Source organism: Streptomyces sp. NPDC029138 (genome assembly GCF_055564375.1).
Genome location: NZ_JBVHWM010000028.1, coordinates 57,627 through 103,333, shown reverse-complemented (window position 1 = coordinate 103,333; position 45,707 = coordinate 57,627). Strand labels below are relative to the sequence as shown.

Genomic DNA, 45,707 nt, shown 5'->3' with positions numbered 1-45,707 from the left:
CCCCCCCCCCCCCCCCCCCCCCCCCCCCCCCCCCCCCCCCCCCCCCCCCCCCCCCCCCCCCCCCCCCCCCCCCCCCCCCCCCCCCCCCCCCGCCGTCAGAGGGTCACCGTTCACCCGATGGCGAGAGGGGTCAGCAGATCCGGCTCTGTCGGCTTCTCCCAGGGCGCAGGTCCGCAGCAGCCGCGCGGGGCCGCCGCGCCTGTCAGCCTTCCTTGACCGGGAGGTCAGGCGGCCGACCTCGGGTCGATCTTCCAGCGCATGTTGGTGGGCGCGTTGGTTCCGGTGAAGTGCTTGAGGGTCACGTACACATCAGGGTGGGGGTAGTTCTGCGACTGCGAAGTGATTGCCCACTGCCGGAAGTTCGCTCCGGCCGGGGTGATGGTGTAGGTCTCGGAGGTGCCGTCCTCGCGGACGATCCAGTCCTGTGCCGGACCGCCGTTGCAGTTGGTCACGGTCAGCGGGCCGTTGTCCTTCGCGTTGTCCGGCACCGTCAGACAGGCCGGGGTCGGGTTCTTGATCGGTTCGGTCTCGATGACGTAGTGGTCGCCGTACTTCTGCTTGAGTCGCCAGACCGACCCCGAGCCCTCATTGGCCAGCGGCCAGGGGTACCACACCTGGACGTACTGCGGCCGGTTCTCATTCTGAGTGTCGGTCTGCAGGTAGAAGCCGGTCGAGGCGTTGCTGATGACCACCGCCTGGTTGCTCGGGGGGTAGCCGGGGCCGTTGGCTGCGGCCGGGACGGCCGCAGCCACGCTTGCGGAGAGTGCCAAACCAAGCAGGAGAGCGATCTTGCGCATGGACGGTCCCTTTCGTCGAGCGGCATCTGCCAGTGGTATCTGTCGTCGACGTCCCTGCCCATACGGTCGACTGCCAAAAGAGCCCGCCCTGGAATGACTCCGAATGAGGGAGGGGTGTTCGGATTGGCGTACGGCTCGACGGCTCGCCGGTTCTGCATCCACGGTAACCGATCTTGCAATTAATCTCTCCGAGATCATTTCTTGGAGGGGGCGTCATTCGCCAGCGGTGACCGACGATCTCTCCGCAACGATCACGCTCCTGACCGCCACGAGTACGTCATCACAAGCCCACACCAGCACCATGACCTGCGAAATCACGATGAAAACTTTCTCAGTGCCCGGATCGCATGGCCGGCCACAGCGCTCCCGGTCCCCTCCAGCAGTTCCTGCACTCAGCAGGCGAACGCTCGAAAACCCGGCTCGTCTGCCGAGCGCAGCACTCCCTTCACAGAAGCTCACTGGCGGACCTACCCAGTGCTGCTTACCCGAGAGCCGAATAGCGCACGATCCGAGTACTGCCTCTCCACCAGTTGGACGGTGGGGTGGAGGCGGCGGAGTACCGGGTGTGGGTCCGCGCGCCCGACCATGTGCGGCCGGTCGAGGGTGTCGACTACGACCAGGTCGCCACCGAGCGGTTGGAGCCGTCAGCGAAGTCGGCGGTCCGCGAGGTGCTCGGGAAGCGCCGGCCTTCGGGTGGATGCTGGCGAAGGTGCGTGAGGGGCGGGGCCCGGCCCGGGGCGTGCTGCACGCGCCGGACCGCGAAGAGGCGCCGCAGGGCGCACCGCTGCTCGACGTGGAGCACGCGTTGAACGTCGCGGAGAACCCGGGGACGCGGCTGTGCACGCTGTGCGGGTGCGCTCAGGAGTTGACGCCGATGCTGAGCGGGTTCGACCACATCACCGACTCCTGACCTGCCGTGGTCGGGTCTGTGGTCGGGGCGACCGGTGCCGTGGTCGGGCCCATGGTCGGGCCTGTGGTCATGGTGTGTCGCCGGAGTAGTAGAAGCGGCAGCTCACACCCGGGCCGGGCGTGCGGGGTTCGCCGGGGCGCGGGTCGTACAGGGCGCGGCCGCCGGGCCACCGCGACAGCTCGGCGGACAGGGCGACACCGTCGTCGACTTCCTCGGTCCGCCACCCGTGGATGGGCAGCAGCGGGCCGTCCAGCGGCCCGCCGACCAGTTCGGCGTAGGTCCGGTGTGGGAGCGGGCCGGGGTTGGGGTCGTCGTGTTCCGCGCCGTAGACCCGGCCGTTCAGCAGCTGCTCATCTCCGTTCCTCTGATCAGCGTTGCAGCCGCCACCGACAACGCGGGCTTGCCCAGCACCGCCTTGGGCTTGCCCGCGTGGTCGGTGGCCGCGGCTTGCCAGGGTCAGGTGCGGAAGCGGGAGAGCCAGCCGCCGGCCTTCTGCGCGGCGGCCTGTTCCTCTGCCTCCTGGCGCAGGCGCGGCGCTCCTGCGCCAGGCGCTCGCGTTCGTCGGCTTCGGCCTGCGCTTGTGCTGCGACGGCCCGGTCCTGGCAGTCCTGGCACAGGTGCGGGTCTGCCCGCAGTCCTTGCACACCGGCCGCCGCGCCTCCCGCTCCGCACGGCGCCGTTCCTCTTCCCTGGCGGCCTGGCGGCGGGCGAGGTGGGCGTCCCGGAGGGCATTGCCGATCGCGTCCAGCAGCGGCTCGCAGTGGTCGCGGCCGAAGCGCCAGAACGCGGGCCCGGCCGGGCCGTGCTCGCGCAGCTCGCACGAGTTCGGCCTCGTAGGCGCGGCAGTCCCGGGCGTCGAAGACGGTGGTGCACGGATCAGCAGGGGCTCGCCGGCGATGCCGTGCTTGATCACGTAGGAGATCAACATCGGCATGCGTGCGCTATCGACCCGTTTGATCTCCAGGGCGATGCCGCTGGCATCGCGTTGCCGATGATCTCAGCGGTGGGTGAGCATGCCTTCACGCAGGCGCCCCAGGACCCGTGGCCTGGGTGAGTTCCTCCACGAACCTCATGTGGATGATCTGCCGGTCGCGATCGTCGAGTTCGGCCAGCAGCGAGGCCAGGGTGTAGTAGTCCTCCACGAGTTCCACCGCCTGGTCGTCGGCACCGATGAAGTCCTGCAGGGCGCTCTCGCCGTCTTCGGCGCTGAACCGGGAGGTGGTCTTCCGCCGCACCACCGAAGTGGACCGGGCACGGCTGCTGGTCGCCGAGCAAACAGCCCGCTCCCAGTTGCAGCACCTGTACGACCTGACCGCCGCTCTGGCCGCGGCGATAACCCTTGCCCAGGTTTCCCGCGTCGTCAGCGACGTGGCGCCGGCCGCCCTGGGAGCCACCTCGGGCGGAGCTCTATCTGCACTCGGCACGACTGGTACCGCCCCTGCAGCCGGAAGACAACGGCCTTCCGACCGACGCGGGCACGGCTGGACCGACCTGGACCGGCCGTCCAGCGCGGACGCCTCGCTGCCCCGTGAGACCAAGGATGGTGTCCCCCTCGCGTTGTCGCTGGAGGCGGACGGCGACCAGCTGGGCATGCTGATCGTCTACGGTTCGGACACTTCCCCCGCTTCGGCGCATGTGACGGCAGTGGCCTAGCAGATCGCCCAGGCCCTGCGCCGGGCGGGCCTGCACAAGCACGAGCACCGGGTCGCCGAGCGCCTGCAGCTGAGCCTGCTGCCCCGGCTGCCCCTGCTTCCCGGCCTGGAGACGGCCACCTGCTACGCCCCGGGCAGCGATCTGCTCTCGGTCGGCGGCGACTGGTACGACGTCTACGACGTGGCCGCCGATCACATCGGCCTGAGCATCGGCGACGTCGTCGGCCACGGACTGCCCGAAGCGACCGTCATGGCCCAGGTCACCGCCGCCCTGCGCAACATCGCGCCGCGCTGCGGCACCGACCCCGCCGCCGTCCTCGCCTTCCTCGGCCGCTATCACCCGGAGCGGATGGCCACCACCTGCTACCTGGTCTTCGACCGCCGCAGCCGAACCCTGACCTACGCGACCGCCGGCCACCCGCCGCCGCTGCTCATCCACGCCGACGGCGCCAGCACCTACCGCAACCACGCCATCTCCCCGCCCCTCGGCCCCGTCCGGGGCATCCGCTACCGGCAGGCAGACACCATCGTGACCGGGAGCGACACGCTGCTGCTTTACGCCGACGGCCTGATCGAGCGCCGTCGCGAGGACCTGGCCATCGGGATGCGGCGACTGACCGAGCCCGCCCGCACCACCAGCGGCCTGGACATCGCCGAGCTGTGCGACCGGTTCCTGCACCACCAGCCCGAGGCGGCCTTCCCTGACGACCGGGCCCTGCTCGCCGTCCGCTTTCCCCCACCGTCCTGACATGCCCGGCGCTCAGCGACAGCAGGGCGCAGGGCTGCCGGGGACCGCGTGCCCTGTACGAAGACCCACGGGAATCGACAAGGCGTAGGGCAGGAGCCTTTCCCAGGTCCCTCGAACGCTCGGTTGACGGCAGATGCTCGCTGAGGCGAGTCACTGCGGGCGGCGCTTCCGTGCGGCCGTTGGCAGGCTCGTGCACCTACAGGGTTCGGCAGCGGGCCATAGGGGGAGTCTGTGTCCTGTGGCCCGTCAACTTGCGTGGAACTCCTGCGACATGAGTGGCCGCTGTCCGAGAGCCGGGGAACTTCACGGACGGAGTTGAGGCATCGTGGAACGACGCATGTCGGTCGCGACGCACTGGGGCAGTTTCGTCGCGGTGGTCGATTCCGGTCGGCTGGTGCGCATCGAGCCGAGGGGCGACGACCACGCGCCGTCGCCCATCGGACCCGGAATGGTGACGGCCGCCGACGACAGCGCCCGCATATTGCGTCCCGCGGTGCGCAAGGGTTGGCTGAACGGCCTGCCGCGCGCCCACGACACGGCCAGGGGCACGGACGCCTTCGTGGAGGTGAGCTGGGACGACGCGATCACCCTGGTGAGCGAGGAACTGCGCCGAGTGCGTTCACAGCACGGAGACAGCGCCGTGTTCGGCGGCTCCTACGGCTGGGCGAGTGCGGGCGCGTTCCACAACGCGCAGCAGCAACTCCACCGGTTCCTGGCGTTGGGCGGGGGATACACCGACTCCCGCAACACGTACAGCACCGCGGCTTTGGAGGTCATCCTCCCCCATGTGATCGGCGGAGCTCCGTGGAGCTACCAGTCCCGGATGCCGATGTGGGACGAGATCGGCGAGAACTGTGAGCTGGTGGTGGCGTTCGGAGGGCTGGCCCTGAAGAACAGCCAGATCAACCCCGGCGGACTGGCCAGACACCAGACGCAGGACCTGCAGCGCCGGTGCCGTGCGTCCGGGGTGCGGTTCGTGAACATCAGCCCTATCCGCAGCGACACCGCCGGCTTCCTCGACGCCGAGTGGCTGCCCGTCATCCCCAACACCGACACCGCCGCGATGCTCGGCATTGCACACACCATGCTGGTCAACGGCTGGCACGACGAGGACTTCCTTCGCCGTTGCTGCGTCGGGTTCGACCGCTTCGCCTCCTACTTGACCGGCGCATTCGACGGCGTCGCCAAGGATGCCGCCTGGGCAGCGAGGATCACCGGCATGAGTCGGGACACGATCACCGAACTGGCTCGCCGCCTGTCCACGCAACGTTCGCTCATCATGGTCAACTACGCGATTCAACGGGCGGACCACGGCGAGCAGCCGATCTGGATGTCGGTCGTGCTGGCCGCCATGGCGGGCTCGATGGGACGGCCCGGCTGCGGCTGGGGCGCGGGCTACGCGACGATGGACGCGACCGGCGTCGCCCCCGGCCGGCCCTCCGTGGCGTCGATTCCCCGGGTTCCCAACCCTGTCGCGGATTTCATCCCTGTCGCACGGATCGCCGACACCCTGCTGCATCCGGGCAGGACCATCGACTACGACGGCCGGCGCCTGACCTTGCCCGAGCTCCGCCTGATCTACTGGTGCGGAGGGAACCCGTTCCACCACCACCAGGATCTCCACCGCTTGACCCGCGCCTGGCAGACCCCTGACACGGTGGTGGTTCACGAAGCCTGGTGGAACACCACGGCCAAGTTCGCCGACATCGTCCTTCCCGTCGCCACCAGCCTGGAGCGCGACGACTTCGCCGCCGGATTCTCCGACCCCCACCTCGTCGCGATGCCGAAAGTCCGTGAGCCGGAAGGCGAGTCACGCACCGACCACCACATCTTCACCACCCTGGCCTCCCGGCTCGGATACGAGTGCGAGTTCACCCAGTCACACTCCGAGATCGAATGGGTCCGGCACCTCTACGAGCAGACGAGGGCCGACCTCGGCAACGACGGGGCCTTGCCGAGCTTCGAGGACTTCTGGCGAAACTCCACGGCTGAACTGCCGGCGCTCAGCGGACCGTTCCCCGGCGACTTCGAGGCACTCCGCGCGGATCCGCAGCGCTTTCCCCTTGCGACCCCGTCGGGCCGGATCGAGATCTTCTCCGAGGAGATCGACTCGTTCGGTTACGACGACTGCACCGGGCATCCGGCGTGGTTCGAACCAGTGGAGTGGCTCCGTGCCGGTCTGGCGGACCGGTTCCCGCTGCACCTGATCTCGAATCAGCCCGCCTCACGCCTGCACAGCCAGTACGACAACGGCGGCCACAGCCTCAAGTCGAAGATCCGTGGCCGTGAGCCCGTGACGATCAATCCGCTGGACGCCGCTTCCCGTGGCATCGAGAACGGCATGATCGTACGCATCCACAACGACCGCGGCAGCTGCCTGGCGGGGGCGGTCCTGTCGGACGACGTCATGCCAGGCGTCATCCAACTGTCCACCGGAGCGTGGTGGGACCCGGCCAAGCCAGGCCGGAGCGGCACCTTGGACCGCCACGGCAATCCGAACACCCTCACGGCCGACCGAGGGTGCTCGCGCCTGTCCCAGGGACCGAGCGCCCACAGCGCGCTCGTCGACGTCGAGCGCTACGACGTCCCTCTTCCGGAGGTGCTCGCCTTCGCACCACCTCACCTCGAACACTGACACGCAAGCCGCCTGTCTCTCGTTTTGCGTTTGCGTAATCAGATGAATACTGTACGCAGTCGTGACTGCACTTCAAGACCTCAAGTACGGCCAGTGGTTCAGGGGCGCCGACGTCGACGGCGACGGGTTCATCACCCAGCAAGACGTCCGCGCCATGAGCGAGCGTTATATCGCCGTCCGAGACACCGCGCCGGACTCCGCGACCGCCCGCCGACTCATCGAGGGAATGGACGGGTTCTGGACGAATGTGATCGCCCCTATGGACCAGGACGGTGACGGGAAGGTCGATCTGCGGGAGATGACCGAAGGCTTCAGGAGCGTCCTGACCGATCCCGCCCTCTATCCGCAGCAGATCGCGCCGGTCACCGACTGCTTCTTCGACCTCGTCGACCTCAACACGGACGGCAAGATCGACCAGGCCGAGTTCCAGCAGATGTTCGACTCGGTCGCCGGTGTGCCCGGCGAGGACTGCGCCACGGTCTTCGCCGCTCTGGACAGGGACGGCTCCGGTGGGCTGGACCGCGCCGAATTCCACCAAGCCCTCACCGAGTTCTTCTACGGCAACGACCCGAACGCTCCTGCCAACCACCTCTTCGGCAGGGTCACCGCCTGACAGCCCGGGATCCGACCGCCCACACCACTGTTGTGCGGGCGGTCGGCGTCGATCTCGAGTGTCTGGTAGGCGCGGCCGGCCAGAGTGCCCTCGATGCGTGCCTCGTGCCCGCCGTGACCGGCGTCCGGCCCGACGCCGGTGACCTCCCGCAGTACGTCCTCTTGCAGGTCCGCCACGAACAGCTGTGCTCCACCGGCCCCAGCCGCACGGGCAGCGGCCTGGAGCATACCGGGAAGCTGCTCGAAGGCGTCGAAGAGCTGATCCTCCGCCTTGCCGTCCAGGACGTCGGCCAGGACGGTACGGGCGGCGCGCTGCGGAGCATCGAGTCCTTCGAGGACCACCTCTCGGTGGATCAGCAGGTCTCCGAGGCTCGGGTCATGCACCAGTTCAGCAGTTGTCGAGGGCATGCTCGTCTCCTGGCGTCTGGAGGGGAGCTACACGGTGACTGCGTCCGTGGCCGCGGTGTCGTCGTCGAAGGTCATCTCCGGTGCGGGCCGGCGGAAGCCCTTGGTCAGGACGGCCAGGTAGACGACGCCGATACCCAGCCATACGCCGCCGATCTGGAGTGCGACATCACCGAGCTTCGTGAGCAGGTAGAGGGAAACGCCGGCGCCGATGGCAGGCATCACCAGGTACGAGAAGAGGTTGGGGGTGTGGCCGTGTCCGCGCTCTCGGACCAGATGGGCGATCACGCAGATGTTCACCAGGGTGAAGCCGAGGAAGGCGCCGAAGTTGATGAACGAGGTGGCCGTGGTCAGATCGAGTTTCATGGCGATGACACCGGCGGCCGCGGTCAGCAGCAGGTTCAGGACGGGCGTGCCGGTCTTCCCCGAAAGGTTGCCGAAGACGGCCTTGGGCAGTGCGCCGTCGCGTCCCATGACGTACATGAGGCGGGCGGCGGAGGCTTGCAGGGCGATGCAGGAGGCGATGGATCCGGCGATGGTGACGAAGTTGATGATCTCGGCGTACGTCTTGCCGCCGACCTGGACCTTCAGGTGGTAGGCGGCCGCGTCGACGTCGGCGAACTTCGCGCCGGGGTGGACCAGCTGCATCACGAAGGACAGCACGATGAAGATCGCTCCGGCGGCGATGACGCAGCCGATGATGCCGCGGCCGATCGTCCTCGCCCCGCCCCTGGCCTCCTCGCCCAGCGTGGAGACGGCGTCGAAGCCGAGGAAGGAGTACGCGGCGATGGCGGCGGCCGCCGTGACCGCGCTGATCGACGTGCCGGAGTTCCACAGGGCGTCCGTGGCGGGGGCGGAGGAGCCGTGCTTGCCGAGGAAGACGACACACAGGGTGGCGAAGAGGACCAATGACCCCAGAGCGATGAACATCAGGACCTTGTTGACGCGGTCCGCGAGCTTCATGCCGAAGACGTTGATGGCAGTGGTGATGCCCACCGAGACGATCAGCCAGATCCACTTGGGTACCTCGGGGAACTGGGCATGGAAGTAGATCGCCGTGATCAGCCAGCCGACCATCGGGATGAAGAAGTAGTCGAGCAGCATCGCCCAGCCGGACAAGAACCCGATGCGGCTGTCGAGCATCTTGCGGGCATAGGTGTAGACCGACCCCGCACCGGGCACGGCGCGCGCCATCTTCGCGTAACTCAGCCCGGTGAGCAGCATCGCGAGGGTCGCGATGGCGAACGCGGTCGGGGCCGCGCCGCCGCTGGTGGCGGCGACCACGCCGAAGATCGTGACGACGATGCCGGGCGAGATGTAGGCCAGACCGAACAGGACGACGGAGAGAAGACTCAGGTCACCCTTCAGTCTCATCGTGCTCTGTGTGGTCTCGCTGTTCAACATCGTGGCTCCTCGGTGGAATGGGCGGGGTTCCAGGTGGCGGGGTCGATGCGACCCCCGTACAGGGGGAGTTCGAGGGCCGGGTCGCCGGGGCGGAACTGCTCCCAGATCCGGTTGAGACCGGCGGTGCCGTAGCGGCGGACGTTGCTGACCTCGTCGAGGTCGATCACGTCGGTGAGGGTGGAGTCGCCGGCATCGACGGTTTCGGCGCGCACCGTGCCTTGCGGGTCGATGACGAGGCTGCGGCCGGTCCCGGATGGGGCGGCGGAGTTGACACTGGCGACGAAGACCTGATTGGCGATGGCGTTGGCGCGGTTGAGGACGACTTCCTGCGCGCGGTCGCTCGTCGACGTGCGGACCACGTTGACGATCAGCTCTGCACCCATCCAGGCCAGATGGCGGGAGATCTCCGGGAACCAGGCGTCGTAGCAGATGGACAGTCCTATGCGGCCGACCCCGGGGAGGTCGACGACCTCGAACCGGTTGCCGGGTGTGGTCGTCTCGTACGGGCGCCACGGGCAGATCTTGCGGTACGCGCCGAGGCGCTCACCCTGTGGTGAATAGACCGGTGTCGTGTTGTGGACGCGGTCGCCGGTGCCTCGCTCGTAGACACTGCCGGGTACCAGCCAGATGCCCAGATTCCCCGCGAGCTCGGCGAAGGCCGCATCGCGTTTGCCGTCGAGCGGCTCGGCCCCCTCCTCCGGGACGGCCGGGACGCCGGGGGCGCTCTCGCCGAGGTGCAGTTCGGGATAGACGACGAGGGCGCCGCGTGCGTGTGCGTGCAGTTTCACGCGCCGCTCCACGTCGGTGGCAAAGCCTGCGAGGTCGTCGGCCGGGCGGCCGGGCGCCTGAGCGAGGATCAGGGGCAGGGGGCGGGCCATCTGGGAACCAGCCAATCAAAAGGATGTTGTACGAGGGGAAGTCGCCGGAGATTCGGGTGCCGATAACCAGGAATTCCGGTGGGACAAGAATGCATCCGGTCAGCCATAGCCTCAAATACTTGGCAGGGTTGATTACCATGCCTCCGAGGCATGAAGGTGTCACGCCTCCTCCGTCTCCCAAAGGACCACCGCCATGGAAATCCGAGTGCTGCGCTACTTCCTGACCATCGTGGAGACCGGTTCGGTCACCAAGGCCGCCGAGGTGGTCCGTGTCGCCCAGCCCTCACTGTCGCGCCAACTGCGCGGTCTGGAACGGACCTTGGGGATGACGCTCTTCGACCGCGGCGGCAAGCAGATGGTCCTGACGGCGGCCGGCCGGCGCTTCCTTCCCCTGGCCCGGGACCTGGTCGCTCGCGCGGACGCTGCCGAGTCCGCGGTCGGTGCGCTGGCTGCCGGTCGTGCCATGCGGATCACCGTGGCGGCGCCGCCCACCACCATCACCGACGTGATCGCGCCGTTCCTGGCCACCTGGGGGCCGGAGGATCCGCTCGTCACCGTGCAGGCGGAGAGTCCGGCACATGCGTACCAGGCCCTTGCGAGGGGCGCCGATGTGGCCATCTCCTCGGCACCTCCGAGGAGCCGTTTCGCCGGGATCCCGGTGGCCCGCCTGCCGCTGTGGGCCTACGTCCGTGACGACCACGCCTGGGCGGGCCGGGACCGCGTCACCATCAGGGAACTCGCCGCGGAGCCCCTCATCGTCCTCACCCCGGCGCACGGCACCCGCCGCATCCTGGACCATGCCGTGCAGAATGCGGACGCCTCGTACGACATCGTGCTCGAGTGCGACACCCCGCACGTCGCACAGGCCATGGCCGCTTCAGGCCACGGTGTCGCGGTGGTCTCCGACGATCCCCGCTTCGACCTTCACCCGCTGCTGATCCTCGACAGCGCGGACGAGCCGCTGCAGATCCACCTGCACGCGGCGTGGGACGCCGGCCACTATGCGCTGCACAGCATCGAGGCATTCGCGTCCGGGTTGTCACGCTTTTGTGTCGAGAGGTACGGACCCCAGGTCGCCGCCCGCCTCTGAACCGCAGCGACGACTACAGACCACGGCCCTCGCCACGACACGAAGCCGCTCCGACCGCCGGCAGGCTCCCGAGAACTGGAGGTATGCCTGGCAGGCAGCCCGCCCAGACCGGACAGGCATTGGACGGTGGCCCCGGCGCACCCCATCATGCGGCGATATCCCGCATGCTCCGAGACGACTGGCGCAGCAGCTCGCGGGCCGTGCCCAGAACGGTCGCTGCGGCCTCGTGAACCCAGGCGGGCACGACCAGGCCCTCAACGAGGTACGCATGGCAATCTTCTCAAGTCGCCGCGGACGGGCACGTCTCGCTCCGGAGCTCGGCGACGCTGCACTCAGCCGGCTGCTGAAGTCCCTCCGGGCGACGACAGGTACGGGCACGATCGCGACGACGGACCTGTGTATGGCCCAGACATCCCGTCTCCTGGACCAGAGCCGGGCCGACTGGGACCGCCGCACCCACCGGCTCTCGGTGCTGGCATGGCGCCTGTCCGAATCGCACGGGCCCCGTGCCTGGGCCACTCGTGAGCCGCGCAATGCGAGCGCACTCGTCCTTGCCGCATGGGCGCAGCTCGAACGCGGACGCTCCCGGGGGCGGCTGGAGGACGCGGCCGGCATCGCCGACAGCTGTCTGCGCGCCGCCGAACTGGCGCCGCAGGACCCCACTCCCTGGGTGGTCCTGTTGGGTCTGTCACGGCTGGAGCGCCGCAGTCAGCCGGAGGTGCTCGGCCTGTGGAAAGAGATACTGACCCGCGACCGATGGAACCGCGAAGCGTACCTGAGCATGCTGCGCTATCTGGGGCCGGAGGAGATGGGATCGCGCGTCCAGGTACTGGACTTCGCCGACGCGGTCCGCGCCCGCACACCTGCGGACGCGCCCTGCGCGGCCACCGAGCTCACCTCCCAGGTTCTGCAGTACCACTCCCTCCTCGCCCTGGGCGGAGTCGAGGCGCTGATGGCACGCAATCACTGGTCCCACGCACCGGCCGGCCAGGCCCTCGACCGTGCGGCACACACCTGGGCCCGGCCCGGGTTCTTCCACCACGCCGCGGCCCTCGCCGACCTGAACCTGCTGGCCTACGCGCTGACGGCCGCCGACCGGCGCGCCGAGGCCCGTCCGGTCTTCGAGGCGATCAACGGAACGGTCGCGCCTTGGCCCTGGAGCGTCGCAGGCGAGCCGGTGTCCGAGTTCGAGAAGGCGCGGATCAGGAGCGGGGCCGGCGTGTGAGTTGCGGCGATCCCCGCCCCTCGGCAAGGCGTGCGAACAGCCAGCAGCGTCATGTTGCGCACGCCATCGACGTCGGGGGTGCTGGTGATCGGGCTGCGCGCGTAGGTCGTGCAGTGATACGGGACCGGCGCGGCCCCCGCTCCAAACGCCCAGGAGCGGGAGCGCCTGTGGCGGCGGGGGCCGCGCCTACGGCTCAGCAGGTAGGCAAGCGGGTGCTCAGCTGGTGCTCGGCGACGCGCCGTTGCTGACGAACGGCGTCCGGAGCGAGTGGTCCTCCGGCCCGGAGAAGCGCAGTGTCAGCGTCGGACCAGGTGGCTGGCGGATGCGCGGTGCCGGAGCCGCCACTGGCCGAGCAGCGGAACGGCCGTGCACGTCCCGCTGCCCGCGCCGCCTCAGCCGGTGGCGGGCAGCTTGTACGCCTGCGCGGCCGCCGCCGACCACCCGAATTCGTCGTTGTCGCTGAAGTAGTAGTACGTGGCGCCGTTGGGCAGCATCGCCGCGGTGATGCCGCCGAAGCCGGACATGAACGGCACGTACACCGGGCTGGTGAACACCGGGTTGTCCGCCGAGGTGAACTGCCGGGCCCACAGGCCGCTCTGGTAGTGGTAGGTCTTGCCGGTCGTGTCGGCGGTCGTGGTGAGGCCGCGGTTCGCCGGGTTCTGCTGCATCGCGTCGGCGAGCATCGTCGGATCGAGCTTCTGCACGCCGCCGATCTTCCCGCCGTCGGCGTTCAGGAATCGGCTGACCTTGGCGATGTCGTCTTGCGTGTAGAACAGGCCGTACCCGCCGAGCGGCTGCCCGGTGGCGCTGTTGCCGGTGCGCACGGTGGTCAGCACGTCCGGGCTCAGGTGCAGCGGGACCAGCACCTGGTCGCGGATGAAGCGGTAGATGTCGCTGCCGGCGCCGGCCTTGGACACCAGGTAGTTCTGCATCGCCCGGGCCAGCACGAAGGTGTCGGAGGAGTGGTAGACCCACTGCGTGCCGGGCGCGGCGGAGTGCGGGAAGGCCAGCGCGGCGGTCATCTTCGGCCCGTACGCCTCGGCGTCGAAGAAGGCCGTCATGCCGCTGCCGGACTCGTCGGACTCGAAGGCGCTGGAGGAGTAGTTGCCGGTGGCCATGTTCGCGGTGTCCTGGAACGTGACGCCGGTCCAGGCGGAGGTGTCCGCCTCGCTGACCCAGTCGCGGATCAGCTGCGACGGCACGGACGAACCGTAGACCTGCGTCAGCCGCATCAGCACGATGCCGGCGAACATCGTCTTGGCCAGCGAGTACGACGGCAGCACCATCTGGTTGCAGTACGGGTACGCGCCCTGCCGGGTCTGACACGCGCCGACGTAGTTCACCCCGCCGTAGGACACGCCGTACGTACTCAGCGCCGAGGCGGTGATGCCGCTGCCGAACGCACTGGTGTCGATGCCGGCGTTCGGGTAGTCGGTGCTCAGCGCGCTGATCGGCTTGGTCGGGAGACGGTTGGCGACCTCGGCGGCGTACGCGTTCTTCAGGCCGGTGCCACCGGTCACGGTGTGCCGGGAGTAGGTCGCGCCGACCTGGCCCCACATGTCGAACTGGAAGTACTCGCACGTCTCATGCGTGATCTGGTAGCGGACCTTGGAGATCGTGCTGCCGTCGAAGAGGAAGGTCAGCAGGCCGTTGTGCACGCAGTTGGCGTTGCGCTCGACCAGCGCGAAGGGCAGCGAGACGCGGGTGCGGCCGCCGTCGCCCTTCTCGTTCCAGGCCCGGCCGCCCCCCACGATCAGGTTCCAGTACGCGCTGCCGGTGATCCGCAGACCGCGGACGGCAGGGATGACGTGACTGCCGTTCTGCACGAGGTCGATACGCACCGGCGGCAGGTGCTTGAGCGCGCCGGTGGCCGCGTAGTTGTAGGTGTCCTTGACGGTCCGGAAACCGCCTGCGGTGGCCACGCCGTTGAGCGTCAGGGTGCCCTCGAAGGCGTGCGTCGGGGCTGCGGCCGCCGCGGGCAGCGCGAAGGCGTCGTCGGTGACGGTGCCGGTGGCCGCGCCCCTGGTCAGGTCCGCGGCGGTCAGCACCGATCGGGTCACGGCGCCGCTGCCGGTGAGCGGATCACCGGGTACGGCGGTCGCGGCGTACGCGGGTCTCGCCGCCAGCGGTGAGAACGGCACGAGGGCCAGGGCCAGTATGAGGACGGTCAACACGGCCCAGCGGCGCCGGGCATGCAAGAGGAACACGGTGAACTCCTCGGGAACACGAAAGGGGTGGTGCCCGCATTCTGGAGACGCGCGGTGCCGCCGTCGAAGACCAATTGGGGTTCGACGGCATGCCTCGAAGGCATTGGCGGGGGTCAGAGGCCAGGCTTTCCAGCGGATCTCCGCGACCGGTTCCTCTAGCCACGTCAGCGTCTTGTCGAAGGGCGATGTCGTCGCACAGTTCCAACACCTGGCGGTGCCCGTCGTCCATCACGTCGCGATGACCGGGAGCGACCGGCCCACCATCCATCTGGCGGTGCGCACATCCACCCTCGCCCCCGGCAAACGTGAGGCCGTCGCACGCTGGACTGCCGAGGCATGCGCCCCGGGCATCCTCTGCACCTCCATCCGGAGGACGTACGCGGGTCGGCTTCGGCAGGACGGCGTGGACGCCACGGCGTACCACGCGGGCATGAGGGCAGCCGATCGCCGCCGGATCCACGACCGCTTCATGGCCGGCGCTCCCGCCGTGGTGGTGGCCACCTCCGCGTTCGAGATGCCATCGACAAGGCGGACGTACGATTCGTCGCCCACGCGTCCGTCCCGAATCACTTGGCTCCTACTACCGAGTCGTACGTCAGCGACTGGATCGACATCGACCCCTGCGCGCCGACGTCTTCGGAAGCGCTGGGAGGGAAACGCACTCCTAGTAAGGACTCATGAGCGGGTGCGATCGCAAATCAGGCACCCGAGAGAGTTACAGAATATGGACCGCACGAGTCGCCGACCGCATCGTGCTCGCCAGCGCGTCCGATCTCACGGCGAAGCCGCACCGGCATGCTCCGGTGCGGCTTCGCCATCTCACGGATCTGCGCGGAGATCCCGCCACGGCGGCCATCGGTGGGGCCTCGCCGTATCACCCGCGTATCACAAAGCCATCACCAACTGGGCAGACCCTCCCGGACCAAGAGGCTCTGACCTGCAATTACGTGCCCGCGCTGGACTGGCGTAGACGCCCCTGGACGGTCTCTACAACCTGTGCCATGTGGTACCCAGTGAGGGACCCAGGATCAGGACCGGGGCCTCTTCTGGCCCGTCAAAGCGGTATTGCAGGGTGTTCGGGGGTGTCTCACTCACGCGTCAGACCCTCTCACGTCTCACGACTGCCCCTATGACGGGGGTTGCGACTGCACAGGTCTGACCAGGTGGAAGACCTCTCGGGCCGCGTAGCGCTTGAGGCTTCGGATTATCTCGCGCCGGGTTTTGCCTTCCTTGGTGCGGCGTTCGTAGTACTCCTGGGTGCGCGGATCAACGCGCAGGCGGGTCTGCACGATCCGGTGCAGAGCAGCGTTCGCCTGCCGGTCGCCGCCCCGGTTCAGGTGGCGGTACTGCCGAGTGCCCGAGGAACGCTCGACTTGGCTGACTCCGCACAGCGCGGCGAAGGACGCCTCACTGCCCAGGCGTTCCGGGTTGTCTCCGATCGTGATCAGCAAAGTGACGGCTGTGTCCGGGCCGATGCTCACTAACTCGAGCAGCTGAGGAGCGTGGCGTTCCAACCAGCCGGGTCAGGCGGCCTGCCAGGTCCTGCGCCTCTTCGCTGAGCTGCCTGATGCGCCGGGCCAGGAGACCCAGGGTGACGTGGGTGGCGTGGAGCACCGCCCCTTCGCCGGCCTCGTGGTTCAGGCTGTCGTCGAGGAGCCCTGCGCAGGTGCGGAAGAGCTCTGCGTTGCCCAGCCCGGCCAGTTCCTCTCTCAGCTGCGGATCGGCACGGATGAGGACGGCCTTGAGCTGGTTGATCGCCTGGGTGCGGGCCTTGACCGCCGAGTCCTTGGCCAGCTTGTGCATACGGGCGATCTCCACCGGCCCATCGCCCGTCTTGGCCTGAGCGCACGCCCGCCCGCTCAGCACCGCCCGGGCCGCGTTCTCGGCATCGAGCGGGTCCGACTTGCCGCGCCGACGGCGGCCGGCCCGGTCGAACCGGTTCACGTCGAAAACGTCCACGCCCATAGCCAGCAGGAAGCGGGACAGGGCCGTCCCGAAGGAACCGGTACCTTCCACTCCGGCCCGGCGCACCGTACCCGACGCCCTGGCCCACTCCAGCAGGTCTCGGTATCCAGCCGCGGTGGCCGGGAACTCCGCGCTACCCATCACTTCCCCCACCAGGGGGAGCACAGCGGCCACATGGGCATCCCGGTGTGTGTCCACTCCCAGGACCACCTCCCCCGCCGGCCGGCGCCGACGAGGACGCGAAGCAGAGGACGTGCCGATCACGCTAGTTCCCCTTCGGGACGACGGCTCATCATGTAGCTGGCACCGGCCGTGCGGACGGTCAGAATCGTGATGGCGCCTTTTCGGCAGGCCCCTATCGAGACACGTCCAGTCAGCCCGAGACCAGCAACGCACTGTCCCTGGCCGGTGGTCGACACAGTGTGATCAGGACACCGCGGTCAGAGATCTCAGGAGTCAGACCCACCGTAGGACAGCACCCGCCTACTGTTCTCCGTCTAACCGGCTTACAGCCACGTCAGTCCGCTCGTTCGAGCGAATTGACGCGAATCGAGTCGAAGGCGGACCATTGGAACGACGGGTCAATGAGCGGCAGCTCTCAGTGTTGCAGTGGGTGCTAGCCGGGTGCCCTGCCGACCTATGGGAGACCAGCTCCTACAAGACCACCTGCCAGGCACTGCACAACCGGGGCCTGGTCACCGTCTCCCGGGAGAGCGGGCAGTGGAGCGTCGCTCTGACGAACGCCGGTCGGCACTACCTGGCGCACGGCACGTACCCTCCCGCGGATCACGCCCGCGGAAGACCCAGGCCGCCGGTTCACGACCTAACAACGGCTAACACCATGAGTTCAGTTGTCGGTGGGTGATCAGGCAGCAGGCCAGTTTGAGGAATGCTTCGTGGATGTCTGCTCGTCGTTCCCAGCGCACGCGCAGCCGGCGGAAGCCGTGGAGCCAGGCAAAGGTCCGCTCGACCACCCACCGGTAGACGCCGAGTCCGGAGCCGTGCTCGGTGCCGCGCCGTGCGATGGCGGGCACGATGCCGCGGGCGCGGACCTGATTGCGGTAGCGGTCGTGGTCGTAGCCGCGGTCCGCGTAGAGCGTGACCGCTCTGCGGCGTGGCCGGCCGACCCGGCCGCGGACGGGCGGGACGGCATCCAGCAGGGGCAGGAGCTGGGTGACGTCGTTGCGGTTGCCGCCGGTCAGGATGACGGCGAGCGGAGTGCCGTGTCCGTCGGTGATCAGGTGGTGTTTGGAGCCGGCCCGGCCCCTGTCGACCGGCGACGGTCCCGTAAGGCTCCCCCTTTTAACGACCTGACGTGCGAGGAGTCGACCACGCAGCGAGACCAGTCGAGCTTCCGTTCCGCGTTCAGCTCGGCCAGCAAAACCTCGTGCAGCTGCTGCCATACCCCGGCCTCGTTCCAGTCCCGCAACCTGCGCCAGCACGTCATGCCGGAACCGAACCCCAGCTCCTTGGGCAGGTACTCCCACTGGATGTCCGTGTGCCGCACATACAAGATCCCGCACAACACCTGCCGATCCGGCAACGGCTTCCGGCCCGGATACCGGAACCGGCGCTCCCTCCTCGGCAACAGCGGCTCGATCCGCTCCCACAACTCATCCGACACGATCCACGGTGATGCCCCCATGCACTCGCAACGGCCCAACCCACCTCACAGACACGGCCCACAGCACCACCACACCTCATTGTGTTAGCCGCTGTAACTGGCGACCTCCGACATGTGCGTCGCCGCCGCGCCGGCCCTGGACTCGGCCGGCGTCGCGCCCCACCGCCTGGACGCGGTCATCGTCGCCACCTACACCGGGGACCAGCCGCTCCCGTCGACCGCGCTGATCGTCAAGGCCTCCCTCGGCGCCCACACCGCCCTGGCCCTGGACGTCACCCGGGCTGCCTGTGCCAACGGCGTCCAAGCCATGCTGATCGCCGCCCACCTGTTGCAGAACCCGTCCCTCACCACCGGCCTGCTCATCGCGGCCGACTGCGCCTCCCGGGTCACGGACCCCGCCGACCGCACCACCGGTGTCTTCTTCGGGGACGCCGCGGCGGCCGTCGTCCTCACTCGTACCGGCACCACCGGAGCGGGCCTGCTCTCCTACGACCTCGGCTCCCAACTGTCCTGCGGCGTCCAGATCGCCACCGGCGGCTCCCGCATGCCGACCAGCAGCGCCACCGTCACCGCCGGCGACCACTACCTGCGGATGGACGGCCGTGCCGTCTGGAACACGGCGACGGCCCGCCTGCCCGAAAACATCACGAACGCCGTCCGACGCGCGGGCGTGCCGATCGACCGCGTCCGGTACTTCTTCCTGCACCAGGCGAACCTGAACATCCTCACCGCGACGATGGCCGCCCTGGGCATCCCCCCGGAGCGCGCTCCCGTCACCGTCGACCGACTGGACAACACCGGATCAGCCGGCATGTTCACCGCGCTCCACTCCGCCCTCACCGAGGGAAGCCCGCTCCCGGGAGACACCTACGTACTGTCCGGGATCGGCGCGGGATTCCAGTGGGGCTCCCTCTGCCTGCGCCACGCCTGACGCTCACGACACCTGTGACAACGGCACCTGCGTGCAGGCGTCGCACCATCAAAAGCCTCCGCCAGACGGGCCGACGGGGCTTCCCCGTCCTTGAGGAAGCCCTGTCACGGACGACCCGGCCCGCTCCGGGACCGGCGCGGCCAGCAGGCCCGCACCGAGGGCCGGCGCCACGGCGGCCGGGGCCCGGCGCCGGGTGGAACTGTCAGCGGATGGCACGGATCGCGTCCTCAATCCTTGAGAAGCGGGGTCCGACAGGCCCGCCTCGGCCAGCTGCTTGTCTGCATGCCGTTACCAGTGAGTGAGGGCCGAGCTTTCACGCTCTGTGGGACGGGTTCGAACAAGTGCAGGCCAGAGAAGACAGGGCATGCGGCTGCCGGAAGGATCGCTTCGTCGAACCGGTTCGCAGGAAATTATCATCGGCGAAATCTCGCAGCAATACCCCTGACGGGAGCGGGCGGGACGGAGTACCCAGATCTCCGGGCTGTTACAACAAGTGGCGTTTCGAGTATTGACAGCCGTCCGGCTTGTTCCTAACTTCACTTCACGCGAACCGGTTCGACAGCCGGTGGGCGTTCTTTCCTCACCCCAGGATCCACGCGATCGGACGCGATGTCCCGCACGGGGCTTCGAACCGGTTCGAGCAAGGAGTCGCCGTGAACATCGGTGAGATCGCCCGGCGGGCCGGTGTCTCGCGGAGTACCGTGTCCTACGCCCTGAGCGGCAAACGACCGGTGTCGGACGACACGCGCCGGAAGATCCAGCAGGTCATCGACGAACTGGGCTACCGCCCGAACGCCAGCGCCCGTGCCCTCGCCAACGGCCGGACCAACACGATCGGCCTTGTCTTCCCGCCGGCCGGCAACCACTACACCGGCATGCAGCTGGACTTCATCGGCAGTGTGGTGGAGGCCGCCGCGGCCTACGACTACGACGTACTGCTCTCACCGAGCGGCGTGGACAGCGACCACTCGTTCCAGCGGCTGCTGGGAGAGCGGCGGGTCGACGGCGCGATCCTGATGGAGATCAGGCTGGAGGACGACCGGGTCGCCCACCTCGCCGACCTCGGCTTCCCCTCCGTCGCCATCGGCCGTACCGCCCACCCGGAGGGCGGCTGGTGGGTGGGCCTGGACCACACCGGGCTCGCGGCGGCCTGCGTGCACCACCTGGCGGACCTCGGCCACACGAGGGTCGCCTTCGTCAACCGCCCCGAGCAGCTGCTGAGGGCCGGATACGAGTCCGCGCACCGCGGCCTGGACGGCTTCACCAAAGCCGCGGCCGAGCGCGGCCTGACGGTACGGACGTACTGCTGCGGGGACGATGCTGCGTCGGGTCAGGAATGCCTGGAGCGGGTCCTGCACGACGACCCGGCCACGACGGCCCTCGTCACGCTGAACGAGGCCGCGCTGGGCGGCCTCTACCGAGGGCTCGCCCAGGCGGGCCGCCATGTGCCGCGCGACTTCTCCGTCACCGGGGTCGTCGCCAGCCGGTGGGCGGAGACGGTGACCCCGCAGCTCACAGCCGCCGACGTACCGGCGGCGGAGATGGGCCGACGCGCCGTCGACCTGCTGGTGGAGCGGCTGGACCACCCCGAAGCGCCGCCCCGGCACCACCTCCTCGCGCCCCCGATCTCGCTGCGGGCCAGCACCGGGCCCGCCGGGACCGGTACCACGCCCTGATCACCACCAAGCCCTGACCGCACCGGCACAGCTCTCCAGACTTCACTTCACCGAACGCCCGAACTGCTCTTCACCACCCCATGCCTTCACCACCACGTGCCCTCGGCACCGGCATGCCCAGAGACAAAGGAACCCTCGCGATGAACAGCTCCTCCAGACAGCGCCCGCTGACCGCCGCAGCCATCACCGCGCTCGCCGTGGCCGTCACGGCCACCGCCTGCTCCTCCAGCTCGGGCAGCACCGACACCAAGGGTGCCGGCAGCGGCACGTACACCATCTGGGACCCGTACCCGCAGTTCGACAAGACCTCGGACTGGGCGAAGCTGCTGGACCAGTGCGGCACCAAGGCCGGAGTGAAGATCAAGCGGACCGCCTTCGACACCAGCGACCTGGGCAACAAAACGCTTCTGGCGGCCCAGCAGGGCAACTCCCCGGACCTCCTCATCGTCGACAACCCGGTGGTGTCGACCCTCGCTGAGGCGGGCGTCCTCACCACGACCGACGACAACAAGCTGGACACCTCGAAGGTGGACCCCAACCTGCTCGCGGCCGGCCAGTCGGGCGGCAAGACCTACGGCACGCCCATCGGCGCCAACACCCTCGCCCTCTACTACAACAAGAAGGTGCTGAAGGAGGCCGGGGTGGACATCTCCTCGGTCAAGGACTGGAAGTCGCTGACGGCGGCACTGGAGAAGGTCAAGAAGGCGGGCAAGAAGGGCATCACGTTCTCGGCGATCGGCACCGAGGAGGGCAGCTTCCAGTTCCTGCCGTGGTTCTGGGGCGCGGGCGCGAAGCTCACCCAGCTCGATTCCTCCCAGGCCGTGTCCGCCCTCTCCCTGTGGAAGGACTGGCAGAAGAACGGCTACGCCCCGAACTCGGTGCTCAACAACACCCAGACCACCAGCTGGCAGGAGTTCGCCAGCGGTGACTACGCGTTCAGCGAGAACGGCACCTGGCAGCTCGCCAACGCCAAGAAGGCCGGCTTCGACTACGGCGTCCTGCCCATCCCCGGCACCGACGGCGGCAACGCTGCGGCCCCGACCGGTGGCGAGTTCGTCACCATCCCGGTCCAGCAGGACACGGGCCGCTACGCCACCTCCCAGAAGCTGGTCACCTGCCTGACCAGCACCGAGAACCTCTACAACACCGACACCACCCTGTCCTACGTGGCCCCCACCAGCGAGGTCCAGGACAAGCAGGTGGCCGCGAACGCCGATCTGAAGCCGTGGGTCGACGCGGTCAAGGCGGCCAAGGGCCGCACCAGTGACGACCTGGGCACCAAGTACCCCAAGATCTCCGAGCAGATGTGGAAGGCCGTCCAGTCCGCTCTCAGCGGGTCCAAGTCGCCAAAGGAAGCGCTCACTTCGGCGCAGGCCGCCGCCAAGTGACGTGAGTGCGATGAAGCAGACGACACATCCGCCGGACCACCGGTCCGCGGGCGTCCGGCACGGGGCGGCCACCGTCGCCCCACCCCCGGGCCCCAGCCCGAAACGCCGCCGGCCCACCTCCACACAGTGGGCCGCCTGGGCCTTCCTCGCCCCGGTGACCCTTTATCTCACCCTCTTCTATGCCTATCCGCTCTACCGCAACCTCGACCTGAGCCTGCGCAACTACACTGTCCGCTCCTTCGTCCAGGGCGACGCGCCCTTCACGGGCCTGGCGAACTACCGCAAGGTCTTCGACGACCCGACCTTCGCCCCCGCCTTGCTCCACACCGCGGTCTTCACCGCCGTATGCCTGGTCTTCCAGTACGCCATCGGGCTCGCCCTCGCGGTCTTCTTCAACCAGAACTTCCGGCTGTCGGCCACTCTGCGCGCCCTGTTCCTCGTACCGTGGCTGCTGCCGCTGATCGTCTCGGCCTCCACCTGGTCGTGGATGCTCAACAGCGAATCGGGCATCGTCAACGCCGCCCTGCACGCCATCGGCATCGGGCCGGTGAACTGGCTGACCTCACCCTCCTGGGCGCTGACCTCGGTGATCATCGCGAACATCTGGATCGGCGTCCCGTTCAACCTGGTCGTGCTCTACAGCGGCCTACAGTCCATCCCCACGAGCCTGTACGAGGCCGCCGCCATCGACGGCGCGAACGCCTGGCAGCGCTTCTGGCGCGTCACCTTCCCCCTGCTGCGTCCGGTCTCCGCAATCACCCTGCTGCTCGGGCTGATCTACACGCTCAAGGTCTTCGACATCATCTGGATCATGACCAAGGGCGGCCCGGCGGACTCGTCCACCACCTTCGCCACCTGGTCCTACCAGCTCGGCTTCGGCAACCTCCTGCCCGCCTTCGGCCCGGGCGCGGCCGTCGGGAACCTGCTCGTGGTCGCCGCCCTGGTCTTCGGTCTGGTCTACGTCCGGGTACAGAGAAAGCAGTCGCTGTGATGAGCCGAAGCCGCAGGCGTACGTGGGGAAAGACCACGATCGGCGTTGTGCTGACCGGGATCATGCTCTTCCCGGTCTACTGGATGCTCAACGTGTCCCTCACCCGTGACGAGGACATGCGCAAGAGCCCGCCGGACCTGCTGCCGATCCACGGCACCCTGGCCGGCTACCGCAGCGTCCTCGACGAGCAGCTGCCCTACCTCGGCACCAGCCTCGTCATCGGCCTGGGCACCGTCGTCCTGACCGTCGCCCTGTCCGCACCCGCCGGCTACGCACTGGCCAAACTGCGCCCACGCGGCGGCGGCATCCTCAACTTCGTCCTGCTGGCCGCCCAGATGATCCCCGGCATCATCATGGCGATGGGCTTCTACGCCATCTACCTCCAACTCGGCCTGCTCCAGTCCGTACCCGGTCTGATCGTCGCCGACTCCACCCTCGCCGTCCCCTTCGGCGTCCTCATCTTCACCGCGTTCATGTCCGGCATCCCCGGCGAACTGCTCCAGGCCGCGACGACCGACGGCGCCGGGCCGCTGCGCACCTTCTGGTCCATCGTCCTGCCGATCAGCCGCAACGCCGTCGTCACGGTGTCCCTGTTCGCGTTCCTGTGGTCCTGGTCCGACTTCGTCTTCGCCAGCACCCTCGTCAACGGCGGTGCCCACGAGCCGATCACCCTCGGCATCTACCACTACATCGGCAACAACAACCAGCAGTGGAACGCCATCATGGCCACCGCCGTCGTCGCCTCCCTGCCGGCCGCGGTCATCCTCGTCCTCGCCCAGCGCTATGTCGCCGCAGGCGTGACCGCCGGGGCCGTCAAGGACTGAGCCGCCCACCCTTGCCACGCCGGCCGACCCTCTCGCGCGTCGACCGGCCGCCGCCTCCCGCTCCAGAAACGAGTCACGCCACATGACCGCCGCCCGACCCGGCCCGGCATTCTCCGTCCACGACATCCCGTTCAGCACATACGGATCCTGGTTCGACATATCCCCCGTGATCGCGGAGAAGACGTACGCCGAGGACCTCCACCTCGTCTCGCACCAGAACGGCATGCACGGCGTCCTGCGTCTGGTCCCCCTCAACGCGACGGGCGACCGTGCCGAGACCCGTGTCGAGGCGACACCGGGCCTGCTCAGCTGGATCGGCGACAGGGGACGCATCGACCTCGTCTACGAGTCGCCGGACACCGTACGACTGCGGGGAAACGGGCTGGGCATCGGCGTCTTCGCCGCCGCGCACACGCTGACCCCGTTCAGCGGGACGTACTTCTTCCACGACCCGGCGGCGGACGCGCACGTGTTCACCTCGTACGAGACGGGACGCCGGTACCGCGTCACCGTGCTGAACGGAACACTCGCCGAAGCTGCCGGAGCCCAGGCACTGGGCAGCGCCGACCGCGGTGTCGCCGCGAGGACGGAGGCGGACGGAACCTGGGAGATCGCGGTCGAGGAACTCGACACCGCGCGACCGCCGTACGCGTCCTCGGCCGCCTTCGACGACATCGTGGAGTCCGCACGGGGCGCGTTCGCGGACTTCGTCGACGCGGTCGCCCCATGGCGCTCGGCCGCCACCCCGGCCGCCGAACTCGCCGCCTACGTCGTCTGGTCGGCGACCGTGCGGCCGACCGGCCTGGTCACCCGACCTGGGGTCCTCATGTCCAAGCACTGGATGGACAAGGTCTGGAGCTGGGACCACTGCTTCAACGCCCTTGCTCTGGCGCCAGGTTCACCGGAGCTGGCCCTGGACCAGTTCCACCTGCCCTTCGACCACCAGGACGCCGCCGGTGCTCTGCCCGACTCCGTCACCCACTCCGAGGTCCTGCACAACTTCGTCAAGCCGCCCATCCACGGCTGGGCCTTCGGCCACCTGCGCCGTCGGCTGCCGACGCCTCCCAGCCAGGCGGAACTGGCCGAGACGTATGATCGGTTGGAGCGCTGGACGGACTTCTGGCTGACGGCGAGGCGTGCCCCCGGGGCCGAACTGCCCTACTACCAGCACGGCAACGACAGCGGCTGGGACAACGCCACCACCTTCGACCCCGAACGGGTGGTCGTCACCGCTGACCTGGCCGCCTTCCTCGTTCTCCAGCTGCGTGAACTCGTCAGTCTGGCCACGGAGTTGGGTCGCCCGGACGAGGCGAGCCGGTGGACGCGTACGGCCGAGGAGATACAGACGGCCCTGCTTGACCAGCTCTGGACCGGCGACCGGTTCGTCGCCCGAGGAGCCGGCTCCGGGGAAACCTGGAGCAGCACCAGCCTCCTCGACCTGATGCCCGTCGTGCTGGGCGAGCACCTGCCCGACGAGGTGGTCAGTGTGCTGGCCGACCGCATCAAGGCCCACCTGACGTCGCACGGCCTGGCCACCGAGCTGACCACGTCGCCGCACTACCTCGCCGACGGCTACTGGCGCGGCCCGATCTGGGCCCCCGCCACCGTTCTCGTTGAGGACGGTCTGCGCCGCGCCGGGCACCACCGGCTGGCCGACGACATCAGCGCCCGCTTCCGCGCCCTGTGCGAGACCCACGGCTTCGCCGAGAACTTCGACGCCCTCACCGGAACAGGCCTGCGCGACCGCGCCTACACCTGGACCGCCAGCAGCTACCTCCTCCTCGCGGAAGCGCACGCGCACCGAGACGGCCGCTGACCGGCTGTCTCCCCATGGCCCCGGGACCGTTCGGGCCCCCGGTTCATCATCCTTTCCCAGGAGCCGCACAATGAAGTCGCTCTGGCCCGCGAGTACGACCACCGGCCCGGCACCTCCGCCTCGCGCGTCTACTGGGCCTCGATCGCGATCATGGCCCGCCGTCTCACCACACCCGCCCCGTCCTGGCGCGACACCCTCGGGCCGGCCGCGTGAACGTCATCGAGCTCCTGGCCGACCTCCAGGCCCAGCACGACGAGACCGCAGCCCGGGCCGACGAACTGCGCGAACAGATACAGCACTTGATCGCCACTCTGGCCGAGAACGAAGCGCGACTCGCGGACCTGGCCACCACTGGAAGGTCATCACCGAACTCGCACCGGCTGGAGGCCAACCCGCACCACCCGAGACGAACACCGCCTACCAGGCCATCGTGAACACCTTCAACCAGCATCCCGATCAAGAGTTCCGAGCCCGTGAACTGCACGAACTCCTCGGCATGCCCACCGACGAGGCATCCGTCAACGTCACCCGCAGCCGCCTCGGACGCCTCACCCGCCAAGGCTTCCTCACCCAACCCGGACGAGGCCGCCAACAGAAACGGACTTAACGCCCACTCAGATCCCACTGCTGGTTCGATGCGCCCGAGCAACTCCACAGTTGGATCTTCGTTCCGTTGGCGGTGCTCGCGTCGCCGGCCTCAAGACACAACCCCGACTGCACTCCTGTGATCGTGCCGTTGGCGTTGACGTTCCACTGCTGGTTCGTCTGCCCGTTGCAGTCCCAGATGATCGCGGCAGTGCCATTGCCGGTCCCCCGCCCGGAGGCGTCCAGGCACTTGCTGCCGTAGATCATGAGTTGCTTGGAGGCGGTGTAGGTCCACCGCTGGTTGGTGCCGCCGTGGCAGTCCCACAGCTGCGCCTGGGTGCCGTTGGCCGTGGTGGAGTTGGGGATGTCGATGCAGCGGCCCGACTGCCCGCCGACGATCTGCTGGCCGGTGGGCGGGGGCGGGGTGGTCGAGTCGAACTGGGTGAAGAACTTCCACACCTCTCCCGACGTCCAGGTCTGCCAGCCGCTGCCGCCGCTGTCGATGGGGCCGGGGTCGTGCCCCCCGTCGAACGCGGCCCATACGACGGGATGCCCGGACGAGCACCCCGAGTAGGCCGTGATGATGTGCGTGTGGCTGCCAGACGACGGCTCGGGGGGGGTCTGCGGGGTGCAGCCGTTGTTCCGTACGAACGTGTCGCGCAGCGCCCGTCCCGAAGCGATGGGCAGGACGTTGTCATTGATGCCGTGGAGCCCCATGTACGCGATGGGCTGGGTGCCGCCGCTGCAACCGCTGAGGTTCGCGCCGGAGTAGACCGCGACCGCGCGGAAGACCGTCGCCCGGGAACAGGCCAGGGCGTACGTCATCGCCCCGCCGTAGCTGAAGCCGCCGGCGAACAGCTGCGCCGTGTCGACGCACAGGCCTGCCTCGATCTGCCGGACCATGTCGTCGACGAAGGTCACGTCCTGGCCGCCGGAATTGGCCCAGCCGTTGTTGATGCCCTGGGGCGCCACGAAGATCGTGCCGTTGTTCGCGCTGTCCGCCAGCCGCCTGAGGCCGTAATAGGACCAGTTGTATCCGTCGGTTCCGCCCGAATCGACATCGTTGGCGGTGCCGCCCACCCAGTGGAATCCGAAGACCAGCCGGTAGGCGCGGGTACTGTCGTAGTTCGCCGGCACCCTGAGGATGTAGCTGCGGCTCTGGCCGCTGCTCGAGATCGTGTGCGTGCCACTGTTCAGCGCCGGAGCCTTGCCGCATCCGTCACTGGCGGCGGCGGCACTGGCACTGGTGGGCGACGTGCCTCCGACGGGACTGCGGCCCAGCGCCGTACCGGCACCGGACATGACGAGAAGTGCCGCGGCCACAAGGGGCATTAAGAAGGACCTTTTCTTCTTCACTGCTTCTCCTTCTCCGTCGAGGGCGCAGGCGGCTCAGACGCCGGCGATGGTCCACGCGTTGTTGGTGCTGGAATTCGGCGACCACATCACCGTCGTCGAGCCGGACGTGGTGCTTCCCGCGCCGTCGAGGGCGGTGCCGGTGCCGCGGTTGACGATCTGGTAGCGGTTGTTGCCGAGGCTCTTGAGCGACCACTGCTGGTTGTTGCCGCCGTTCCACGCGCTCTGCCGGGCGGGAGCGCCGTTGGCGGCGTCGCCCCAGCTGTCGGCGGCCATGCCATTGGTGCGGTTCATGATCCGGTAGTAGCCGTTGCCGAGGTCGATCAGCTGCCACTGCAGGTTGCTGCTCCCGTCGTAGGTCCACTGCTTGAGGTTGGAGCCGGAGGCGACGTTGCCCCCGCTGTCGAGTGCCAGCCCGCTGGCCACATTGGTGATCTCGGCCCAGCTGGTGGGAACGCCCGCGCCGTTCAGGGCGGGGATCTGGCCGGAGAAGGTGAGCTTGATCGTGTACGCCAGGGCGCTGAACGGTGCGCCCGACGAGGGCATGGCCAGGTGCAGGCCGGAGGTGTCCTGGGTCGGTGCGGGCAGGCTGATGTACTTGCCTGCGGTGTTGTCCAGCAGTTGTGCGCCGGTCAGGCTGCTGAGGTTGATCCGGTTCGAGCTCAGCGTGGCGATGGTCATGGTGTCGCCCTGCCAGCCCAGCGCGGTGGCGTACAGGACCTTGTTGTCCTGGCTGCGGGTGAACCGGATGTCCTTCGCCGTGCCGGCCACCGGGCCGCTGAACGAGCCTCCGCCCATCTGGGTGGGGCCCTCGCCGTAGCTGGTCCAGGAGCGGGTGCCGTAGATCGCTTCTCCGAAGCGGCCGAGCCAGTCACCCATGGCGAGCAGGATCGACTGCTGCCCGGAGGGGATGGTGCCGTCGGCCATCGGGGCGATGTTCAGCAGCATGCTGCCGCCCTTGCTGACGCGGTCGATCAGCGCGTGCAGCAGGGCCTGCGTCGAGTAGTAGCCGATGCCCACCGTGTAGCACCAGCTGGAGGAGGAGATGCTGTCGTCGGTCAGCCAGTACGGGGTGAGCAGCCCGGCCGGGCCGCCGCGCTCGAAGTCGAAGACCTCGCCCTTGTTGTTGAAGCCGTCCTTGTAGGTCGCGGCCACGTCCTTGTTCCAGGCGACCGCCTGGTTGTAGTAGTGCGCGAGGAACTGGAGCCGGTAGGACTCCTGCACCTGACCCAGGTTGAAGTCCTGCCAGACCAGGTCCGGCTGGTAGCCGTCGACGACCTCGATCAGCTTCTGGTACCAGAGCTGGTTCTCCGCGGCCGCACCCTGCTGGCCGTAGAGGATGCGCAGCGTCGGGTCGGACTGGTACGGCACGTGGTCGTAGTAGCCGGTGAAGTGGTACGCGTGGTGTAGCGAGGCCATGAACTTCAGCCCCTGGCCGCGGATGGCCTTCGCGTGCAGCCCGACGAGGTCGAGCTTCGGGCCGCGCTGGACGGAGTTCCACGGGCTGGCGTGGCTGTCCCACATGGAGAAGCCGTCGTGGTGTTCGGCGACCGGGCCGGCGAACTTCGCGCCCGCGGACTTGAACAGCTGCGCCCAGGCGTCCGGGTCCCACTTGCCGCCCTGGGAGGCGAGCTTGGGGGCGAACTGGACGAAGTTCCCGGCCTTGTCGCGGGCGCCGTCGATGAAGTTGTGGTACGGCCAGGCCGACGGGTCGCCGTAGGTGGCGATGTGGTGCTTGTTCTCGTTCGAGCCGCCGACGTACATGTTGCGCGGATACCACTCGTTCCCGTACGCGGGGACGCTGAAGACGCCCCAGTGGTAGTAGATGCCGAACTTGGCGTCCTGGAACCAGGCCGGGGCCGGGGGGTGCTGGTCCACCGAGGACCAGCTCGCGGTGTAGCTCTGCGGGCCGTCGGTGGCGGCGGCCTCGGGGGCGAAGCGCAGCAGACCGAAGGCCGTGGCCGCGCCCGCCGCCGCGATCAGCCGACGCCGGCTGATCGGAAGGGAAGAGGAAGTCATACGGGGCCTCTCTGCGTGAGTGGCGCGGGTGGATTCAGGAGGGTCAGCCGTGCGTCCACTTCTGATTGCTGCCGCCGTTGCAGGTCCACAGCTGCAGCAAGGTGCCGTTCGCCGTTCCGCCACCGGTGGCGTCCAGGCACAGGCCGGACTGGACTCCGGTGATCGTGCCGTTGTCGTGGATCGTCCACTTCTGGTTGGCGCCGCCGCCGCAGGACCAGATGTCCACCTTGGTGCCGGGGCTGGTGCCCTGGCCCGAGGCGTCCAGGCAGGAGCTGCCGTAGACCCGCAGCTCGTCTGCCGCGGTCTTCGTCCACTGCTGGTTGCTGCCGCCGTTGCAGTCCCACAGCTCCACCTGGGTGCCGTTCGTCTGCGACTGGTTCGGCACGTCCACGCACCGGCCGGAACCGGTCCCGGTGATCGGGGCCGTTATGCCGCCGGATCCGCCGGGCCCGGGGGTGAGGGACAGGTTGTCGAACTGCGCCGTCTCGGTCTGGCTGGTCGCGTAACCGACCTGGCCGCCGGCATAGGTGTTGTCGTTCACGGAACCGACCTTCGTATCGTCGATGACGGCGGTGATGCTGCTGCCGGAGAAGGTCAGGCCCAGGGTGTGCCACCGGTTGGTGCCCAGGGCCGCGGTCGTGCCCTGGGCCAGGGTGGTGACGTTGCCGTTGGTGTTCGAGCGCTGGATCGACCACGCGCCGGTGTCGCTCACCCGCAGGTGATAGGCGTTCAGCTGGCCGGTGCTGCTGTAGTCCTGCGCGTTCGCGCGTCCGATCAGCTCGGCGTATCCGGACTGTTCGAGCAGCACGTCGGAGGAGACGGTGTAGTTGCTCCAGCCCACGTCGCCGAGCAGGGCGTGCGGATCGGACAGCGCGTCCCAGGTGATCGGCTTCTGCGGGCTCATCTGGCGTACGCATTTGCCGGAGCGGCCGCCGCCGCAGCCGGCCACCTCGAAGGCGCCCTGCCAGTCCATGAGGTACTTGGCCTCGGTGCCGGTGGCGTAGCTGTCGAAGGAGTCGCTGTACGGCAGGCCGAACGTGCCCCGGGCGGGACCGGTGGCGGTGCCCTTGCCCTGTCCGGTCGTGGTGGTGAGGGTGTACACGCGGCCGGGCTGCACGGTCAGGCTGAAGGCGCCGCCGGACGGGGTGATGTCCGTGGCGTGCACGAAGTGGTCGGACGTGTTGTTGGACCGGACGTCGGTCGACCAGACGTGGACGGTCTTGGTCGAGGCCAGCCCTCCGGCGACGTTGAAGTTCAGGGTCTGGGCACCGCCGGCGTCCATCGTCTCGATGACCGTGGAGTAGTCGGAGTTGTTCGTGGACTTCAGGGATACGTAGCTGCCGTTGTTCCGGTTGCCGCCGATATAGCCGCTGGAGTCGTCGAGGTAGTGCCACCCCGGGGCGGTGAACTGGCTCGTCTGCGCCATCACCCATGCGTTCTTGCCGATCGCGTAGTAGCCGGACCACGGCTCCGGTGCCAGGGCGAGCCCCATGGTGGGGTAGGGCAGGTTGGGCGTGAGCGCGGCGACCACAGGCCAGTTGAGATACGCGGTCATCCGGCCGTCGATGTATCCGCGGTTGATGCCGCGGGCCACGGCCGTCGCGCCCGCGTTGTAGTCGTCCGAGCCGTTCTCGCTCGCCCACAGCTGCTTGCCGGACGAGGTGGCGGCCGACGGCACCGAGCAGTTGGTCTGTGCGGAACGGTAGCCGCAGGGATAGTGCGTGCCGATGATGTCCACCGACGCGCGGAACGCGGCGTTGGAGTTGATGTCGTTCGCCACCGCCCAGTCCGAGTCGGCTGCGACGATCTTGACGTTGCCGTAGCCGTTGGAGTTGAGCGTGCTGCGCAGTTGCTGGTACCAGGAGACGTTGTAGCCGCGCTCGTTCCACCCGCCGAGGTAGTCGATGGTCAGCCCATGCTGTTTGGCGCAGCCGAGCCACGAGACCAGATAGTTGATCATGTCGGTGGACCAGAAGTTGCCGTTGCCGATCCAGCCGGGTGCGCCCCAGGCGAGTCCGTACAGCTTGATGTCCGGATTGCGCGCCTTGGCCTGCTCCATCAGCCACCACTCGTAGCCCCGGTTGCAGTTCAGGTCGGACCGGGTGTGCTGGTGGCTCGGCTCGGCCCCCGAGGTGGAGTTGGTGTCGCCGCCGACCTCGGCTTTGAGGATCTGCAGGGAGGCGCCGTAGCCGGGCTTGAACAGGTAGTCCAGGACCTGGCCGCGCTGGGGTTCGGGATAGTCGATCAGGAGTCTGCTGTTGCCGCCCCCGCCACTGATCGCGCCGACGCCGTCGAAGGTGCGGCCGCCCGACGCGCCGTTGATGGTGATCGAGGTGGCGGCCTGGGCCGACGTGGCGGTCGTGCCCACGATGCCGCCCGCGGCCAGGACGAGGCCCGTGAACATGGCCGTCGGGATGCGCAGGCGCCGGAGTAACCGGCGGAATGCTGACACGATGGATTCCTTTCGCAGGTCAGAGGTGCCCCGTGGCCGGTGCGGTGGTCAGCGGAGGATGAAGTTCTGGTTGGTGCCGGGTGCGTTCTTGCACGGCCACTGATCGAGTTGCTGACCCGGGGTGCTGGAGGCGCCGTAGACGTCCAGGCACAGGCCGCTGTTCTTGTTCTGGAACTCGTAGGAGCCGTCGGACTGCCGTACGGGCAGCCAGAGGCTGCTTGCCGCCGTGCCGGTGGCCTGCTGGACGATGTCCGGGGTGCCCGCCGTCGTGGAGCCGCCGGCCCCCGCCACGTCGAGGCCGGAGTTCTGGGCCCGCAGTTCGCCGTAGCCGCCCGAGGCCGGCACGAACTGGAACTGCTGGTTGCTCTGCCCGTTGCAGGTCCACTGGTCGATCGCGGCGCCCGGGCTGCCGGAGTTGCCGTATACGTCCAGGCACAGATTGTTGTCGGCGACCACGAGCTGGTGGTAGCCGCTCGGGAAGCCGGCGTCGGACGTGGCGGGTGTCAGATAGACCGCGAACGCGTCGTGCGAGGCCTGGAACGACAGCGGCACCGTGATCGAGCCGCCCGAGGTGCTGACGTTCTGGTCGTACACGATCTGCGGCGCGGCGAGCGGCGCCTGGTCCGGGATGCGGTGCACGGTGACGTGCACGCTGCCGGCATCCGCCAGCCAGGGCACGGACGCCAGCCCGTTGAAGGCCACGGACGCGGAGCCGGTGTAGCCGTTCGCGTCGCCGATCATCGCCACGGCGCGCTTGTTGACGGAGTCCTGGGAGGCCGAGATCGCGGTGGAGCCGACCTGGCCGGAGGTCTCCACGAGGGTGCCGGTCATGTCGGCGTAGTCCCGCAGCGCCCACCAGTTGCCGGTCGGCTGCCAGCTTCCCCCGCTCTGGGTCAGGACCCCGGTCAGGTTCGGGGTCATGCAGCACACCCAGTTGCCGCGCATCGCGTTGGTGTACCCGGACTGCGCGAACCGCGCCAGGTACCACGCCGTCACCCCGGCGGTCTGCCGGTCGGCCGGCTGGTACTCGTTCGAGGACAGCGGCAGCGGACCGATGCCCGCCGCGTTCAGGCTGCTGTTGAGGGACTGCGAGACGGTGACCGGGTCGTCGACATCGCCCTCATTGTGGTTGGCGATCATGTCCGGCACCGTCCCGGCCGCCTTTACGTGCGCGAGCCAGGTCTGCCATTGGCCCGGATTACGCTGCGGGGTGAAGGCGAAGGACGGCCCCACGATCTTCGCCGAGGGGGCGAGGCGCCGGATCTCGCGGTACGCGGTGTCCCACATCTGGAAGTACTGGGCGCTGTTCACGCCCCGGGTCCAGAAGTAGGAGATGTCCGGCTCGTTCCAGATGTCGTACGCGAACGTCAGCCCCGAAGCCTGCAGCGCTCCCACCGTGGAGTCGATGAAATTGATCCAGTTGGAGCAGTCGCCGTTGTCGCACGGGTACCTGGTGTTCGACGGCTGGCCGCCGTTGGCGCCGTAGATGTCGCTGACCAGCACCTGGTACTGCGCGTGATAGGGCGCCTGGGTGAGCCGTTTTCCCTGCGCGATGATCGAGTCGAGGTCGGCCCGGGTGGCGGAGCCGTACTGGTAGTTGTCCTTGATCCAGCCGCCGGAGAACCAGCCGCCGCCGCGGAACGCGTTGATCCCCAGCGGCTTGATGAACTGGTCCGCCGGCTGGCTGCCGTCCGCCGTGAACCCGTAGAGGAACCCCTCGCCCACGCCGGTCGACGGGCCCCGATTCGACGCCAGGTTCACGCTCAGCTCCTCGCCCGCGGCGGCCCGGCTCTCGGCCGTCGCGAGCAGCTGCAGCACGAACGCCAAGACGATGCCGACCGCGAGTACCAGACGGCCGTGCCTTGCTCTCGTCCTCATGCGATCCTCCGGGGTCAGCTCATCGACCATTGCTGGTTGGATCCGCCGTTGCAGGTCCAGAGTTCGACCAGGGCCCCGTTGGAAGTGGAAGCGCCGGTGACGTCCAGGCAGAGGCCGGACTGGGAGCTGGTGATGGTCCCGTTGGCGTTGACGTTCCACTGCTGGTTGCTGCCGCCGTTGCAGGTCCAGGTGATGACCTTGGTGCCGGGGCTGGTGCCCCGGTTGTAGGCGTCCAGGCACAGCTGGCTGCCGCCGCTGTAGACGGTCAGCTGGTTGGCGGACGTACGGGTCCAGGTCTGGTTGGCGCCGCCGCTGCAGGTCCAGATCTGCGGCTGGGTGCCGCTCGTGGTGGACGAGTTCGGCACGTCCAGGCACTTGCCCGCACCCACCGCGCGCACCGCACCGGTCGTGCCGCTGCTGCCTCCGCCCCCGTAGCCGGCCGCGGTGATGGCGGCCTGGACGGCGTTCTCGGTGGCGTCGGAGGGATAGCCCGACGTCATCGCGCCTTCGAAGAACTCGCCGACGCCCGAGACGCTGTTGTCTCCCCCCGTCCCGAGCAGGACCGAGCTGTCGACCTTCATCGGTGAGTAGCCGTTCGGTAAGGGTCCGGAGAAGGTGGTGGTCAGACCGCCGCTGGTGGCGTTGCCGTATTTCAGGGCGAAGTTGCTGGTGCCGTTGTTCTTCTCCCACGCGCTGACGAAGGGGTAGTGCACGCCGCTGTTGTCGGGGTCTTTGTTGGAGCCGGTGTTGGTGTGGAACATGCCGTTCTCCAGGTCGGCCTCGACCCACGGGCCGCTGCCGGTGCAGCCGCCGAACCAGCAGGCATTGCCCCAGTAGACGGCGTTCATGGTGGCGTTGCCGGTGTCGGTGTGGGTGTTCTCGCCGAGGCCGTAGTCGAAGCAGCACCACTGGTTCGTGTAGTTCGACGACGTCACCATGTAGATGCCGCCGGGCTGGGAACCGGTGGGGACCCCGCTCGCGTTGTCGTGCCGGTAGCCGACACCTTGGGTGACCTTGACCCCGAAGACCTGGTGGCCGCCGGCGGTCACGGGCAGGGCCATGGCGTCCGCCCCGATGTCGGAGCCGTTGGGTCCTGGCCCCTTCCAGTAGCCGCCCCAGGAGATCGGCAGGTCGTTGTGCTGGGCGGTCTGGTCGTAGATCTTCGTGATCGTGCACGACGTGCCCGAGCAGAACGACACCTGGGACGCGGCGTCCGCGTAGCCGCCGGGACTGAGCACCCCGATGTCGCGGTAGCTGTGATCGGAGGCCCGCTGGATCTGGTACAGCGGCCCGTCGTACGACGCGAAGAGCGCCCTGGTCGTGGCGTGCGCCGTCACACACGGCGTACCGCCCGCGGCATAGATGTCGCACGGAAGCGAAGCGTCGGCCGCGAGCGCCGGTGTGCTGAACGCGGCCACGATCATCGCCAGGGCAACCATGATCATGGCTGCGCATCGTGGGGGGAGCGCGGGGGGCCTCATGCCAGCGTCCACTTCTGGTTGCTGCCGCCGTTGCAGGTCCACAGCTCGGCGAGGGTCCCGTCGGCGGTGGCCGCTCCCGTGACGTCCAGGCACAGGCCGGACTGGACGCCGGTGATCGTGCCGTTCGAATTCAGCGTCCACTGCTGGTTCCGTTGACCGTTGCAGGGCCAGGTCACCACCTTCGTTCCGGGCGCGGTCTGGTTGTTGTACGCGTCCAGGCACATCTGGCTGCTGCCGGAGTAGACGGTGAGCTGGTTGGAGGTGGAGTGCGTCCATCGCTGGTTGGTTCTGCCGGTGCAGCTCCAGATCTGCACCTGGGTGCCGGCGACCGTGCTCGAGTTCGGCACGTCCAGGCACTTGTCCGCGCCCACCGCGCGCAGCTCGCCCGTCACGTCGGTGCCGCCGCCGCTGGTGCCGCCCGCGACCCGGTACATCACCGTCCCGTGCGCCGGCACCGAGGCGCTGATCGTGCCCGAGGTGGTCGAGGTCGCTCCCGACCACAGGTCGGTCAGGGCGTAACTGGACGCCCCGGTCTTGCCGATCGCCGCCGCCGTGGTGGAGATGGTCGCGGTCGAGCCCGTCTCGTTGAACAGCACCACCGACACGTCCCCGCCCGCCAGCGGCTTGGCCAGCACGTCCAGGCCGCCCGCGGACGACACCAGGGTGCCCTGCTTCCCCAAGGGGTCCTGGTCGACCGCGATCACCCGGGAGTTGGTCAGCGTGGCCAGGGTGTCCGCACTGGCCTGGGGGATGTTGGTGCCGGCGATCAGCGGCGCGGCCATCTCCGCCCACAGGCTGAACTCGCTGCGGCTCTCGGTGGCCGTCATCGAGCCGTTGCCGACCTCCAGCATGTCCGGGTCGTTCCAGTGGCCGGGGCCGGCGTAGGAGGCGAGTCCCACATTGCTGTGGAAGATCGACAGCATGCTGGCGAAGTTCGCGCTGATGTCCCCGGTGGTACGCCAGCTGTTGCCCACGTTCGCGCCCCAGGTCCACACGTTGTCCTGGCCCCAGTTGCACAGGCTGTAGAGGATCGGCCGGTCGGTGGCCGCCAGGGCGTCCCGCATCGCGGTGTACCGGGACTGCGCGGACACCCCGTTGTTGTTGCAGTTGTCGTACTTCAAGTAGTCCACGCCCCAGGACGCGAACGTCTGCGCGTCCGTGGTCTCGTGCCCCAGGCTGCCCGGATACCCGGCGCAGGTCGCGGTGCCCGCGTCCTCGTAGATCCCCAGCTTCAGCCCCAGCGAGTGCACATAGTCCGCGGTGCCCTTGATGCCGTCGGGGAACTTGACCGGATCCGGCACCAGGCGGCCGGCGGAATCGCGGCTGTGGGTCATCCAGCAGTCGTCGATGTTGACGTACTCGTAGCCCGCCGCCTGCATGCCGTTCGTATGCATCGCCTGCGCGGTGGACTTGATCAGCGACTCGGAGACGTTGCAGCCGTACGCGTTCCAGTCGTTGAAGCCCATCTGCGGGGTCCGCGCAAGCCCGTTGTCCAGCGCGGCGGCGGGCTGCGCGGTGCCGGCTGAGACGACGGAGGCCGCCGCGATGAGCAGCGCGACCGAGGTGAGCGCCACCGCCCTGCGCAGGAGCGGTCGCGGGAGGAGGGACAGAAGTCGTCTAATAATGGCCATGTCAATGACTCTCCTGGGCGGGTCTCTCGTGGCCGTGCGTTGGGTGTGCTGGAGGAGACCGGCCTCCTCCAGCACGGAGGCGAACCTCAGCGGTACCCGGCCGCGGTGACGTTGGCCTGCACCGCGTTGTCCGTCACGTCGGAGGGGTAGCCGGCGACGATGGCCCCCTCGTAGAAGGTGCCGGCGCTCAGGTTGGCGCCGCCGCCGGGCTTGCAGCAGTCACCGCCGCTTCCCAGGACGATGGCACCCTGTTTCTTCATCGGGCTGTATCCGTTCGGCAGGCCGCCGTCCCACAAGGTGGTCAGGCTGCCGGACTGCGCGTTGGCGCCCTTGAGGGCGAATCTCGACGTCCCGTTGTTCTTCAGCATCGCGGTGACGAATTTGCCGGTGAACGCCCGCTGGTTGGCGTTCCAGGACTGGCTGCCTCCGGAGTACAGGCCCCATTCGAGATCGGCCTGCACCCAGGGGCCGCTGCCCGAGCAGCCGCCGAACCAGCACTGGGTGCTGAAGTTGATCGCGTCCATCGCCCCGGCGGCGTCAGCGCTCCTCGTCGTCTCGCTGTTGCCGTAGTCGAAGCAGCAGCCGCCGTTGACGTGGGTGCCGCTGGTCACCATGTACGCCCCTTCGGGCGCGCTGCCGGTCGGCACGCCCGTCAGGTGACCGTCCCGCCAGTAGCTGTTCCCGGGATTGACGTAGAGCGAGTACGCCTTGGTGCCCCCTGCGGTCAGCGACTCGGAGGTCGCCTTGGCGGGGCTGCTCTGGCTCGATCCCGGGACCTGGGCCGAACCCTGGTACCACAGGTCGTTGCCGTGTCCGGACTGGTCATAGACGACAGTGATCACACACGAGGTGCCCGCGCAGAACGCGTCCTGCGCCGCCGCGTCGGCGAAGCCGCCGACCGCAAGCACACCGATGTTCCTGGTCGCGTTGTCCGAGGAGCGCCTGACCTGGTACAGGTTGCCGTTGTACGAGCCCAGGAGCGCCCGCACCGTGCTGTGCGCGGCCACGCACGGCGTACCGCCCGCCGCGTAGATGTCGCACGGGCCCGATCCGTCGGGCGGCGGAGTCGACGGCGTGCTCCACTTCTGGTTGCTCTGGCCGTTGCAGGTCCACAGGATGACCGCGGTGCCGTTGGCCGTGCCCGCCCCGTTGACGTCCAGGCACAGGCCGGACTGGACGCCGGTGATGGAGCCGTCGGCGTTCTGCCGCCACTGCTGGTTCTGCTGCCCGTTGCAGGACCAGATGATCACCGCGGTTCCCGGAGCGGTCCGGTCGCCGTAGGCGTCCACGCACCGGGTGCCGCCCATCGTCCTCAGCTCACCCGCCGACGTGAACTCGAACGCCTGGTTCGCCCGACCGTTGCAGTCCCAGATGTCCAGCGCCGTGCCCGCCGTGTCGACACCGCCCTTGACATCGAGGCACCGCCCCGACACCGCACTCACCAGGGGTGCCGGCGCCGATGCCGGCCGCGCCGGCGCGATCGACAGCAGCATGGCCAGCAGCGCCGTCACGCAGACGGCGGCGGCCGTCGTCAAGCGGGAGCTCCGGAACGAAACCGATGAAGGCTGCATGGTGTTCCTCGGATATGTGGAGGGCGAGGGTGTGGGAGCGCTCCGATTTTGCGAAACGCGCTCAGACATCCCATGTTTCATAGTGATTCCACAAGGCACTTCGCCTGTCAACCCGCATATCACTCCCGGTCTGAACGCAATCCATCCCATGTCTCTCTCGGTCAGACCGCCGTGAGGGCATGCCGGAACCAGCGCCCGGCCAAAGCCGCCGCACCGGGCGCGGGAGTTCTCGCCGGATCACCTCACTTGAAGTTCCAGTGCTGGTTGGCGCCGCCGTTGGAGTCCCAGATCTGGACCGGTGTCCCGTTGGCCGTCAGGCCGCCGGGTGTCTCCAGCGCCCGTCCGGAAACGACGTTGGTCAACGTGTACGAGCCGTCGCCGTTCCGGCTCGCCCGCCAGTGCTGGTTCGTGCCGCCATTGGCGTCCCAGATCACCATCTGCGTGCCGTTGGCCGTCTGACCGCCCGGCTCGTCCAGAACCCGCCCACTGCCGACGTTCGTCAGCGTGTACGAGCCGTCGCTGTTCTGGCTCGCCCGCCACTGCTGGTTGGCAGCCGTGCCGTTGGCGTCCCGGACCTGCACGGACGTGCCGTTCCCGGTCTGTCCCGACGGCACGTCCAGCACCCGGCCCGCGGCGGCATTGCTCACCGAATACACCGTGCCCGAGACGATGCCGCCCCCCGTGTCCCCCCCGCCGCCCAGCGCGGACAGGACGGCGTCGTAGGCCGGCTTCTTGTTGCCGTTGCCGTCGAACAGCAGCGGGTTCTCCCCGGACCGCCACGAGTCGCTGTCCCTGATCCCCCACACGGTGATGCCGGTGCAGCGGGCGACGTTCATGCACGCCCGGACCGTGTTGCCGTAGGCGGTCGGAGACGCCTGGGCGATGTCGAGTTCGGTGATCTGGACGTCGACGCCGAGGGCGGCGAAGTTGGACAGCGTGGTCTGGAAGCTGGCGGGCGGGCCGCCGGAGCCGAAGTGGCTCTGCAGGCCGACGCAGTCGATGGGCACGCCGCGCGCCTTGAAGTCCTTGACCATCGCGTAGACGCCCTGCGTCTTGGCGTCGCTCCAGTTCTCGATGTTGTAGTCGTTGTAGCAGAGCTTGGCCGCGGGATCGACGGACCGGGCGGTGCGGAACGCCTCCTCGATGAAGCCGTTGCCGAGCACGTTCTGGAAGACCGAGCTGCGGTGCTGGGTGGAGCCGTCGGCGAAGGCCTCGTTGACCACGTCCCAGGCGTAGATCTTGCCCTTGTAGTGGTTCATCACGGTGGTGATGTGGTTGTTCATCACGCTGCGCAAGGTGCCCGCGTCGCCGATGGAGCTGACCCAGCCGGGTAACTGCCCGTGCCACACCAGGGTGTGGCCGCGCATCCGCTGACCGTGCGCGTTGGCGTGGCTGACGATCTGGTCGGCCGGGCCGAAGTTGAAGTTGCCGCGGGACGGTTCCGTGGTGTCCCACTTCATCTCGTTCTCCGGAGTGATCATGTTGAATTCCCGGTCGAGAATCGTGGAATACGTCGAGTCGCCGAGTCTCCCGGCGGCCACGGCGGCGCCGAAATAGCGGCCGCTGTCGGCCGCGGCCGCACCCAGCGTGCTGGAAGCGGCATGTGCCTCGAGGCTCGCCGGCCCGGCCAGGGCCAGTACCGTACCGGCGATCAATCCGACGACCGGGGCCAGGACCTTGCGGCGGCGGGGCTCTTCGTTGAGCCAGGACATGAGGAATCAATCTCCTTGTGGGTGGGGTCCGGGGGTTACGAGACCGGTAGCGCGGTCCACTGCTGGTTGGCGCCGCCGCTGCAGTCCCACAGGACCAGCTGCGTGCCGTCGGCGGTGGACGAGTTGGGATCGTCGAGGCAGCGGCCGGAGACCGGGTTGCGGTAGCCGCTGTTGTAGGCCTGCCATTGCTGGTTGGTGCCGCCGTTGCAGTCCCAGATCTCGATCTTGGTGCCGTTGGCGGTGCCGCGGCCGGTGGCGTCGAGGCACTTGCCGAGCGCCCGCAGGGTGCCGTCGGAGCGCGCGGACCACCGCTGCCCGGTGGAGCCGTTGCAGGTCCAGATCTGCGCGGCGGTACCGTTGGCGCTGCTGCCGCCGTTGACGTCCAGGCACTTCCCCGCGATGCCGGAGCGCACCTGCCCGCCGCCCACGGAGACCGGCGGCTGGATCCAGCCGGCGGCGTCCGCGGCCTGGACACCCGCGTCGAATGCCGCCGCCATCTTGCTGAAGCCGTTGTCGTTGGGGTGCAGCGAGTCGGACAGGTCCGCGGTGGTCAGGGCGCTCATGTCGACCAGGCGGACGTGCTTGCCGGCCGCCTGCTCGGCCTGGACGATGCCGGGCAGCTTGGCGTTGAACGCGGGCCGGTTGGCCTCCTCCGTACCGCTGGTGGAGATGATCACGGTGCCGACGAGGACGGTGGCGTCGGGTGCGGCGTTGGTGATCTGGTCGATCAGCGCACGCATCCGGTCGGCGGCGGTCGGGATCTGGTAGTTGCCGTTCAGATCGTTGGTGCCGATCTCCAGGGTGACGACATTCGGCCGGAAGCGGGCCAGCACGGAGTCCGCGATGCCGGCTATCTGGTCGATCCGCCAGCCGTTGTGGCCCTCGTTGTCCGGGTCGGACATGGTGCCGTTGCGGCCCGAGCCGACGAAGTCCTGGGTGTGCCCCTCGGCGGCCAGCCTGTTCCACAAAAAGCTCCGGTAGCTGTTCCCGGACGCGCTGCCGACGCCCCAGGTGATCGAGTCGCCCAACGGCATCAGCCGCAGGGTGGCGGGCGCGGCGGCGGACGCCGAGGTGCCGGTGGCGGCCGCCGCGGGCCATGCCGCGCCCATACCGAGCGCGGCCGACAGCACCGCGACCAAGGCTGCCAAGAGCTTCTTCATCTCTTTCCTCACTGGTGGGGGACAGCGGGCGTAGGGAACGGGCCGGTCAGCGCGGAGTGAAGTCCTGGTTGGAGCCGGCGGCGTTCTTGCACGGCCATTGGTCGAGTTGCTGGCCGGTGTTGCTGCCGCCGCCGTAGACGTCCAGGCACAAGCCGCTGTTCTGGTTCTGGAAGGAGTACGAGCCGTCGGACTGCTGCACCGGCAGCCACAGGCTGCCGGTCGCACCGTTCGCGGCCTGCTGCACGATGTCGGGCGTACCGGCGGTGGTGGCATCGCCGGACACCGCCACGACCAGCCCGGAGTTCTGCGCCTGCAGCCGGCCGTAGCCGCCTGAGGCCGGCACGAACTGGAACTGCTGGTTGGCCTGCCCGTTGCAGGACCACTGGTCGATCTTGGCGCCCGCGCTGCTGGAGTTGCCGTACACGTCCAGGCACAAGTTGTTGCTGCCGATCACCAGCCGGTGGTGGCCCGTGGGGAAGCCGCCGCCTGTGGACTGGACGCCGGCCTGCTGGATGACGTCCTTGGCGCCCTGCGGCCAGTTGGTGCCGCTGACCTGGACATTTCCGGTGAGGACGTTGTTGTGCGGCGGACCGGTGGCCACGTAGGTGTTGCCGCCGTTGTACCAGTTGCCGGAGAAGGTGCTGTCGTCCGTGTGGTTGTTCGCGTTGGCGTTGGTGAGCGCCCAGTTGCCCGCGTCCTGCACCACGTTGTGGGAGACCGTCAGATAGCGGGCGCCCTCGTCGAGGTACAGCGCGGTGGTCTGGTTGTTGTCGTACATGTAGTTGTCGGAGATCACCGCGCCGGGGTTCGCGGACAGGGCGTAGATGCTGCCGCCGTCGAACATCGCGTTCTTGGTGTCGTAGATCAGGTTGTGGGAGACGGTGGTGTTCTTCAGCGTCGTGGGGGTGCTGTAGACGGGCTGGTAGTTGTACGTGCCGCGGTTGACGTAGTCCTGGCTGCCGCCCGGGTCGTTGACTCCCCAGCCCCAGCCGATGTCGATCCCGTCGTACGGGAGGTGGTCCACCTGGTTGTGGGTGATCGTCGCGTTCGTGACGTAGGTGGACAGGATCCCGGCGGTCTCCTTGTAGTCGGTGCCCACCCCGCTGACCTTGTTGTTGCTGATGGTGATGTTCTGGTTGGTCATCCGCGCATCGCTGGGGTGGTGAGCGTCCGGCCGGATCCCACCGACCTGGATGCCGCTCCCCGCGAGGTCGGTGAACGTGTTGCCGGTGACGGTGACGCCGCTGGCGCCGAGTCCGGTGCCGGAGGCCGTGGCGACGCCGTCGTTGCCCACGCCGATACCGGCCTGCCCGAGTTCGGAGAAGGTGTTGCCGGAGAACGTGATGCCGCTGGCGGCGGAGACCTGGACGGCCGCGGGCATCTGCGCCCAGTGGTTGCGGGTGGCCTCGAACTGCGTGCACCCCGACTTGCAGCTGGTCAGCCAGTTCGCGGGCATCGGGTACACGCCGGTGATGTGCGCGCCGCTCTGCTGGTCCGCGTAGCCGTCGGAGCCGCTCGGGCCGAGCCAGGAGGTACCGGTGAAGTGGATGCCGCTGAAGCGGAGATTGGCCGCCGGCGAGCTATAGCTCCCGCTGACGCCGAGGAGGCTCTGCAGCCGGGGCAGTTCGACGTCGAGGCTGTTCGGGTTCTGCCCCGACGGGGCCCGGTAGTACAGGTCGCCGGTGGACGCGTTGAGGTACCACTGCCCGGCCTGCTTCAGGAACGCGTAGTTGTTCTCCAGGTACATCGTCCCGCCGGCGAACGGCGCGTTGATGGTGTCGTAGCCCCAGGAGTTGTTGTTCCACGCGGGCTGCTGCATCGTGATGGTCCGGCCGCTGATCGACTGGACCGGCGCGTAGCGGTCGGTGAAGGAGTCGACGCTCTCGACTTCCATATGGCTCTGGTCCGAGAGGCCGGACAGGTAGTCGAGTGAGGAGTCGGTGAAGGTGAGGCCGGTCTGGGTGAAGGTGAAGGCGGAGCGGGACACCTGGATCGCCGCCCGAGGTGCCTCCTTGCCGTTCACGTACAACTGGCGCGTGTTCACGCCGGTGCCGACGTGCACCGACCAGATGTTGTTCGTCTGATCCTGTACCTGCCAGCCGGTGACCTGCTGGGCGCCGGTCACGACCGGCTGCTGCCCGGAGGTGGCCTGGTAGGTGATGGTGTGGCCGTTCTGGCCCCCGTCTCCGGCTCCGAAGGCCAGCGGCTTGGACAGCCGATAGGTGCCGCCGGCCAGGTAGACCACGACGTCCGCGTCGGCCGAGAGCTGGTGCGCGAACTGCTGCGCCTGCTCGATGGTCGCGAACGGCTGCTGGGCGCTGCCGTTGCCACCGGGAGCCGCACCCGGCGCCACGTACAGGGCGGCGGTGGCCGCCTGGTCTGCGGCCGGGGCGGCGCTCGCGGTCCCGACCGTGGCCACGCTGCCGGCCAGCAAGGCGAGCAGCGCCGCGGGGGTGGCCCAGCGAGCCCGGAACGGTACTGGTCTGGACATGTCATCCTTCGGGTGGCATCGGGGCCGTGTGGCGCCCCAGTGGCGAAGCCACCAGGGGCCGGAGCGGGGTCAGGTCAGCCGAGGTTCCACTGCTGGTTGGAGCCGCCGTTGCAGGTCCAGAGTTCGGCCAGGGCGCCGTTGGCGGTGGAGGCGCCGGTGACATGCCGTCTCCGCCGTGGCCGTGGCACCGGCCAGCGCGCCGACGACGAGCACGGCCGCGGCCCCCGCCCGGGCGAACGTTCTCGGCAGGGAGCGGCGGGAGCGCTCCCATTGTTGTACAAGTGCCTGATCCGGCACATTTTCCGGCCTGCCGCGGCGCCGTAGCGCCGCGAGCAGCCGTTGGACGCCACCGCGCCCGGACAGCAGGTGGCGTCTCGTACGTGTGGTTCCCATCTGATCTCCCTACTGTGCCGGCGTAACCCAGTCCGGGTTTTGTAGGTGGCGCTGACATATGCGGATGCGCTTGCACATCCGTTCGTGCAGTGAGATTGCAGAGAGGTTTCGGGGGGAGACGGTGCTCCCGACTCCGCAGGGCTGTCAAGGGTGCGGAGCCTTCTTCCGCGACTCTTGTCGCGGAATCGATTCGATGGCCGATTCCTGCGGATCGACCATCGACCGGCGCGCTTGAGCAAGTTCGGCGAGGCGGCGGGCAAGTGGTGGTGCGCCTCCCGCCCGCGCGGCGCGGCGGATCGCGTGGGTTCGCCCGACGGCCGGGCCCGGATCACCCTGGCGACCCACCACCACGGCACTGAACAGGGACGCAGCCACCGAACCCCGGGTGATGAGGGGCCGGTGCGATGGCACGGGCCGAAGCGGCGGGCCTCGGCCCGTGCGTCGGAGCCGCCCTGGTCTTGTGGCACGCCATTGACCCCACCCTCCGCCGGTCGTAGCTTCCCGTCGAAGCGCTTGCATGGAATCGATTCGCTACGTATTCGCTACCTGCCCTCCCGCAACGCGTGAGACGCGGAACGCGTGTCTGTGCCCGGCAGCCCGACGCAGTTCCCCGCGTACTCATGACACTCGGGCACTCTTTGGCCGCCCTGGCCCACGGCGCGCAGGCCATCTGCCTGGCACCAGGGCGCTCGTCCGGCACCACCCATGACGAGTCCCTCGGGGGTGGCTGCGCCGCCGTATGCACGGCCCGCCGCCGCGGACTCATCACCCTTGCGCCGCACGTCCACAGCCCCGAAGCCGAGGAAGACGCGATGAGACGAGACCCGGCCGCTTGGCCACGGCCGCCATGACTCCATCGACAACGGCGATCATGCTGACGGCACCGACACGAGGCGAGGCGGGCACCTCGCCGGCAGCTGGATCGGTGACGGACTCCGCGACGGCTCCGCCCCTCCCCGCCACTCCATGCCCCGTCGGCGAACCGATTAGCGCGAGGTATCCTGCCGGCCGGCCGGCAGGTTCTTGGGGAGTCGCATGAACATAGGGGAGATCGCCCGGCGCGCCGGCGTGTCACGTAGCACTGTGTCGTATGCGCTCAGCGGCAAGCGGCACGTCGCGCCCAGCACCCGCAGACGGATCCAAGACGTCATCGACGAATTGGGATATCGCCCCAACGCGGCGGCGAGGGCTCTCAAGGAGGGC

Annotated in this window: 31 protein-coding genes and 5 pseudogenes (1 of these 36 only partly in view); 15 read left to right on the top strand and 21 right to left on the bottom strand. The window is 68.6% G+C overall.

What is annotated here, in order from left to right; all coding sequences use genetic code 11:
• Positions 1-224 precede the first annotated feature (224 nt).
• The gene (locus ACZ4WH_RS22400) at positions 225-797 is read right to left on the bottom strand and encodes a hypothetical protein (RefSeq protein ID WP_468183020.1); all 573 of its coding nucleotides are present in this window, start codon (positions 795-797) and stop codon (positions 225-227) included.
• 533 nt (positions 798-1,330) lie between these two features.
• Here ACZ4WH_RS22400 and ACZ4WH_RS22395 point away from each other — a divergent pair.
• Positions 1,331-1,707: pseudogene (locus ACZ4WH_RS22395) on the top strand (DUF6233 domain-containing protein); the annotation flags it as partial.
• Between the two features lie 67 nt (positions 1,708-1,774).
• Here the strand turns inward: ACZ4WH_RS22395 and ACZ4WH_RS22390 are convergent.
• Both ACZ4WH_RS22390 and ACZ4WH_RS22385 read right to left on the bottom strand, forming a co-directional pair.
• Entirely contained in the window at positions 1,775-2,053 is a 279-nt protein-coding gene (locus tag ACZ4WH_RS22390; protein WP_468183032.1) for a hypothetical protein, read from the bottom strand.
• A gap of 697 nt (positions 2,054-2,750) precedes the next feature.
• Positions 2,751-2,912, bottom strand: a pseudogene (locus ACZ4WH_RS22385) (sigma factor-like helix-turn-helix DNA-binding protein); the annotation flags it as partial.
• 13 nt (positions 2,913-2,925) lie between these two features.
• Here ACZ4WH_RS22385 and ACZ4WH_RS22380 point away from each other — a divergent pair.
• From ACZ4WH_RS22380 to ACZ4WH_RS22365, 4 genes are all read left to right on the top strand, one after another.
• Positions 2,926-3,360 carry a hypothetical protein gene (locus ACZ4WH_RS22380; RefSeq protein WP_468183018.1) on the top strand — a complete coding sequence of 145 codons (435 nt, stop codon included), beginning with the start codon at positions 2,926-2,928 and terminating at the stop codon, positions 3,358-3,360.
• A gap of 180 nt (positions 3,361-3,540) precedes the next feature.
• Positions 3,541-4,107 carry a PP2C family protein-serine/threonine phosphatase gene (locus ACZ4WH_RS22375; RefSeq protein WP_468183016.1) on the top strand — a complete coding sequence of 189 codons (567 nt, stop codon included), beginning with the start codon at positions 3,541-3,543 and terminating at the stop codon, positions 4,105-4,107.
• Positions 4,108-4,444: 337 nt separating this feature from the next.
• The gene (locus tag ACZ4WH_RS22370) at positions 4,445-6,742 is read left to right on the top strand and encodes a molybdopterin-dependent oxidoreductase (RefSeq protein WP_468183014.1); all 2,298 of its coding nucleotides are present in this window, start codon (positions 4,445-4,447) and stop codon (positions 6,740-6,742) included.
• 61 nt (positions 6,743-6,803) lie between these two features.
• On the top strand, positions 6,804-7,355 hold the full coding sequence (locus tag ACZ4WH_RS22365) for an EF-hand domain-containing protein (protein ID WP_468183012.1): 552 nt from the start codon (positions 6,804-6,806) through the stop codon (positions 7,353-7,355).
• Here ACZ4WH_RS22365 and ACZ4WH_RS22360 read toward each other — a convergent pair.
• From ACZ4WH_RS22360 to ACZ4WH_RS22350, 3 genes are read right to left on the bottom strand one after another with little or no spacing between them, the layout of a single operon-like run.
• Positions 7,298-7,762, bottom strand: a complete 465-nt coding sequence (locus ACZ4WH_RS22360) for a hypothetical protein (RefSeq protein WP_468183010.1) — start codon at positions 7,760-7,762, stop codon at positions 7,298-7,300. The genes ACZ4WH_RS22365 and ACZ4WH_RS22360 overlap by 58 nt on opposite strands.
• Before the next feature lie 27 nt (positions 7,763-7,789).
• Positions 7,790-9,133 carry an APC family permease gene (locus tag ACZ4WH_RS22355; RefSeq protein WP_468183008.1) on the bottom strand — a complete coding sequence of 448 codons (1,344 nt, stop codon included), beginning with the start codon at positions 9,131-9,133 and terminating at the stop codon, positions 7,790-7,792.
• 23 nt (positions 9,134-9,156) lie between these two features.
• A complete protein-coding gene (locus ACZ4WH_RS22350; RefSeq protein WP_468183030.1) occupies positions 9,157-10,041 on the bottom strand; it encodes a carbon-nitrogen hydrolase family protein in 885 nt (294 codons plus the stop codon).
• A gap of 193 nt (positions 10,042-10,234) precedes the next feature.
• Here ACZ4WH_RS22350 and ACZ4WH_RS22345 point away from each other — a divergent pair, with 193 nt between their 5' ends.
• Entirely contained in the window at positions 10,235-11,131 is an 897-nt protein-coding gene (locus ACZ4WH_RS22345) for a LysR family transcriptional regulator (RefSeq protein ID WP_468183006.1), read from the top strand.
• A 400-nt stretch (positions 11,132-11,531) separates the two neighbouring features.
• Positions 11,532-12,356 carry a hypothetical protein gene (locus tag ACZ4WH_RS22340; protein WP_468183004.1) on the top strand — a complete coding sequence of 275 codons (825 nt, stop codon included), beginning with the start codon at positions 11,532-11,534 and terminating at the stop codon, positions 12,354-12,356.
• 392 nt (positions 12,357-12,748) lie between these two features.
• Here ACZ4WH_RS22340 and ACZ4WH_RS22335 read toward each other — a convergent pair whose 3' ends face one another.
• The 3 genes and pseudogenes from ACZ4WH_RS22335 to ACZ4WH_RS22325 all read right to left on the bottom strand — a co-directional run bounded on the left by ACZ4WH_RS22335 (position 12,749) and on the right by ACZ4WH_RS22325 (position 18,173).
• On the bottom strand, positions 12,749-14,563 hold the full coding sequence (locus tag ACZ4WH_RS22335) for a serine hydrolase domain-containing protein (RefSeq protein ID WP_468183002.1): 1,815 nt from the start codon (positions 14,561-14,563) through the stop codon (positions 12,749-12,751).
• A 1,127-nt stretch (positions 14,564-15,690) separates the two neighbouring features.
• A pseudogene (locus ACZ4WH_RS22330) lies at positions 15,691-16,792 on the bottom strand (IS110 family RNA-guided transposase).
• Between the two features lie 569 nt (positions 16,793-17,361).
• Positions 17,362-18,173, bottom strand: a protein-coding gene (locus ACZ4WH_RS22325; protein ID WP_468183000.1) for an IS5 family transposase whose coding sequence is annotated in 2 segments (ribosomal slippage) — positions 17,362-17,847 and positions 17,850-18,173 — 810 coding nt in all. Because the reading frame shifts where the segments join, the coding sequence is not laid out codon by codon here.
• A gap of 91 nt (positions 18,174-18,264) precedes the next feature.
• Here ACZ4WH_RS22325 and ACZ4WH_RS22320 point away from each other — a divergent pair.
• The 6 genes from ACZ4WH_RS22320 (at position 18,265) to ACZ4WH_RS22295 (ending at position 25,778) form a co-directional block, all read left to right on the top strand.
• Entirely contained in the window at positions 18,265-19,083 is an 819-nt protein-coding gene (locus ACZ4WH_RS22320; protein ID WP_468182998.1) for a 3-oxoacyl-ACP synthase III family protein, read from the top strand.
• Between the two features lie 653 nt (positions 19,084-19,736).
• Positions 19,737-20,759, top strand: coding sequence for a LacI family DNA-binding transcriptional regulator (locus ACZ4WH_RS22315; protein ID WP_468182996.1), 1,023 nt, complete (start codon positions 19,737-19,739; stop codon positions 20,757-20,759).
• 140 nt (positions 20,760-20,899) lie between these two features.
• The gene (locus ACZ4WH_RS22310; protein ID WP_468182994.1) at positions 20,900-22,147 is read left to right on the top strand and encodes a sugar ABC transporter substrate-binding protein; all 1,248 of its coding nucleotides are present in this window, start codon (positions 20,900-20,902) and stop codon (positions 22,145-22,147) included.
• A 10-nt stretch (positions 22,148-22,157) separates the two neighbouring features.
• Positions 22,158-23,138, top strand: a complete 981-nt coding sequence (locus ACZ4WH_RS22305) for a carbohydrate ABC transporter permease (protein WP_468182992.1) — start codon at positions 22,158-22,160, stop codon at positions 23,136-23,138.
• The gene (locus ACZ4WH_RS22300) at positions 23,138-23,962 is read left to right on the top strand and encodes a carbohydrate ABC transporter permease (protein WP_468182990.1); all 825 of its coding nucleotides are present in this window, start codon (positions 23,138-23,140) and stop codon (positions 23,960-23,962) included. The genes ACZ4WH_RS22305 and ACZ4WH_RS22300 overlap by 1 nt, the downstream gene beginning before the upstream one ends.
• A gap of 82 nt (positions 23,963-24,044) precedes the next feature.
• Positions 24,045-25,778, top strand: coding sequence for an amylo-alpha-1,6-glucosidase (locus ACZ4WH_RS22295; RefSeq protein WP_468182988.1), 1,734 nt, complete (start codon positions 24,045-24,047; stop codon positions 25,776-25,778).
• 128 nt (positions 25,779-25,906) lie between these two features.
• On the opposite strand, the gene ACZ4WH_RS22290 is transcribed toward ACZ4WH_RS22295, so the two are convergent.
• Positions 25,907-26,077, bottom strand: a complete 171-nt coding sequence (locus ACZ4WH_RS22290) for a hypothetical protein (RefSeq protein ID WP_468182986.1) — start codon at positions 26,075-26,077, stop codon at positions 25,907-25,909.
• 131 nt (positions 26,078-26,208) lie between these two features.
• Here ACZ4WH_RS22290 and ACZ4WH_RS22285 point away from each other — a divergent pair, with 131 nt between their 5' ends.
• The gene (locus ACZ4WH_RS22285; RefSeq protein WP_468182985.1) at positions 26,209-26,385 is read left to right on the top strand and encodes a hypothetical protein; all 177 of its coding nucleotides are present in this window, start codon (positions 26,209-26,211) and stop codon (positions 26,383-26,385) included.
• Here the strand turns inward: ACZ4WH_RS22285 and ACZ4WH_RS22280 are convergent.
• The 11 genes and pseudogenes from ACZ4WH_RS22280 to ACZ4WH_RS22230 all read right to left on the bottom strand — a co-directional run.
• Complete coding sequence (locus tag ACZ4WH_RS22280; protein ID WP_468182983.1) at positions 26,382-27,695, bottom strand: RICIN domain-containing protein; 1,314 nt, start codon at positions 27,693-27,695, stop codon at positions 26,382-26,384. The two genes, ACZ4WH_RS22285 and ACZ4WH_RS22280, sit on opposite strands and share 4 nt — an antisense overlap.
• Before the next feature lie 57 nt (positions 27,696-27,752).
• Complete coding sequence (locus tag ACZ4WH_RS22275; RefSeq protein ID WP_468182981.1) at positions 27,753-29,735, bottom strand: alpha-L-fucosidase; 1,983 nt, start codon at positions 29,733-29,735, stop codon at positions 27,753-27,755.
• A 43-nt stretch (positions 29,736-29,778) separates the two neighbouring features.
• The gene (locus tag ACZ4WH_RS22270) at positions 29,779-32,187 is read right to left on the bottom strand and encodes a ricin-type beta-trefoil lectin domain protein (RefSeq protein WP_468182979.1); all 2,409 of its coding nucleotides are present in this window, start codon (positions 32,185-32,187) and stop codon (positions 29,779-29,781) included.
• Positions 32,188-32,235: 48 nt separating this feature from the next.
• Positions 32,236-34,065: an RICIN domain-containing protein gene (locus ACZ4WH_RS22265; protein ID WP_468182977.1), complete on the bottom strand. Its 1,830-nt coding sequence runs from the start codon at positions 34,063-34,065 to the stop codon at positions 32,236-32,238.
• A 14-nt stretch (positions 34,066-34,079) separates the two neighbouring features.
• A complete protein-coding gene (locus tag ACZ4WH_RS22260) occupies positions 34,080-35,510 on the bottom strand; it encodes an arabinofuranosidase catalytic domain-containing protein (RefSeq protein ID WP_468182975.1) in 1,431 nt (476 codons plus the stop codon).
• Positions 35,511-35,542: 32 nt separating this feature from the next.
• Positions 35,543-37,177 (bottom strand): glycoside hydrolase family 27 protein, encoded by a 1,635-nt coding sequence (locus ACZ4WH_RS22255; RefSeq protein ID WP_468182973.1) that lies wholly within the window; start codon positions 37,175-37,177, stop codon positions 35,543-35,545.
• Positions 37,178-37,263: 86 nt separating this feature from the next.
• Complete coding sequence (locus tag ACZ4WH_RS22250; RefSeq protein ID WP_468183028.1) at positions 37,264-38,670, bottom strand: lectin; 1,407 nt, start codon at positions 38,668-38,670, stop codon at positions 37,264-37,266.
• Between the two features lie 323 nt (positions 38,671-38,993).
• A pseudogene (locus ACZ4WH_RS22245) lies at positions 38,994-40,460 on the bottom strand (glycoside hydrolase family 10 protein); the annotation flags it as partial.
• A 35-nt stretch (positions 40,461-40,495) separates the two neighbouring features.
• Entirely contained in the window at positions 40,496-41,620 is a 1,125-nt protein-coding gene (locus ACZ4WH_RS22240) for a ricin-type beta-trefoil lectin domain protein (protein ID WP_468182971.1), read from the bottom strand.
• A 46-nt stretch (positions 41,621-41,666) separates the two neighbouring features.
• Positions 41,667-44,111, bottom strand: coding sequence for an RICIN domain-containing protein (locus ACZ4WH_RS22235; protein ID WP_468182969.1), 2,445 nt, complete (start codon positions 44,109-44,111; stop codon positions 41,667-41,669).
• Positions 44,112-44,185: 74 nt separating this feature from the next.
• Positions 44,186-44,272 (bottom strand): annotated as a pseudogene (locus tag ACZ4WH_RS22230) (RICIN domain-containing protein); the annotation flags it as partial.
• A 1,267-nt stretch (positions 44,273-45,539) separates the two neighbouring features.
• On the opposite strand from ACZ4WH_RS22230, the gene ACZ4WH_RS22225 reads away from it, so the two are divergent.
• Positions 45,540-45,707 carry the start of a LacI family DNA-binding transcriptional regulator gene (locus ACZ4WH_RS22225; RefSeq protein ID WP_468182967.1) on the top strand. It continues 876 nt past the right edge of the window, so the window shows 168 of its 1,044 coding nt (coding positions 1-168); the start codon lies at positions 45,540-45,542; the stop codon falls past the right edge of the window.

What these genes read in the sequence shown, in the direction of transcription:
- ACZ4WH_RS22400 (WP_468183020.1), bottom strand. Translation starts at nt 797, where the DNA reads ATGCGCAAGATCGCTCTCCTGCTTGGTTTGGCACTCTCCGCAAGCGTG.
- ACZ4WH_RS22370 (WP_468183014.1), top strand. Translation starts at nt 4,445, where the DNA reads ATGTCGGTCGCGACGCACTGGGGCAGTTTCGTCGCGGTGGTCGATTCC.
- ACZ4WH_RS22360 (WP_468183010.1), bottom strand. Translation starts at nt 7,762, where the DNA reads ATGCCCTCGACAACTGCTGAACTGGTGCATGACCCGAGCCTCGGAGAC.
- ACZ4WH_RS22355 (WP_468183008.1), bottom strand. Translation starts at nt 9,133, where the DNA reads ATGAGACTGAAGGGTGACCTGAGTCTTCTCTCCGTCGTCCTGTTCGGT.
- ACZ4WH_RS22350 (WP_468183030.1), bottom strand. Translation starts at nt 10,041, where the DNA reads ATGGCCCGCCCCCTGCCCCTGATCCTCGCTCAGGCGCCCGGCCGCCCG.
- ACZ4WH_RS22345 (WP_468183006.1), top strand. Translation starts at nt 10,235, where the DNA reads ATGGAAATCCGAGTGCTGCGCTACTTCCTGACCATCGTGGAGACCGGT.
- ACZ4WH_RS22340 (WP_468183004.1), top strand. Translation starts at nt 11,532, where the DNA reads ATGGCCCAGACATCCCGTCTCCTGGACCAGAGCCGGGCCGACTGGGAC.
- ACZ4WH_RS22320 (WP_468182998.1), top strand. Translation starts at nt 18,265, where the DNA reads ATGTGCGTCGCCGCCGCGCCGGCCCTGGACTCGGCCGGCGTCGCGCCC.
- ACZ4WH_RS22310 (WP_468182994.1), top strand. Translation starts at nt 20,900, where the DNA reads ATGAACAGCTCCTCCAGACAGCGCCCGCTGACCGCCGCAGCCATCACC.
- ACZ4WH_RS22305 (WP_468182992.1), top strand. Translation starts at nt 22,158, where the DNA reads ATGAAGCAGACGACACATCCGCCGGACCACCGGTCCGCGGGCGTCCGG.
- ACZ4WH_RS22300 (WP_468182990.1), top strand. Translation starts at nt 23,138, where the DNA reads ATGAGCCGAAGCCGCAGGCGTACGTGGGGAAAGACCACGATCGGCGTT.
- ACZ4WH_RS22295 (WP_468182988.1), top strand. Translation starts at nt 24,045, where the DNA reads ATGACCGCCGCCCGACCCGGCCCGGCATTCTCCGTCCACGACATCCCG.
- ACZ4WH_RS22280 (WP_468182983.1), bottom strand. Translation starts at nt 27,695, where the DNA reads ATGCCCCTTGTGGCCGCGGCACTTCTCGTCATGTCCGGTGCCGGTACG.
- ACZ4WH_RS22275 (WP_468182981.1), bottom strand. Translation starts at nt 29,735, where the DNA reads ATGACTTCCTCTTCCCTTCCGATCAGCCGGCGTCGGCTGATCGCGGCG.
- ACZ4WH_RS22265 (WP_468182977.1), bottom strand. Translation starts at nt 34,065, where the DNA reads ATGAGGACGAGAGCAAGGCACGGCCGTCTGGTACTCGCGGTCGGCATC.
- ACZ4WH_RS22260 (WP_468182975.1), bottom strand. Translation starts at nt 35,510, where the DNA reads ATGATCATGGTTGCCCTGGCGATGATCGTGGCCGCGTTCAGCACACCG.
- ACZ4WH_RS22255 (WP_468182973.1), bottom strand. Translation starts at nt 37,177, where the DNA reads ATGGCCATTATTAGACGACTTCTGTCCCTCCTCCCGCGACCGCTCCTG.
- ACZ4WH_RS22250 (WP_468183028.1), bottom strand. Translation starts at nt 38,670, where the DNA reads ATGCTGCTGTCGATCGCGCCGGCGCGGCCGGCATCGGCGCCGGCACCC.
- ACZ4WH_RS22240 (WP_468182971.1), bottom strand. Translation starts at nt 41,620, where the DNA reads ATGAAGAAGCTCTTGGCAGCCTTGGTCGCGGTGCTGTCGGCCGCGCTC.
- ACZ4WH_RS22235 (WP_468182969.1), bottom strand. Translation starts at nt 44,111, where the DNA reads ATGTCCAGACCAGTACCGTTCCGGGCTCGCTGGGCCACCCCCGCGGCG.